48 protein-coding genes and 2 pseudogenes (2 of these 50 running past the window's edge) are annotated in these 57,671 nt (G+C 44.5%); 23 read left to right on the top strand and 27 right to left on the bottom strand.

All coding sequences use genetic code 11. The features are described from left to right. The 14 genes from AC1RM2_RS21740 to AC1RM2_RS21675 all read right to left on the bottom strand — a co-directional run. Nucleotides 1-141 carry the beginning of a type I restriction endonuclease gene (locus tag AC1RM2_RS21740; protein WP_492987262.1) on the bottom strand. It extends 933 nt beyond the left edge of the window, so 141 of the gene's 1,074 nt are visible here — the first part of the coding sequence; the start codon lies at nucleotides 139-141; its stop codon lies beyond the left edge, outside the window. 30 nt (nucleotides 142-171) lie between these two features. Then, nucleotides 172-885 carry an OmpA family protein gene (locus AC1RM2_RS21735; protein ID WP_492987261.1) on the bottom strand — a complete coding sequence of 238 codons (714 nt, stop codon included), beginning with the start codon at nucleotides 883-885 and terminating at the stop codon, nucleotides 172-174. A gap of 11 nt (nucleotides 886-896) precedes the next feature. Next, nucleotides 897-1,550, bottom strand: a complete 654-nt coding sequence (locus AC1RM2_RS21730; RefSeq protein ID WP_492987260.1) for a TerD family protein — start codon at nucleotides 1,548-1,550, stop codon at nucleotides 897-899. A gap of 15 nt (nucleotides 1,551-1,565) precedes the next feature. Further along, a complete protein-coding gene (locus tag AC1RM2_RS21725) occupies nucleotides 1,566-2,132 on the bottom strand; it encodes a TerD family protein (protein ID WP_492987259.1) in 567 nt (188 codons plus the stop codon). A gap of 5 nt (nucleotides 2,133-2,137) precedes the next feature. Beyond that, entirely contained in the window at nucleotides 2,138-3,445 is a 1,308-nt protein-coding gene (locus tag AC1RM2_RS21720; RefSeq protein ID WP_492987258.1) for a hypothetical protein, read from the bottom strand. A 1-nt stretch (nucleotide 3,446) separates the two neighbouring features. Next, nucleotides 3,447-7,337 (bottom strand): hypothetical protein, encoded by a 3,891-nt coding sequence (locus AC1RM2_RS21715; protein WP_492987257.1) that lies wholly within the window; start codon nucleotides 7,335-7,337, stop codon nucleotides 3,447-3,449. Between the two features lie 6 nt (nucleotides 7,338-7,343). Next, nucleotides 7,344-8,984 (bottom strand): hypothetical protein, encoded by a 1,641-nt coding sequence (locus tag AC1RM2_RS21710; RefSeq protein WP_492987256.1) that lies wholly within the window; start codon nucleotides 8,982-8,984, stop codon nucleotides 7,344-7,346. Between the two features lie 11 nt (nucleotides 8,985-8,995). Beyond that, the gene (locus AC1RM2_RS21705; protein ID WP_492987255.1) at nucleotides 8,996-9,334 is read right to left on the bottom strand and encodes a hypothetical protein; all 339 of its coding nucleotides are present in this window, start codon (nucleotides 9,332-9,334) and stop codon (nucleotides 8,996-8,998) included. A gap of 3 nt (nucleotides 9,335-9,337) precedes the next feature. Further along, nucleotides 9,338-10,843, bottom strand: coding sequence for a hypothetical protein (locus AC1RM2_RS21700; RefSeq protein WP_492987254.1), 1,506 nt, complete (start codon nucleotides 10,841-10,843; stop codon nucleotides 9,338-9,340). A gap of 52 nt (nucleotides 10,844-10,895) precedes the next feature. After that, entirely contained in the window at nucleotides 10,896-11,705 is an 810-nt protein-coding gene (locus AC1RM2_RS21695) for a TerC family protein (protein ID WP_492987253.1), read from the bottom strand. Nucleotides 11,706-11,771: 66 nt separating this feature from the next. Next, a complete protein-coding gene (locus tag AC1RM2_RS21690) occupies nucleotides 11,772-12,047 on the bottom strand; it encodes a hypothetical protein (protein ID WP_492987252.1) in 276 nt (91 codons plus the stop codon). A gap of 713 nt (nucleotides 12,048-12,760) precedes the next feature. Continuing rightward, the gene (locus AC1RM2_RS21685) at nucleotides 12,761-13,426 is read right to left on the bottom strand and encodes a response regulator (RefSeq protein WP_492987251.1); all 666 of its coding nucleotides are present in this window, start codon (nucleotides 13,424-13,426) and stop codon (nucleotides 12,761-12,763) included. 10 nt (nucleotides 13,427-13,436) lie between these two features. Further along, nucleotides 13,437-15,116 carry a tetratricopeptide repeat-containing sensor histidine kinase gene (locus AC1RM2_RS21680; protein WP_492987250.1) on the bottom strand — a complete coding sequence of 560 codons (1,680 nt, stop codon included), beginning with the start codon at nucleotides 15,114-15,116 and terminating at the stop codon, nucleotides 13,437-13,439. A gap of 86 nt (nucleotides 15,117-15,202) precedes the next feature. After that, the gene (locus AC1RM2_RS21675) at nucleotides 15,203-15,361 is read right to left on the bottom strand and encodes a hypothetical protein (protein ID WP_492987249.1); all 159 of its coding nucleotides are present in this window, start codon (nucleotides 15,359-15,361) and stop codon (nucleotides 15,203-15,205) included. Nucleotides 15,362-15,729: 368 nt separating this feature from the next. Here AC1RM2_RS21675 and AC1RM2_RS21670 point away from each other — a divergent pair, with 368 nt between their 5' ends. Further along, entirely contained in the window at nucleotides 15,730-16,701 is a 972-nt protein-coding gene (locus tag AC1RM2_RS21670; protein WP_492987248.1) for a hypothetical protein, read from the top strand. 637 nt (nucleotides 16,702-17,338) lie between these two features. Here AC1RM2_RS21670 and AC1RM2_RS21665 read toward each other — a convergent pair. After that, the gene (locus tag AC1RM2_RS21665; RefSeq protein ID WP_492987247.1) at nucleotides 17,339-17,752 is read right to left on the bottom strand and encodes a hypothetical protein; all 414 of its coding nucleotides are present in this window, start codon (nucleotides 17,750-17,752) and stop codon (nucleotides 17,339-17,341) included. A 253-nt stretch (nucleotides 17,753-18,005) separates the two neighbouring features. On the opposite strand from AC1RM2_RS21665, the gene AC1RM2_RS21660 reads away from it, so the two are divergent. The 8 genes from AC1RM2_RS21660 to AC1RM2_RS21625 all read left to right on the top strand — a co-directional run bounded on the left by AC1RM2_RS21660 (nucleotide 18,006) and on the right by AC1RM2_RS21625 (nucleotide 27,655). After that, nucleotides 18,006-19,571: an NUMOD1 domain-containing DNA-binding protein gene (locus AC1RM2_RS21660; RefSeq protein ID WP_492987246.1), complete on the top strand. Its 1,566-nt coding sequence runs from the start codon at nucleotides 18,006-18,008 to the stop codon at nucleotides 19,569-19,571. Nucleotides 19,572-19,673: 102 nt separating this feature from the next. Then, complete coding sequence (locus AC1RM2_RS21655; RefSeq protein WP_492987245.1) at nucleotides 19,674-20,279, top strand: TetR/AcrR family transcriptional regulator; 606 nt, start codon at nucleotides 19,674-19,676, stop codon at nucleotides 20,277-20,279. A gap of 180 nt (nucleotides 20,280-20,459) precedes the next feature. Next, entirely contained in the window at nucleotides 20,460-21,815 is a 1,356-nt protein-coding gene (locus AC1RM2_RS21650) for a TolC family protein (RefSeq protein WP_492987244.1), read from the top strand. A 47-nt stretch (nucleotides 21,816-21,862) separates the two neighbouring features. Then, nucleotides 21,863-22,927 (top strand): efflux RND transporter periplasmic adaptor subunit, encoded by a 1,065-nt coding sequence (locus AC1RM2_RS21645; RefSeq protein WP_492987243.1) that lies wholly within the window; start codon nucleotides 21,863-21,865, stop codon nucleotides 22,925-22,927. 33 nt (nucleotides 22,928-22,960) lie between these two features. Next, a complete protein-coding gene (locus AC1RM2_RS21640; protein WP_492987242.1) occupies nucleotides 22,961-26,107 on the top strand; it encodes an efflux RND transporter permease subunit in 3,147 nt (1,048 codons plus the stop codon). Nucleotides 26,108-26,116: 9 nt separating this feature from the next. Continuing rightward, on the top strand, nucleotides 26,117-26,509 hold the full coding sequence (locus AC1RM2_RS21635; RefSeq protein ID WP_492987241.1) for a hypothetical protein: 393 nt from the start codon (nucleotides 26,117-26,119) through the stop codon (nucleotides 26,507-26,509). Nucleotides 26,510-26,521: 12 nt separating this feature from the next. Then, a complete protein-coding gene (locus AC1RM2_RS21630) occupies nucleotides 26,522-27,019 on the top strand; it encodes a hypothetical protein (RefSeq protein ID WP_492987240.1) in 498 nt (165 codons plus the stop codon). A gap of 33 nt (nucleotides 27,020-27,052) precedes the next feature. Beyond that, complete coding sequence (locus AC1RM2_RS21625; protein WP_492987239.1) at nucleotides 27,053-27,655, top strand: TetR/AcrR family transcriptional regulator; 603 nt, start codon at nucleotides 27,053-27,055, stop codon at nucleotides 27,653-27,655. Nucleotides 27,656-27,739: 84 nt separating this feature from the next. Here AC1RM2_RS21625 and AC1RM2_RS21620 read toward each other — a convergent pair. Then, nucleotides 27,740-27,949: pseudogene (locus AC1RM2_RS21620) on the bottom strand (hypothetical protein); the annotation flags it as partial. 116 nt (nucleotides 27,950-28,065) lie between these two features. On the opposite strand from AC1RM2_RS21620, the gene AC1RM2_RS21615 reads away from it, so the two are divergent. Beyond that, entirely contained in the window at nucleotides 28,066-29,208 is a 1,143-nt protein-coding gene (locus AC1RM2_RS21615; RefSeq protein ID WP_492987238.1) for a S1/P1 nuclease, read from the top strand. Nucleotides 29,209-29,349: 141 nt separating this feature from the next. Here AC1RM2_RS21615 and AC1RM2_RS21610 read toward each other — a convergent pair whose 3' ends face one another. The 6 genes from AC1RM2_RS21610 to AC1RM2_RS21585 all read right to left on the bottom strand — a co-directional run bounded on the left by AC1RM2_RS21610 (nucleotide 29,350) and on the right by AC1RM2_RS21585 (nucleotide 33,964). Continuing rightward, nucleotides 29,350-29,514 carry a hypothetical protein gene (locus AC1RM2_RS21610; protein ID WP_492987237.1) on the bottom strand — a complete coding sequence of 55 codons (165 nt, stop codon included), beginning with the start codon at nucleotides 29,512-29,514 and terminating at the stop codon, nucleotides 29,350-29,352. 17 nt (nucleotides 29,515-29,531) lie between these two features. Beyond that, on the bottom strand, nucleotides 29,532-29,762 hold the full coding sequence (locus AC1RM2_RS21605; RefSeq protein WP_492987236.1) for a hypothetical protein: 231 nt from the start codon (nucleotides 29,760-29,762) through the stop codon (nucleotides 29,532-29,534). Between the two features lie 475 nt (nucleotides 29,763-30,237). Then, nucleotides 30,238-31,146, bottom strand: coding sequence for a helix-turn-helix domain-containing protein (locus AC1RM2_RS21600; protein WP_492987235.1), 909 nt, complete (start codon nucleotides 31,144-31,146; stop codon nucleotides 30,238-30,240). A gap of 58 nt (nucleotides 31,147-31,204) precedes the next feature. Beyond that, nucleotides 31,205-32,017, bottom strand: coding sequence for an SDR family oxidoreductase (locus tag AC1RM2_RS21595; protein ID WP_492987234.1), 813 nt, complete (start codon nucleotides 32,015-32,017; stop codon nucleotides 31,205-31,207). Nucleotides 32,018-32,537: 520 nt separating this feature from the next. Then, nucleotides 32,538-33,149: a glycoside hydrolase family 76 protein gene (locus AC1RM2_RS21590; protein WP_492987233.1), complete on the bottom strand. Its 612-nt coding sequence runs from the start codon at nucleotides 33,147-33,149 to the stop codon at nucleotides 32,538-32,540. A 371-nt stretch (nucleotides 33,150-33,520) separates the two neighbouring features. Then, nucleotides 33,521-33,964 (bottom strand): Lrp/AsnC family transcriptional regulator, encoded by a 444-nt coding sequence (locus AC1RM2_RS21585; protein ID WP_492987232.1) that lies wholly within the window; start codon nucleotides 33,962-33,964, stop codon nucleotides 33,521-33,523. A gap of 820 nt (nucleotides 33,965-34,784) precedes the next feature. On the opposite strand from AC1RM2_RS21585, the pseudogene AC1RM2_RS21580 reads away from it, so the two are divergent. Beyond that, nucleotides 34,785-35,252 (top strand): annotated as a pseudogene (locus AC1RM2_RS21580) (aminotransferase class V-fold PLP-dependent enzyme); the annotation flags it as partial. A 162-nt stretch (nucleotides 35,253-35,414) separates the two neighbouring features. On the opposite strand, the gene AC1RM2_RS21575 reads toward AC1RM2_RS21580, so the two are convergent. Further along, nucleotides 35,415-36,092 carry an RNA polymerase sigma factor gene (locus AC1RM2_RS21575; protein ID WP_492987231.1) on the bottom strand — a complete coding sequence of 226 codons (678 nt, stop codon included), beginning with the start codon at nucleotides 36,090-36,092 and terminating at the stop codon, nucleotides 35,415-35,417. Nucleotides 36,093-36,894: 802 nt separating this feature from the next. Here AC1RM2_RS21575 and AC1RM2_RS21570 point away from each other — a divergent pair. The 7 genes from AC1RM2_RS21570 (at nucleotide 36,895) to AC1RM2_RS21540 (ending at nucleotide 48,743) form a co-directional block, all read left to right on the top strand. Next, the gene (locus tag AC1RM2_RS21570) at nucleotides 36,895-38,037 is read left to right on the top strand and encodes a FecR family protein (protein WP_492987230.1); all 1,143 of its coding nucleotides are present in this window, start codon (nucleotides 36,895-36,897) and stop codon (nucleotides 38,035-38,037) included. A 214-nt stretch (nucleotides 38,038-38,251) separates the two neighbouring features. Next, nucleotides 38,252-41,557, top strand: a complete 3,306-nt coding sequence (locus AC1RM2_RS21565; protein ID WP_492987229.1) for a SusC/RagA family TonB-linked outer membrane protein — start codon at nucleotides 38,252-38,254, stop codon at nucleotides 41,555-41,557. A 20-nt stretch (nucleotides 41,558-41,577) separates the two neighbouring features. After that, on the top strand, nucleotides 41,578-43,278 hold the full coding sequence (locus tag AC1RM2_RS21560; protein ID WP_492987228.1) for a RagB/SusD family nutrient uptake outer membrane protein: 1,701 nt from the start codon (nucleotides 41,578-41,580) through the stop codon (nucleotides 43,276-43,278). Between the two features lie 192 nt (nucleotides 43,279-43,470). Beyond that, nucleotides 43,471-46,578 carry a glycosyl hydrolase gene (locus tag AC1RM2_RS21555; protein WP_492987227.1) on the top strand — a complete coding sequence of 1,036 codons (3,108 nt, stop codon included), beginning with the start codon at nucleotides 43,471-43,473 and terminating at the stop codon, nucleotides 46,576-46,578. Nucleotides 46,579-46,672: 94 nt separating this feature from the next. Next, a complete protein-coding gene (locus AC1RM2_RS21550) occupies nucleotides 46,673-48,229 on the top strand; it encodes a glycoside hydrolase family 28 protein (RefSeq protein ID WP_492987226.1) in 1,557 nt (518 codons plus the stop codon). A gap of 125 nt (nucleotides 48,230-48,354) precedes the next feature. Continuing rightward, nucleotides 48,355-48,501 carry an NAD(P)-dependent oxidoreductase gene (locus AC1RM2_RS21545; protein WP_492987225.1) on the top strand — a complete coding sequence of 49 codons (147 nt, stop codon included), beginning with the start codon at nucleotides 48,355-48,357 and terminating at the stop codon, nucleotides 48,499-48,501. Next, entirely contained in the window at nucleotides 48,435-48,743 is a 309-nt protein-coding gene (locus tag AC1RM2_RS21540) for an NAD(P)-dependent oxidoreductase (RefSeq protein ID WP_492988264.1), read from the top strand. The genes AC1RM2_RS21545 and AC1RM2_RS21540 overlap by 67 nt, the downstream gene beginning before the upstream one ends. Before the next feature lie 331 nt (nucleotides 48,744-49,074). On the opposite strand, the gene AC1RM2_RS21535 is transcribed toward AC1RM2_RS21540, so the two are convergent. Next, a complete protein-coding gene (locus AC1RM2_RS21535) occupies nucleotides 49,075-49,263 on the bottom strand; it encodes a hypothetical protein (protein WP_492987224.1) in 189 nt (62 codons plus the stop codon). Between the two features lie 4 nt (nucleotides 49,264-49,267). On the opposite strand from AC1RM2_RS21535, the gene AC1RM2_RS21530 reads away from it, so the two are divergent. Continuing rightward, nucleotides 49,268-50,344: an ABC transporter permease gene (locus AC1RM2_RS21530; RefSeq protein WP_492987223.1), complete on the top strand. Its 1,077-nt coding sequence runs from the start codon at nucleotides 49,268-49,270 to the stop codon at nucleotides 50,342-50,344. Nucleotides 50,345-50,626: 282 nt separating this feature from the next. Then, entirely contained in the window at nucleotides 50,627-51,115 is a 489-nt protein-coding gene (locus tag AC1RM2_RS21525; protein ID WP_492987222.1) for a hypothetical protein, read from the top strand. A gap of 194 nt (nucleotides 51,116-51,309) precedes the next feature. Here AC1RM2_RS21525 and AC1RM2_RS21520 read toward each other — a convergent pair whose 3' ends face one another. The 3 genes from AC1RM2_RS21520 to AC1RM2_RS21510 form a co-directional block, all read right to left on the bottom strand. Then, nucleotides 51,310-51,921, bottom strand: coding sequence for a gluconate 2-dehydrogenase subunit 3 family protein (locus tag AC1RM2_RS21520; protein WP_492987221.1), 612 nt, complete (start codon nucleotides 51,919-51,921; stop codon nucleotides 51,310-51,312). A gap of 2 nt (nucleotides 51,922-51,923) precedes the next feature. Beyond that, complete coding sequence (locus tag AC1RM2_RS21515; RefSeq protein ID WP_492987220.1) at nucleotides 51,924-53,681, bottom strand: GMC family oxidoreductase; 1,758 nt, start codon at nucleotides 53,679-53,681, stop codon at nucleotides 51,924-51,926. Nucleotides 53,682-53,794: 113 nt separating this feature from the next. After that, entirely contained in the window at nucleotides 53,795-54,790 is a 996-nt protein-coding gene (locus AC1RM2_RS21510; RefSeq protein ID WP_492987219.1) for a TIM barrel protein, read from the bottom strand. Between the two features lie 99 nt (nucleotides 54,791-54,889). Here AC1RM2_RS21510 and AC1RM2_RS21505 point away from each other — a divergent pair, with 99 nt between their 5' ends. The 3 genes from AC1RM2_RS21505 to AC1RM2_RS21495 all read left to right on the top strand — a co-directional run. After that, nucleotides 54,890-55,672, top strand: a complete 783-nt coding sequence (locus tag AC1RM2_RS21505) for an NUDIX hydrolase (RefSeq protein ID WP_492987218.1) — start codon at nucleotides 54,890-54,892, stop codon at nucleotides 55,670-55,672. A 555-nt stretch (nucleotides 55,673-56,227) separates the two neighbouring features. Further along, complete coding sequence (locus AC1RM2_RS21500; RefSeq protein ID WP_492987217.1) at nucleotides 56,228-56,809, top strand: RNA polymerase sigma factor; 582 nt, start codon at nucleotides 56,228-56,230, stop codon at nucleotides 56,807-56,809. Nucleotides 56,810-57,013: 204 nt separating this feature from the next. Then, on the top strand, nucleotides 57,014-57,671 hold the 5' portion of the coding sequence (locus tag AC1RM2_RS21495) for a FecR family protein (protein ID WP_492987216.1). The gene runs 509 nt beyond the window's last position; 658 of the gene's 1,167 nt are visible here — the first part of the coding sequence; it begins with the start codon at nucleotides 57,014-57,016; the stop codon falls past the right edge of the window.

Genomic DNA, 57,671 nt, shown 5'->3' with positions numbered 1-57,671 from the left:
GAAGGGGTTGAATACATCATAGCCCAGTACCTGTATGAAAGGCATGATGAGGCCGTTTTTGGTGGCTTCCTCGGTCTTAAGTTGCGGCAGCATCTTTTCGACACGGGAAGCTAATTGTAATATCTGGTCTTTAAAATCCATGGTCATGTTTGGCTTGTACTGATGTTTGGTTTATTGTATGAAAACTTCAACCCTACGGTTCTTTTTACGTCCCTCTTCGGTATCGTTCGGGGCTACCGGGTTTTCGATTCCTTTACCTTGTGCGGTAACGAGACTGTCCGCGATACCTTTTCGAATGAGGAAATGCTTATAGGCATCTGCCCTGGCCTGCGATATTGCCTGATTAACAGATAAGGGCCCTTCGCTGCTGGCATAGCCTAATACATTGATCTTTAAGCCGGTGCCTCTGATCTTTTTACGGATCCTGACAAAGCCTGCATTTGAGGGAATTTGCGGACTCGCCGATCCGGCCCTGAATGATGCGGCAATAATCGGCTCGTATGGTTCCACGCTTCGAACTGTATCCTGCTTTGCTGCCGCCTGTCCACTAGCGGGAGGGACATCGTCCTGCTTGCGATCTTCTATATTCCGCAATGTCGTTTTATTGTCCACGTCAGGTTTCTGACCGGAAGTATCGGCGACCATCGCTTTGCCACCTTTGCTTAGCGGCACATTTATCGCTTTCAAATCCTGTTCAGGCTGTTTTGTTTCCTGCCGGGTGAAATACCATGTTGCGGCAGCCATAACCGCAATGCCTATGAGGGCGAAAAGCCATAAAGGTGTCTTTTTCTGCTCATGTGTTCCCGAAGCAGGCTCCGTTTTGGACAGATCGAAGCTGGTTTTCTTTGGGGCAGGTTCTTCCCCCTTGTTTAAGTTAAATGCCATAACGATAAGGTTTAGGTGTACATATCTACTAAGGTTTGCAAACTACCGGTATGGGCACGGCCCATGGCCTCGAACTCCCAGGTATTACCCACCCGGAATAACCTGCCAAACTCCACGGCATCCTCGTTGGTATATTGCTCTTTCAGGTCATACCGGATGATCTCTTCCCCTGTACTGTCGTTCACGATACGGATGTAGCAATCCGCTACCTGTCCGAAGTTGAGATTCAGCGTACGCCTGTCCTTTTTATTGTCGTGCGGGTATTTGCATATGGTACAGCAGATAACGATCTGTTCAACCTTGCTGCTGACCTTGCCCAGATCGATGAACATATCTTCATCGTCATCCCCATCGCTCCGTCTGCCGTCCGGGTCATCTATGGCTCCCGTGATCGCGCCATCTTCGGTAAATGGCCTGAACAACCCTTTTTCGATACTGTCCTCAACCTTGTTGCCCATCCTCACCTGGTTATAGAACACGAAGAATGAGTCCGAAGGAATCTTAAAATCCGGGCCGATGGCAAAAGCGGATACGTCCAGATCGAATTCGGGTCCGCCCGGCTGATCGTTTGGGTCCCAGCCCATCCCGATCTTAACGAGGGACAGTCCCGGCGCTGCTTTGGAGAGGGAAAAACGTTCCCCCTTGTTCAAGTTGAAAGTTGTCATATGCTTATGTTTAAATTATTGATATAGTTCTACCAGGGCATTAAGTCCGCCGGCAAATGCCTGCCCCACGGCTTCCAGGTCCCAGGATCCACCGTTGCGGGCGATAGTCGCAATGAGCAGGGAATCTTCTTCACTAAAATGTTCATTCAGCCGGTAGTCGCACATCAACGAAGCGTTCTTCGTATTCAGGATGCGGATATAGGCATTACGGACATGTCCGAAATGGTGCCCGCGTTCACCGGCCTGGTCAATCGTTACCGAGAAGTACAAAAATTCCACGCGTTCATCGACCTTATCGAGAGCTATCCGGATAATCTCATCGTCACCCTCGCCCTCACCGGAGCGGTTATCCCGTGGATAAAAAGTGGAACCATCCGGACTTGCAGGATTGTTATAGAACACCAAAAACTCATCCTGTACCAGCTTACCGTTTGCGCCCATCATGAACAGAGAGAGGTCAAGATCAACAGCATGTCCGTTGACGACGGCAGGTTCCCAGCCCAGGCTGGCAGTAATCTCTTTGATGCCGTGTTCAATCTGATCCAGCGAAACCGGTATTTTCTTTTGTATTTGAATAGCCATTGTTATTAAGATTTTTTTGATGGAGGAAGCGGTGGAGGTACGATATTCCAATCGGGGACCTGTGTTTTCCGTTCCGGTAATGGTGGCATCTCCGCAGCCTTCACCTGCGGTTTGGCGGCAGGTAGCGGCGGGGCGGTCGGTTTAACGGGCAGCACCGGCGGCCTTATCGGAGGCGGTGCGGCAGGGCTGACCGGGTGCTTGATGGCGGTGCCGTCCGTGAAGCCGGAAAACACCCCTTGTTCAACCCCGCCCCATGGCTGATCAAAGATCAATTGCATAGCCCCATCTGCGTGTATCTGTTCGACACCCCTTATATTGGGATAGGCCCTGAGTATACGACCGGAAAAATAAGGCGTCCTGACCTCCTCGGTGCCAAGAAGGACCAATAGTTCCTCCGGGCGGACCTCGTGGTTTTGAAGCAGGTCACTGATAGACGCGGAAACCATCATATCACCGGTGTAATACTGCAGGCGGTCTTCGACGCTTTTGAGTTTAATACTGAACCAGAACTTCCCTCCTTTGCTGAGTTCAGCCTCTCCTGAAAGAATAGGTCCCGCCATGGCAAGCAATCCGGCGCAAAAGGACAGTAATCCCGCGGTCTCTATAGTCGTGTCCAGGTTCAGGTAATGGTTTTGCGCTGCTATATACTCGACGATCATTTCCGCCAGTATCCGGGTCCGGGGATCAGCACCCTGGCCTGCAAGGGAAACCGCTGCTTCCGGTGTATCGCCGCCGTTCTTATATAATTCGATGTATAAAGTATCATCCAGGCCGCTCAGGTAGAGTACCGGCTGCAACTTTCCTGCAAGACCTGCGGACCGGAGATAACCGAGCAATACGTCGTGATAATTCAGAATGGAGACGTTGCGGTAACCAGCTTCCGTGAACAGGGATTTGATCAAACGACGCTCCGGTTCGCCCAGATCGGGTTGAAAAATAAATCTCAGCGGAAAATCGGAACGGCGCGACTCTATCGAGTTATTGTCATACAAAACCGTATTCAGGAAATGAGACAGGTACTGCTCTATGCCGTAGTAAAGTAATTGCTTGATCCTTTTCGGGCTGCCATGCAACATAAAGTGTTTGCTCGGGTCTTTGATGAGCTCGAAATAGTGTCCGTAAGCATTAGGGTCATGGGCGTAATACCTTTCCCTGGCCTGCGTACCAAAGCTGAAACCACTATTATCCACGCAGAAATACAACGGCACGGCATTGGATTCCCGCATGGTCAGCGCGCTAAACCGCTGATCATCGGCCCGGTACCAGAACGTTACCGACCGCACAGAAACGCTAATCACTACGCAAAATTTCATTTTATTGCTTTTGTATGCCGCTTAACAGATGTTTCTCAAAAAACTTCATGCCCTCCAGGATAATGACCGGCGCCACATAATCAAACTTCTTCTGTTCACGCTGCTTGCGTCTCTGCGCTTCACTAAACTCGGGGATCGCCTTGATATAATTTTCAATATTCATATCCTGAAACCCGGCCATGAAATCCGCGGGTGTCATTTTAAGGCCGAACATGGAAGAAGTCACGCGATAAAACAAATCGGCGAAATCCATGAACCGCGGGCATGGAGTCTTACCCTGTTCAACAATGTACAGGAAATGGGAGCCGATATGCTCCAGCATCTCCGGGGTAATCGAATTGGTAGCCTCCAAATTCTCTACTTTCCCGCCTGGCCGGACCACGCAGAAGTTTTCTTCTCCAAGGATCTCGATAGCCTGTTTATTTTTAGGTACCAGAATCCGGGTCTGACTGGTCGGAATTGCAAGCCCCTTTGACACCTCGTACTTCACATCTGCATTGTCCTTTCCACGCTGAGAATTGATGTCAATGATCTTCAGCGGGTTCAGCGATACCGGTATAATCGTTTGTCTGGCAACCATCTCCCCTCCAATACCGCGCAGGAACATTTGCGTATAATAATCGTCCGCGGCCTGTTCATTTACCGCGGTGAACCAGTCAAAGATCCTCGCACCTTTGCCGGCAAATGCGATCCGGATTCTTGGCGGTGTATTTTTAACAAGCGCTGTCGCATCGACGGAGCGCTTGATCTCCTCTCTGATTTTATAGACCAGTTGCCCGGCATAAAACATGATCAATCCGGTTATATACAAATTTACACTCATCATCTCTTTGCATTCTGCAGCGATCAGACGGTAGAACGCTTCGAAATCGCCCGCATCGAGCCGATCCACGACCTGCTCAAAATAATATGGGGCGGTGCTCGCGGAGAATTTGTTCTCACCGGTATTCAGCCCCTGAATGAACAAGCTTTTTTGTTCACATATTCTAAGCAGCACCCTTTTGAAATTTGGTGAAAACCGGGTCGCTTGTGCGAGCCGTTCAGCAGCGAACCTGATCGAATTCTGCTTGATCATGGCTTTTCCCCTGCCCAGATCGGATAGTACGGTGATATCCGTTGTACTCCCGCCGATATCAAAACAAAGCAGCAGTTCTCCCTGGCTGACGGCATATCCGTTTGGCCGGAGCATGTAGTTAGCCACAGCACAGGCCTCGGACAATGATTCATCATCTTTCAACACCTCGAAATCAAAGCAGATGGGACCGTTATCAATTACAATATTTACTTCTGCAGGCGTTGTGGCGGATGTAGCGCCCCAGCCGGGAGCGGCGGAAGATGCCGGTGTTACTGACCAGGTATCATCTGCGGCAGGCGCAACCCAGGAACCGGCGGGTGCTGTTGCGGGGACCGAGCCCCAGCCCTCTGCCTGCGTTGTCATACCGCTCCAGCCGCCGCCTTCCGTCGGACCGATATCGGAAAGGTCTGAAGGATGGTGTGTCTTTAGTTTCACCGTACTGTTTAAGGGATTCATAGCGCTTAGTGAATCCCAGACCGCACGATATTCGTTCAGCATGGCTTTGCCCATAGATGAAGGATAAGACCATTTCAGGGTATGGGGCTCATGGTTCTCTATGAACAGCTGCGCGTAAACATGCAATAAAAGTGAACTCAGGTAAGCAGTTTTATAGCTTTTATCGAGCGGCTGCGTCGACCATTTCATGTTATAAACCAACTCAGCGGCGCCGACGCGGTTATAACTCAGGAAATACCGGTTCTCCTGCGCCGTGTCAATGGGCAGGTTCTTCTCGAAACAGGGGAACCCTCCCCGGACGGCCTGAGCCAGTAATGAGTCCAGCGGCACACCTGCTTCATTGACAATCCGCCTGGTATCATGCAAGGTCAGTACTGATTTGATGGAATTGGTGAGGATCTCGTCGTTCTGAAAGAAAAATATCTCGTCTTCAACAGCAGGCCGCTGATCATTGTTCTTATTATCGTCGCCAAGCAGAGATACGCGTTTGTTGCTTAATTTCAACTGCTCGCAGACCCTGCCATTACCTTCAGACCAATAGGCGACTGAGGTGTTGGTACTACCGAAATCAACGCCTAAGAACGCGGGCGTAAGTGTCCTGACGGAGCTGAGCATATTCACAGGCAGGTTCTTACTGCCGGTCATACCTGAATAACGGATAATGCCAAAGCCCGCGTCAGCACCGGCATGCGAGAATTTTAGTCCTTTAAAGGGTTGACTGCTTTCGTAGATCTCGTATTTGTATTTATTGTCGGCCACCGCGTTATTGAAGGCGACATGTAACCTTGCCGTGATCGCACTTCCGTTCGCGAACGTTGTCGCCCTGCCCCTGGCGGCAAGGTATAGCGGTATACCGCTTTCATTCATCGCTATGCGGAAAAAGTCATCATTGGCGTTGCCGATGAAAGGAACCGACTGGAATTTGGCATCATTATGGGGGATCTCCGAGAACAGGAAGTAACGTCCCCATTGTTTGGAAATAAAGTTGGGCCATAGCAGGATGTCCCGTCCCATGATCGTCTCGCTGATGACGCTGTAGACCACCTGTTTAATAATCTCGTTACCGGTATCCGTAATGAGCTTTAATTGGACAATCAGTTTTTCGCCATCCTGCGGGTTAGGGTCATAGAGAGCCGTGATCCTGGATTTCACATTGGAGGTATCAGCGAGGCCGGCAAGCGAATCAAGATTGGCCCCGAATACATTTAAAGCCAGCGGGGTCAGCGGCAGAGAAAAATAAGCATATTGATGAGGCTGCCCTTTGGTTTCCGCGCTGAGCAGCAGGATCGGTTTATCACGCAGGTAATCCCTGGAAGTGATGCCTGTCCTGCCGAAATCAAACTGAACGATCTCGGTGGCATCCGGCAAAAGCAGGTCTTTGGGGTCAAATGCAACACCGGTTTCAGAAGTCCTTTCTGTTGAAATGACCCCTTCCGATCCGTAAAGGATCGTGGAATAGTTGAACAACCGGCCAAAAGGCTCTTCGAAAAGTGTACCAACTTCAGGCGGCGTCTGCTGCTCCAGCTTGCTGAAGTTCTTCGCCTGCTGATAACTGACCATATCTTCCAACCAGGCACTGATCGCCGCAGTGATATTGCTGTAATCGGGGCGGATGCTACTTTCCAGCATGGCGAAACGGTTCCTGAATGGTTCTGTCTGTTTTAAAATATGATTGGCATAGCCGTAAATCTTGAACAGTTCCCCAGGTCTCAGATCAGACTTCAGCGGATCGATGAACCGTCCGTTGCTGATATTTACAAACGGAAGCGGATCACTGATCCTGTAGGATACGGAGGTAAAAAGGAAGCTATCCGGTGAAGTTCCTCCGACTACCTGTCCTTTATAGGATATCACGTCAATAAAAGGTATCTGAGCGGTATTATCCGAGACGGACTGGTTACACCATAAAGGCTTCCTTTCAAAGAGGGCGTTGCCAAAAGCGCCTTTGGCTTCATAGATATTTTCAGTATCGGCGATTGTCTTACCATCGGAGTAAGCCAGCTGAATTCGCTCGATGCTGATATCCTTATAGTTCAACGCCAGGCAGGCGATGAAACCTTTCCATTCACTGATGAGGGACTTATAAAATAACATCAGACCAGATGCTGCGGCGTCCTGATCCAGTACATTGTTGAAAGCGTTATCGAACAGGTTGGCCCTGGCAAAAACGGTCGGTACGCCCGAAACGATGGAACCAATATTCACAGCGGATCCCCCCTGCCGATCGACTGCGATTTCGGGGATCTGTATGCTTTTCGTGAATACTTCCAGCGCCGGGATTTTATCCCAGGCAAATTCAACACCGGGAGGCTCCGCAGCGGACCGGACTTTGATGGTCAACGATTTGATTTGGTCTGGCATAACGGTTTAATTGATTTGAAAACCCTGGGATATGGTGATTGCGTTGTACAAATGCGCAAGGAATTTTTCCTTGGTGGTATTGACCTTCTGGCGGTCAGCCGGTCCCGATTCGATGAGTTTGGTTACAAATGTGCTGTATCGGCTACTGATCAGGCTTCTGGGCCAGTGATGTTTATCATCTGTAAAAATGGCTCCTACGTCCAGCTTACTGAGCTCCGCCTGGTTATCAGGAAAAGCCTTGTTGCCAAAGATAAAATTGCCGGGCGCAATGGAGTTCCTGATCTGATAGATCCATCCCGGAACAAACCTGCCTCCGTCGAAGCTGTAACCAAAGCACTTAAAATAGTTATCGATATCTGCACATTCCGCGTCGTTGATTGTCCCGTATTGTTCGATCCTTTGTTTTTGTAGCAGGTTAATAAAAGCTTTTATGCCCAGGTCCCCTCTCGCACCGCCATTGGCCGTCAGCGAAATATGTGCTAGAGAAAAGAAGGCGCCCAGCCTGTTTGAAAAATCATCAGCCTTTCCGTTGCTGTTGCCCACCAGGTCTTCTGCAGCAAAACTGAAGGCATTGTTCTTAAACGAGACCCCTTTATATAAATAACCTGCTTCGGTAAGTTCCTGCAGCGATCCCCTGTTAAAAAAGTCATAAGCCGCACAGGCAGAAACCAATTCTGTGATATGGCAAGCATTCTTTTGTTCCGCCCCGCCGGTAATCGTCCTTCCTTGTTCCTGGCCTTCGTCCGCTTTCCGGCTCTCCACGGGCCAGCCGATATGGTAGAGTAGTTTATATGATTTCTTGACGGTTGGATCTGTCTGATAAAATTGCAAGGCAGCCTGGCTGTTCAGTGGAAAAAAGGACGAATCAGCGATCACGCTGTCTTCTTTCGCAGCACGCTGGCGCTCGTCCGGTTTCCGGAAAGTAAAGTATTCTGTGAGCAGCGTAGCTCCGAATTTCGTTTTGCTTAAGTCAAGGCTTGATTTGCCCGCGGAACGAACGTATACAAAATCTTTCAGGGCTTTGGGGATAATTGGGATTGACGACGCACCGGTGCCGCCGAAGACAGAACCGAAAACGAATACACGGGCGTTTTCACCGGCTTTTCCAAGTCTGGCGACAAACTCATCCAGTTCCCGTTCCTGCTGCTGAACCTGTGTCCCCGCAGCGATATTTCTTGCCGCCTCCGTAAAAGCGTGATACATCAACAGGGAACCAAGATGAGTTTGGGAACGGTATCCGTGCGCCAGGTTAAATTCCTGCACGGTCTGGTTATCCAGGAAAAGATCAGACAGGAGTTTATTGTCACGCTGCTGAACAGGTGAACCTGTGGAAAGCCTGGCCATGTTTTTATAGTTCTCCCGGCCTTTTCCCGAATAATTAGTAAAAAAGCGGTAAAGGTTCAGCTTCGCGGAAAAAAAAGTGTCAGCATTCGGTGTACCGCCTTCGCTGGTATCAGAAGATTTTACCCGGTTGTAAAGGCGCAGCAGTTCTTCCGCCCTTCCCTTATTACCATTGGCCTGGTCGGTATCAAGTGTCAGGACTTCGATCTCCTGGCCGTCAAACATCCCGATAGCACAAAGGTGAACAAATGATTCCAGGCAACGCATGCCGGTGCCGCCTACGGCGATTACAAATAATTTATCCATGACTTCAGCGTTTAAAACCAATGGCCAATCTTGCCATTTTTGTAAATTTTACTTAATACAAAACCCAGAACGATGTAGGTAACAAAACCGGTAATGGTCCCCACGGTTAGCGCGTGGATATACCGCTTAACGATCATAATATTAGCATTCGGCCGGAAAACGAAATAACCCAATAAAAATATAAGTGCAGGGTTGAGAACGCCGATTATCCAAAACCAGGTACGCCTTTTTACCGGATCCTTCGGCCGGGGACCACCCTCGAAATTAATAGCTGTCGAAATAAGTGCAGCGGTAAGCAACAGTAAAAGTGTGGCGATGCCTGATACCACATAAGCAATTGTAGATTCCATATTTTATTGTTCAGTAGTTTTAATGTAATAGGTGTAGATTGTCTTGTCCGCCGGCTTAAGTTCATCGAGCGTACTTTTCACGGATTCGTAAAGGGCCACATTGGGCACGCCGTTCTTATTGGTCCATTTGAATTTTTCAAGCACCGGGTTACCGGTATTTGCAACGGCCTGCCGGATATTAAGAACAATTTTCATTAAACCGCCAGGATTGGTGATTTTATCTGTGGCGAACCCGGGGGCGAAGGCTATGCCGATCTCGGTCTTACTTTTATCTGTCTTAAACGTATTGTCAAACAGTGCTTTGTTCAACACAAAAAGATCGTTCAGGGTGGGTGTATTTTCGGGTTGATATAAATACTCGGGCTTCACAGTACCGTCGGACTTATAGCAGGTCAGAGCGATGGCATCGTCTTCCTGATCGGAGATCTCGTCCTCACCGTTCTTACCTCTAACGATCCTTGGACGGTGTTTTCTGAGCTCCAAGGATTTGGCATAGCGCTCAAAGTCATTGGTAACATCATAGACCTTCACATCAAAATCCCCGTAGGTGTAGCTGTCCATATTGTGCAGGTCAACATAAAGCATTCGGAACAGGTCGCTGAACTTGAAATCTTTTCTGGTCTCCGCGATGGTCGCCCAGTTTACGCCGAGCGGGTAATATTCAAAGGGCTTATGTTGTAAAAGACCATTAATATAACCAGATTGGAGGTCCAGTATATTCTGGCTTTTATCGCCCTTTCCTGCAGCATCATGGAATATCCCCCCGCTGCTCGCTCCCGCATAACTTGTACTCAGGAGGTAAGCGTCAGTGCTCAGGTCGAAACGGACTGGTAAAACGTTCAACCTTTGGCAAAGCCTGTCAATCAGGCTATCACCATAAGCTTTGCCATAAGTAAAGACCGTAAAGTAAATATGCTTTGCGACGGTCCCTTCCTGATAATCAGCGATGAAGAACGATATAGAGTTTCCGGCCTTCAGCCATTTGGAGAAAGCGATCTTCAAATAAGCCGTCGACGTCACTTCTGCGTTCTGCTGCCATTCTTCGAAATCCGTTATCAGGAGGGCGTCGTTTTTGGCGGCTACGATCTTCTCCACTGCGGCCTGAATCGGCGCACGGACATCCAGGTATTGCTTCGGGTCACCAACGAGCTGGCCCAGTTGTGTGCTGTTACTGACAGGAAGCCGGCTTACCTTTCCTTCGGACAACCTGTAAACATCAAACTGTTGCGCCAGCACGGTATTAAAACACTGCGACATCAGTTCCCTGATCACAGGAGTACCGAAAGCAGTGAACATGCCCGCAGAAAAATCCACATACATGGCCGGCGCGCCTTGTTTATGCAGGTGGTCAAGCCCGGTCGGCAGATTATTGTAAGCAGTCAAAGTGGTCGGCAGATCTTTCCCGTAAAGGTCCACCCCTTCTTGTTCGAATGGATCCTTGTCCATTCCACAACTCCATAGAGCCAGGCTTAAACTACTAAAAAGTAAAAATTTGTAAAAACGATTCATGGTATCATTTGATTAAAAAGCATCTCAAATCTGTTGTTCATAAGGATATTGATCACATTCCCGCTACTTTTTCACCAGTAACGTCCGCTTCGGATCTCGATCTGCCATGTCCCGGAAAATTAAAAAGCCAAGAGCTCAATAAGGGCAGCATAAACGCGGCGACTGTAAAACCGGAAACGATCATATCCGTATTCCTGCTTTCAAGTAATTCGTTCAAGAAGGAACCGGGATAGAAATGTCCATACAGTGATGCGAACAGCTTTATGCCAAGCATGCCAATAACCATAAAAGCGACAGTCTCCAGGAATGCAAACCGCTCCATAAGCCTGACGAACCCCTGTGCTACGAAACGCATCGCCAGGATGCCTACAGAAACACCGATGTAGATCAGGCATAGCCGATTGGTAAATGCCACGACAGCGAACACGTTATCCATCGAAAAAGCGAGGTCCATGATCTCCACCAAAGCTACCGTAGCCCAAAATTTTCCGGCAAGTCGCGCGACGACATTAAAAAAGCGGCTTTCCTCTTTATTCATTTGATCCTGCCCATCGTCAGCGTCGCCCTTTTTAAAAAAATATCCGCATGCCAGGTATATCAGGTAAAGCCCGCCCATAGGTTTGAGCCACCATATTTTAACCATCCATGCAGCAAGGAACAGGCATATGCCGCGCATGACATAGGCACCCACTATCCCATAACGAAGTGCCTTGCTGCGTTGCGCTTTGGGCAGGTCAATCACCATCGTCGCCAAAACAGCGGCATTATCGACCGACAACAGGCTTTCTACAACAATCAGATTCAGGATAATCAACAGGCCGGCCCGTATGTCATTGCCTATTATTTCACGTAAGATATTCATATGATAAGGTTTAGACTGTATAATTTAAAACCAAAGGCAAAACGTTTTTAAATAAAAAGCGTGACGTTAATAACGATTCCAATTTGCGTGTATCCATTCCTTAACATGGACCTGGCTCCTTAGGTTTACGGGATGTTCTCTGATCATTTTTTCGATCTTGTGTCCTCCCGCAACGTTTTTTAATTCCCAGCCAGCCATCAGCTTTTTGATCATATAAAGTACCTCATAGCCTTCGCTTCGGTTAAGCAGGTTGTGGTCCGGCTCTCCTTTTAATTTAGGGTCATCTTCTCTGGTATGCACCCAGTTGTATTTGTACTGCAAATCACTTTTTGTAAATAACATTTTCCTTGAGTTTATTGATTAATAATTCTATTTCATTACCGGTCATAAGAATCGCATAGCCATCTCAGTTTCCGGGATTTCCTGCCCCGTGCACAGCACCATCGTTTTACTGCCCTGAATAGGGTTTTCGATGATGTGAGGTTTTCTTCGCCCCAGCAACCGCTCCCTTAAAGGAAGCGAAAACGCCAAGGGCTTTCCGATTCTGAAAAGCTGGCAGGAACCGGCAATCATCCTGATGAACCTCATGGTCCCCATTAGCCTGGGCCTTAGTATTTACATAATAAGTTTTCATAATCATGTTTGTTAATTAGTTGCCGATTCAAAATTAACTCCGGGGAGAGTCTCTTTTTTTGCGGGAAACCGCACGGGGTTCGAGTTTTACACCATCCGGTGTATATAAGTTTACATGGGTAACCGGAAAGGTCTAACAGGAAGGAAAAAAATGCAGCGTGCCGATACGTCAGAAAATAACAAACCCGAATACCGGAAAGTATCGCGGATGCCCCGGGAGGCTTTCAATACTAAGCTGTCTCGCTGCGGGAAGGTAAAAGGTTTTATTTACTCATAAAATTGCTCACGTCAGCAACAAAAAGGGCCTTCCGGCCCGATTTGTGACAAGGTTTAGGTTGCAAGGGACGGGCGCGATACTGATTCCTTGTTATTTTGAATCCCTTATCCTGGGTTTGTATAAATTGCGTACGTATAGGCCCGTTTCAGATGATCCCCATATCCCTGCAAAAAATCACCAGCTGCTCGTTCTTTGAAAAGTTCAGCGCGTCCCGCATCTGCTTCAGTCGCTTTTCGACACTTCGCAAAGCCGATGCCTCCATGTTCTTCTGCTGCAGATAATCTGGGATATTTTTCTGGAGCACGCCCTGGGACAACAATGTAATGATCATCACGTCCAATTCGCTGAAATCATAGGCATTCTTGCGGCCCGCCAGCTCCCGCAAGCGCGTGGGATAATGTACTTTTCCGGAAAAAATGGTTTCCATTGCCGTCCGTAGTTCCTGCGCGTCATGGCGCGCCTTCCGCACATAGCCGTCGATCTTCAGTTTGTCAAATAGTGGTTCGATCACCCCGGCCCTGTGTTCCGCGGAAAAGACCAACACCTTCAGATCCGGCTGCACCTGCCGCACCGCCGCGATCAGCGCTTCGCCATCCACCAGCCGCTGCGGGTTATCATCCGGTTCAAAGGACAGGTCCGTAATCAACAGCGTGTAGGGACGTTTGTTCCTCAGTTCAATCGTTACCCTTTTCAGTGCCTCGTCACAATAATAAGCGAAATCAGGGCCGGGGACTCCAAGGTCCTCCAGGGTTTTCCGCACCGAAATGCTTGCGCTTTCATGATCTTCAGCGATCAATACATGTTTAAACATAATTCAGACATTAGACAGCCGGAAAGGAAATCTGGATCTTCAGGCCTTTCTCCTGGCTGGTGTCAAAGATAAGCTCCCCGCCCATACTCCTGATACGGTTTCCCGTATTCCGCAACCCGTTCTTTTTTTTCAGCCCATCCCGGATGCCCAGACCGTCGTCCGTGTATTGAATATGCATCCTGCCGCCTTCCAAGCTAAACCGCAGGGCCACATTCGCCGCGCCGCTGTGCTTGCGCATATTAACCAGCAGCTCCTGTAGGATATGCCAGAGTTCGTCCTGCTGTTCCGAATTGGTATGTTCCCAAAGGTTCTCAGCGTTACCTGCGGAAAGCACCCGAATATCGTCCGTGGCAAATGCGTTCAGCAAGATGGCGACGCGTTCATGGAATGGTATCGCCTCGGGTGTCTGATCCTCATAGGAGATATCCCTCGATTTCTCGTACAGGTTGTCGATACTGTCCAGCAGGGTGGCCTTATCAATTTCCGGTTCGTTCTCGACTTCCGTCATGATCCGGTAAAGACCATTCGCCACCACATCGTGTACCTTTTTAGAGGTTTTCAGCTTGCTTTCCCTTATAGCCTGCTGCGCCTTCATTTCCGACTGCTGTTTTCGTTTCCGGAACCAGAAACGGATAAAAAATAATCCGAAAAGGATCACGAACAGGAACCCGGTAATGATCCCCCTTTGCCGGTCGATCTGGTACTTTTTTTCCGTATTCTCTTTTTGCAGTTTGAGTCTATCCGCCCGCTCTTTCTGTACATTGTATCGGATTAGGGCGAACTGGTTCTTGGCCGCATTGCGGGCGGTCTGTATACTATCCCCCAGCTCCCGGTATTCTACGAAATAGCCCCGGCTTTCTCCCGGCGCTGCCAGCCTGACCAGTTTCTCCAGGGCGTCCAGGCGGTTGTCCGGGCTTTGGAGCCGCTGTGCCGTAAGGTACAGCCTGCGGGCATAGCCCAATGCCGAATCCGGGCGGCTGCCGGCATAATAATCCGCCAGGTGGGCAAAGCTCGAGTTCTGCCCCCATTCATCCTTTTCCTTCACCCGGATGGCAAGCGCCTTTAACAGTTCCGGTGCCGCATCATAGCGCGGGTCGCTCAGCCATCGCGTGGCCGCCATATTGGTCAGTGCCCTTGCATAAGCGGCGTTGTCCTTCCCTGTTTTCCCTGTAATAGTTTTATATATTTTCAGCGCTGGTCTATACTCTTTCAGCTCCCGGTAAGCATTGGCCTTGTTATTCAGGATCACCAGCTTGAGCTGTTCATCGGTAGTGGCGCTGAGCGCCCGGTCATAAAAGCTGATGGCAGCATCGTAGTTCTTCAGATTGAAGCTGGTCATACCCAGCTCATTGTAGTCATTGACCAGGCTGCTGTGGTCCTTGCCGTCCTTTTCATCCAGGAACTTCAGCGAAAGCAGCAGGCTTTCCTGCGCGCCAAAATCATCTCCCGCTTCCGACTGGATCATGCCCATATTGGTATAGGCCATGGCGACCTGCTGGCTGTCTTTGGAAGCCGATGCGACTTCATTGAAATAGTAAAAAGCAGAATCAGGCTTGCCGAAAAGGAAAGCATAGGCTTTCCGGTAAGTGTCCCAGTTCGCCTTCGGTACCGGCCGTTTGGCCTCCCGGCAGGAAAACAGGACCAGCGGGCAGAGGCCCATGCATAAAGACAGCTTTCCCGATGTGATCATTTGAGATAAATGTAGGAAAAAGCGGTGAAGTAATGCAGGATGCCAACAAAAAAGGCAGACCCGAAGGCCTGCCTTGACAACAGTATTTAAAAACCACCGGGTGGCGGAGGTGGCGGAGGTGGCAGGTGCCCGTTATCACCGCCGCTGTCGGCATTAATGGTTACTGTACCGGTACTGCTTCCGGTGTGAGTGTTATGTGCAGGGCATGCGAATGCCATAAATATTGCAAAGAATAAATTAAACATTTTCCTAAAAAATTTAAATAAGTGAGCTAATAGCCGGCACCCGGGGGGATCGGTCCCGGGCCTGGCAAACTGCGTAAGAAGCGCTTCTTACTTTTTTTTGGGAAGGGTGAGCAACGGCCGCGGAAGCCGGGTTACCGCTTCCCAAACCGGTTAGCGGCCGCCGCTTTCGCTGCTCTTTTTTTGAAACCTGCCGGGTAGGTTTTCCCTTAGCTGTAGGGCCGCCCGTCTGATTACGAAAGCAAATGTATAGCGACATAAACCGCTTTGCAGCAAGGAATTCCGGCAATTCCGCTTATTCCGGCAGGATTCCATAAATGCTGCCGGAATTCCGAAAATTCCGTTAGTTTTACTTTAAATTTTTTTGGAAAATGTTTGCTGAATATCAAAAGCAAGTCCTGCTGACCTATCACGAAAAGAAAGCGGCGAATCTACTTTCGCTTAATTTGATCAATATGACGCCCGGCAAATTGCGGGAGGAATGTATTGCAGTTTTTACCGCGCGCTATGACCACCATCTCGATGAAAAAACGCTCCGGTTATTTTTCGGGCAACGGGAAGGCGCCGCCGATTACCTGAGAGCGATCAGGAACATAAAAGCAGAGAAATTCAAACCCCTCGATAATTTTTTAAAGGAGGAAACCTACATAACTCAGGAAAAAAATATCGAACTACTGGCTTGGCTGATCGACTTCAAACCCCGGCCCTACCAATGGGACCGATCCTATGCCGGACCGGAAAAGGCACGTCAACCCGAAGCCGGGCAAATGAATTTCCCGGGAAGTGCCTTAGAAGAGGAAAATTCGGCGGCGGAAACAGAAGGTTCAACCTTCATGACTACGCCCGGTGTACCTGCAGAGACAAAAAATCAGCTGCCTGGTCATGCTGCTGAAACGGTGCGCAAACAGGCGGTTCGTCCCTACACGGCTCACCTATCCCGAAACCCCGGGTTAAGAAATACGGTTATTTTGCTGCTATTGCTTTGCGCTTCAGGCGGAGGTGTCTTTTGGGTCTGGAATGCGAAGAAAAGCAGGGAACAGTGTATGTGCTGGGCAGGGGACCATTACCGATCCATCTCCTGCAGGGAAAAATTAACCGGTTTGGATATTTTCGGGATGGACAGCCTGCAAATGATCCATTTCAAAAAAATCACCAGGCCGGACACGCTCAGCCAGCGAGCACTGGGTCACGTCTGGTATTCCAAAATCGACGGAGACGTCGAATTTTATACCGCAGGCGGTTTTCACCCGGTTCACCGGGAACGAAAGCTGAAGCCATTGACAATGTACATCCTGAATAAATATGCCAACCATGCTGTGCCGGCAACTGCAGCAAAAGATTAATGGAGGAGTTTAATAAGCATGGAAGGCGGTTTGCTTCCAGCATACCCGCAATCGCCATAAGTGCCCAAACCTGTTTGGGTATGTCCAATGCCGCTACCTTAAAGCGGAATGGCCTAGTGATAAATTCCTGGAGATCGCGGGCAAACCCAAACAGGCCATCATCCGCAAATGGTACTGAGAGCCTCTCACGGAAGCGGGCTTATGAAACCTCGTTAAAAAATGTCGCCAAAACCGGCGGGGCTTTTCATTCCGATGAACCAGAACTATCAACCACGGCAGGGAATAACGATTTTTTACGCTGAGCTTTATCTACGCTTAAACAGGAAGTATAAAAAATAAAATCAGGCCATATATCCAAGAAAAACGCTTGGAAGCTTAAGGTAACTATGAGGTTCATCTGGTTTACTTCTTACAAACGCCACATGTCAAACCATCTTTGGCACAACGTTTACAGTATTTACAGTTCTTGCAGGCTCTGCACGGGCTGTCGCCTTTACAGGTTGCGTAAGTTTTAGTTGACGATATGACGCTGTTTGCACTTACCAATGATCCGGCAGCAACGATTAAAATGAGCAGGTATTTTTTCATGACTGGTTTGGCTGGTTGCGTAAATATAGCTGATTTACAACGATGTTCATTACCAATCATTCATTTTTCTTGATAACGATTCCATCGTCTTTGGATCAGTGTGTTCACCAACATAGCAGGTATGCCAATAACTTACTGCTGATACCTTGTTGCGAACGACAATCGTTATGCTGATCTCCTCCTTGCCAACGCGTTTGAGGGTGGTACACATGACGGTAATAGCCTTCCTTACAAAGTCTGTAATCAGTTCCTGTTTATCTTCCGGTGGATAGAATGTAGCTTGATAATAATCCATGTCGAACCGTGCAAGGTCGATGGAAAGGCCATTTCTTTTGTGGAACTCGAACAGATAATTCAGGTTGTGACTGGTGATCTTGCGCTTTACTTTGGGATTACCGGCAATCCATGAAACCAGGTCTTGCTTCAATAATTCATAGAGTCTTGTTACAGCATAATCATTCATCTTTTTATTTATCTCGAATGTAAAATTGCTAAATAATTTAGTAAAACAACAAATAAAGATTTCAAATGCCAATGTGTTTCCTACTTTTGCTTTATGAGAAAACAGTTAACAGTTGTGGCCGTAATCGGCCTTTCATTAGGGTTGATTTCATGGGGATTTAAAGGACACCGGGCCGTTGCGACCATTGTGGAGAAACATTAATGTGGTCAAAGCTTATTCATAGATTTATTAACTGTTGAGCAATTATCATCAGATGTCTGAAAAACAGTCAACAATCAATATTCCGCATTACCAGAATAAGCAACCGGGCGATATCGATGGCGAAATATGGAAAGATATTCCGGGACTGGAAGGCTATGGCATGATGTCTAATTTGGGCCGCGTCAAAAGACTAGCCTTTGAATCCGTTAATGAATTGGGGCGGGTAACCGTCTTGGAAGAACGGATACAGACGCAAAAGGTCCAGCAGTATTTTAATGCCTTCAAGCAGGATTACAAAGTGAACCTTCAAACACGAATCCAGGTGGAGAAAGTAGCTCATTCCATCTCCGTGGGGCGGATAGTTTATTATTGTTTCGTCGAGAAATTTGATCTTTCGGACCGGTCTTTGTACGTATCCTACAAAGATGGAAACGGCCTTAATGTGTTACCCGACAATCTTTTCCTGACAGACCTCTCTGGCCTGCAGCAACATATTATGAAGGCCGGACGGAAAGATCTCCACTTCGGGCACAGCGAGGAAAACCAAAAAGTGTTTACCCTATTGAGCCGGGAAGTAAACATTAAACGGGTGAGCCAGTATGATATGGACGGGAAGTTTGTAGCTACCTATGAAAGTATGGCAGCAGCGGCAAAAGCTCTGGGTATTACCATCTCCGCCATCAGCTCTGTGATTCGCAGAAACCAAGGCTTGCTTACAGCCGGGGGATTTATATGGCGCCTGGGCAGCGGCAAAAGCACGATCCCGGTAAAAAGAATACACCAGGCCATCAGGGCGACGAAAGGAGCGCCTGTCAGCCAGTACGACCTCGCTGGTAACAAAATAAACACTTATTACAATATTGCACAGGCAGCAAAGGCTGTTTCCATGGATCGAAAAGCAATCAGCGATGCCGTCAATGGCCATATCCTGGTGACGGCAGGATCGGTCTGGCGGAAAGGAGAAGCAGAGCAGATTGATGTAAATAAAGAACGGACCTCTCTTTCTTTACGAAAGGGATATACGATCAGCCGTTACGATACGGATGGCGTAAAACAAGCCACCTATACCAGCAGCAAAGAAGCCGGTGCCTCCATAGGAGTACCGGTAGAAAGGGTCAATGCCATGGCTATACGGTATGACCTGTTGCTGGATGGGTCAATATGGCGGTATGGCGATGCGCCACATCTGCCACAGGCAGAAGTGTACCTGATAAGGGAAAATCTAAAAAAGGAAAGGACCAAAGAAGTTAGCCAATATGATTTAAAGGGGCAACGGGTTGGGTATTTTGCATCTGCAACAGAGGCATCCCGCTCGACGAAAATCGCTCTAAATACCATTACCGGCTGCGTCAATGGGCATAAGGCAACCGGAGGGGGATACCTCTGGAGACGGGGCATGGGAGATGCCCGGTTGGTGTTGCCCGATACGCCTCGCCCATTAGGCAGCAAACTAAGAAAGGAAATTAGTCAACTTGATCAAAATGGTAAACTGATCTGCAACTTTAAAAGTATTAAAGAGGCTTCCCGAAGCCTGGGCATCCATTATACGAGTATCTCAGCAGTATTGAGGGGGGAAAGCATAACAGCAGGCGGTTTTAAATGGAAGATAAAACATTGAACAAAACGGTGGGCTCCAATCATCTCCGCTAAATTAATTTATTTGGAAATCAAAAAAAAGCTGTACGTTTGCATTAACAAATTTGTTAAACAATTTAGAAGAATGGAAGTTTTAGCGACAGATACGGAACAGTTGATAAAAGATACCGCAAAAAAGGTATTTTTTGTTGACGGTAACATTCACGCCACCACACAGGATATTGCCGATGCCGCGGGTATAAACAGGGCATCCATACACTATTATTACCGAAGCAGAAAGATATTATTTGATAAAGTGTTTGAGGAGGCCTTAATTGAAATGAGAAGTAAATTAGAAAGCATAGCCTCGGCAAGTGTACCTATAAAAGAGAAAACGGAAAAATTTGTCGACTTTTTTATGGAGCGATCCATGCAGCACCCTTACCTGGAGTTATTTATTATAACGGAGCACAATTCAGACCCCTCACTACCCCTGAAAATTATGCCTAAGGAAGGACACGCAGACAAAATGAAATATCTTGAAGCCGAAATAGCCAGGGAAGTAAAGGCCGGAAATATGAAACCGATTAAGCCCGAGCACTTTGTTGTTACCATGATGTCATTATGCTCATTTCCTTTTTTAGGGAAATCCATTATTGAAAGCATTTTTGACCTGGACCAGGAAGCGTACGCCAAATTCATCAAAGAAAGAAAACAGGTGGTTATGCAATTGCTTTTTTTAGATGCTTAAAGCATCTATTTTTTTAATACTATACCAACAAAAATGTTAAACAATAATATTAATACAAATTTTCAGCTGTGTAGCCCTATTCCGGAGCGTCCATCCTTCTTACGTGAAAGCCTGTAGCTAACCCGGTTAATTTTTTTATATAAAATTAACAAAAAAGTTAAACATAAATATCAAATAAAAATGAAAACCCCAAAAACCATATTGCTTACTTTGCTTATCATTCCTATAAGCAATCATTTGCAAGCCCAAAGCCGGTATACCTTAAAACAGTGCATTGACAGCGCGCTCAAAAACAACTTGAATATCCAATCGGCAGTTTTCGATCTTAAAAAGGCCGAGGAACAAAAAAAGGAAGCCGTGGCGAGTTTTCTGCCGCAAGTAAGCGCTACCGGTCAATACCAGTATTATACCAAAGTGCCCGGGCAATTGATACCTTCTTCGTTATTCGGCGGAGGTGCCAACTCTCCTAAATATATTACCGGGTCATTTACCTTACCCCAAAGTACGCAGGCAAGCGCCAAGCTGGAGCAAACCCTGTATAACGGGCAGTTTTTGATTGCCTTAAAAGCAGCAAAGGCAAACAGCAATATTTACGCGGTGCAGGTTAAAAGCAGTAAAGAAGATATAGCCTACAACGTGGGCGCAACGTATTACAATATACAGTCGCTTACTAAAAAAGTTGAACTGCTCACCGATAACCTGGCCAACAGCGATAAGCTGATCAATGCCACGAAATTAAAGCTAGATAACGGCATAGCGACCAAAACAGATTATAACCGCCTGTTAGTAAGCCGGGAAAGCACCAATGCCAGTTTAATTTCAGCCAAAGGGCAATTGCAACAGCAACTGGTACAGCTAAAGTATTTAATGGCTAAACCGCTAACCGATTCCTTAACTGTAGAAGTTGATGCCGGGCAAAACTCACTTCCGGCTTTGCTGTCGAACGAATCAGGAAACCCGTCAAAACGCACGGACGTACAGTTACTACAGGCACAAAAGGCCTACGGCGAGGTAGAAAAGTCAAATATCAAAGCAGGCTACCAGCCCACGCTTTCCTTTACCACCAGTTACGGTACCAGCGGCTATAACGATAAATTTCAGCCATTCAGCAACATTAACGGCAAGTGGTTTAACAGCAGCAGTATCGGCCTTAATTTGAATATCCCCATCTATGACGGAGGTAAAAAGCGTTCGCAGATCCGTCAGAAAAACATCGAACTACAACAGTACGATACGAATATACAGCTTTATAAACAACAGGCCGATAAGGAAATAGCCACCGCGGTTATCAGTTATAATACAAATGTAGTAACCCTGGAAGCGCAATATTCAAATGTACAGTTGGCCAGTAAAATATACATAGACAGGCAGCTGCAGTTCCAGAATGGTATTGTAAGTCTGAAAGACGTATTGGATGCAAAAAATGACCTCATAGACGCGCAGAACACTTTTATATCCGCTTTAGTGAATACCCGTACCGCCGAGCTTGATTTGAAAAAAGCCAAAGGTGAGCTACTCGATGGTGCTAACAACTAAAAATTACAAATCCAATCACAGACTTATCATACTTTAAATCATAAAAAATGAAAAAGACAGGCAAATCAGTTTTAACTATATTAATAATAACTGGGGTAGTTACACTAATTGTTGTGAAGCTTTTTGGTAATAAGAAAGCAGTGGCAGCAAAGATATACCAAAAAGATCCCAACACCGCGATAATAGTTAATGTGGACACCGCAGCCAACCGTCCTTTAAACGTAGTTAAAGAATATCTTGGGTCGTTTGAAGCCAACCGCGATGTTACCATCAGCGCCGAAACCCAGGGAAGGGTGATCGCAGGCAATATCAAAGAAGGCGACCTGATTGGTACCGGAGCGCTGATAGCGCAGATAGATAATGAGGGCTTAAGGGCGCAGCGCTTTTCGGCCCTGGCCAGCTATAACAACGCGAAGGCCAACCTGGAACGTTATCAGAACGCCTCGGTTGGTGAAGGCGTATCGCAAATGCAGGTAGATGAGCAAAACCTGACCTTGAAAAGTGCCCAGGCACAATTGCAGCAAATAGATAAACAGGTTTCCCAGAGCCGTATTGTTGCCCCATTCAGTGGTACTGTTACTTCTAAAAGTTTTGAACTCGGCACCTTCGTAGCGGCGGGAACCAAGCTGCTGGAAATTGCTGATATCTCGAAAGTAAAACTGGCTATTAATGTACCCGAAGATGAAGTTGCCATTTTTGCCAAAGGGAAAAAAATAAAGGTACATACCGATGTATATCCAGGGGCAGAATTTAACGGCGTTGTTGATGAGCTGATATCAAAAGCCGATGCTACACATAATTACCCTGTTAAAATAACAGTGACTAATAATCAACCCAGTCGTCTTTTGCCCGGCATGTATGGAAAAGTTAATAAGGACGACCGGTTAAACAAGTCTACATTGGCCATTAACCGTTCAGCCCTGCTCGGCTCTGCAAAAAAACCACAGGTTTTTGTTATCAAAAATGGAGTGGTTCAGTTGGTAGGTATTTCAACAGGGCGCAGCAATGATAAACTGATAGAAGTAACCAGCGGCATTGCTGCAGGAGATATTGTCGTGACCAGCGGACAGGTAAATCTCAGCAATGGCACCAGGGCAACCGCAATTAAATAACAGGACGATTTTTAATTAAATAAGAATAAAAAAATGTCACTTACCGAAATAGCAATCAAGCGCCCGTCACTCATTATCGTAGTGTTCAGCGTGTTAATATTAGGCGGATTATTTTGTTACTCGAAGTTGAGTTATGAATTACTGCCCGATTTTTCTGAACCCTCATTAACCATAAAAACCATTTATGAGGGCGCTTCACCAAATGATGTAGAACAAACCGTAACCAAAAAGATCGAGGATGTGGTATCGGGCCTCGACGGCATTAAAAATATCACTTCGCAATCATCCGAAGGGCTGTCTACCATAACCGCCGAATTTAATGCAAATGTTAAAATTGACGAAAAACAACAGGATGCGCAGCGTAAGGTCAATAATATACTGAGCGACTTGCCGGCCGATGTTAAAACGCCAAGTATTTCAAAAGTCAGCCCCAGCGACAGACCCATTATACAGTTGAATGCAACAAGCAACCTGAGCGATGCCGACTTTTATGACCTGGTGAACAACCGGATCCAGCCACTGTTACAACAGGTGCAGGGCATTGGCGAAATATCATTGCTTGGCGCGCAGCCACGGGAGATACAGGTAAACGTGAATAAGAATAAACTGAACTTTTATGGTTTATCGCTGACTCAGGTTACACAGGTTATAAAAAATGCCAACTCCGATTTTCCAACCGGTAATGTAAAAACCCGTTCTGAACAGCTGACCGTTCGCCTTGGAGGCAAATTTACTTCGGTAGATCAGATTAGGGACCTGGTAATTGCGGTTCCTGCTACTGGCAGTTCGGTAAAAATAAGGGACATTGCAGATGTTGCAGATATAACTAAAGAGCAAACCTCTATAAACCGGCTGAACGGAAAGAACGGTATTGGCATCCTGATCAAAAAACAGAATGACGCTAATGCCGTAGCCATAAGTAAAGAAGTAAAAGCCCGTATTGCACAATTGCAGCAAAAGTATGCAAGTGAGAATCTTAAACTGGTAATTGCCGATGATACCAGCGATTTTACCATAGAAGCTGCAGATGCGGTAACCGATGACCTTATTATTGCTGTCGTGCTGGTAGCAGTTATCATGCTACTCTTTCTGCACAGCCTGCGCGACTCCTTTATTGTGCTGGTGGCCATCCCCGCCTCGCTTATTTCCACGTTTATCGTGATGTACCTATTTGGTTACAGCCTTAACCTGATGACGCTGCTGGCCATGAGCCTGGTGATCGGCATCCTGGTAGATGATTCTATCGTCGTGCTGGAAAATATTCACCGGCACCTAAACATGGGCAAGGATAAACGCACTGCTGCGCTTGATGGGCGTAACGAGATCGGGTTTTCGGCCATTGCCATTACCATGGTAGATGTGGTGGTATTTTTACCGATAGCACTCATCAATACTACCATTGGCGATCTTTTACGCCAGTACGCGGTAACTATTGTAACGGCCACCTTAATGAGCTTAATTGTTTGTTTTACGTTAACGCCGTGGCTGGCTTCCCGGTTTGGAAAAGTGACTATACTAAAAAAGGGAAATATATTTCACCGGGTGCTTATCGCTTTTGAAAGTAGGTTACATCGGCTCACCGCCTGGTATGGCCGCCGGCTGGAGTGGACGTTAAAGCATAAGCTGCTTTCATCTGCCATTGTGCTGGTAACTTTCATTGCTGCAATGGCAACCTTAAGCATGGGCATATTGGGCCAGGAGCTGGTTGCATCGGGCGATCAGGGAAAATTTCAATACAACCTGGAGTACGATAAAAGCGCCACGCTCACCCAGAATAACCTGCGTACCAAAAAGATTGAAGATTACCTTTTACAACAAGGCGAAGTAGTCAAAGTGTTTTCTAACGTTGCGGGCGCTGATCCGTCGGCCCCGGGGGGATTAGCGGCAGCCTATAAATCAATTCTGACAGTAAAGCTGGTGGATGCTAAGGAAAGAAATATTACAACTGAGCAATTCATGCTAAAAATGAAAGCTAACCTGGTTAAACAATTCCCGGGAATAAAAATGGAGCCTACGCTGGTTGCGCTGGCCGGGGGGGATGATCCTATACAGATTGTATTAAACGGAGATAACCAGGATCTGTTAACGCAGGCTGCGCAAAAACTTAAAAAATTAATCATGGGCCTGCCCGGCTCTAATAAAGTTTCGGTTACGGTGGAAGAAGGCAACCCGGAAGTTAACGTGCAGATAGACCGCGAAAAAATGGCGCAGTTCGGTTTAAATATCTATACCGTTGGCGCCACCATGCAAAATGCCTACACCGGTAATACCGATACCAAATACCAGGTTGGTACCGATGACTATGATATCAATATCAGGCTCGATGAGTTCGACCGCCGGAATCCCCGCGACGTGGCCGATATCAGTTTTGTTAATAATAACAGCCAACTTATCAAGCTATCCCAGTTCGCAACCATCAAACAAAGCAGCGGCCCATCATTACTGGAACGAACGAACAGGCGGTCATCTGTAACCGTAAGAAGTAACGTTTTAGGGATTACATCGGGTGTGCTGTCTGATAATATCAATAAAGCTTTATTGGCTGATCCCTTGCCTAAGGGTGTTGAATTGACTTATACCGGCGATATTCAGCGCCAGGCGGAATCATTCGGAGCGCTGATTACCGCACTGCTTTCTGCCTTTATACTGGTTTACCTGGTTATGGTAGCCTTATATGATAATTTTGTTTACCCGTTGGTGGTGTTATTTACCATACCGTTGTCTTTGATAGGAGCAATTCTTGCCCTCAACCTGTCGCAGGGCAATTTCAGTATTTTTACCATGCTGGGCCTCATCATGCTGTTCGGGTTGGTCATGAAGAACGGTATTCTGATAGTTGATTTTGCCAATCACTTAAAAGAGCACGGTGCCAATACCTACGATGCGGTCGTCGAGGCCGGAAAGGAACGATTACGTCCTATATTAATGACGACCATTGCCATGGTGGTTGGGATGCTTCCGATTGCACTGGATAAAGGTGCGGGATCTGAGTGGAAAAATGGCTTGGGCATTGTAATGATCGGCGGTTTATTATCCTCCCTGATGCTTACCATATTTATTATTCCGATGCTTTATTATATTGTGGATGCCATAAAACTGCGGATCAGCAACTGGAGAAGCAAAAGAAATCAGCAAGGCACTCCTGCCAAACTTGCCGTCAATCACACTGAAGCATACTAATCAAAAACCATGCTGGTCATTAATAGCAAGCGACAAAATTTATGGTTTGCTAATGGTCTCTTAAAGGCCATTAGCGCCATAAGTCAAGTGCGGCATTACCCTTTTTGCAGCGTTTCCATTATTAGAGATAAAATAATCCTAACTTATTTAAGCAGAACCAATGACCACACTGAAGTGAACTGGCCTGAACAGATTTATGCTGCCGGAAAAACGATCATTAGCCCAGCTTTTTACGATAAGTTGATTAAACAATCTTTCTATAGCCGGTTTATTATAGTCTCTGCCATTTCATTTATTTTCACAGTACCTCCAGGTGACATGCGAATTGCGGACATCTATTCGATTTTTTCCGCCATCCTTTTTTTAATATTTCTGACCGCCTTTTCAATTTTTCTGATCTAAATCTCAATTAAAATGAAAGAACAAACTTTTTTAACATCTGAGGAAGGACAAAATTTTATTGACCTGTCTGAAAAGTTACGCAGTTGTCTTGAATCCAAACTTGATGAACTTTTCCAAAAGCACAAGTTTCGTTTATACTTTAACAAAAACTATAGTCTTTTCGCGCTCTCTAACACTGATGAGCAACTTATACAAAGTATTATAGGAACTAAAAACGACAATAAAGTGTTTGCGTATTCGGCCTGTATGGCCGTCAAAACCTGGTATAGTATGTATTATGACGACAGGATCTCGATCCTCGAAAAGTTTTACAGTTACAGTAAGCGGTTATCGTATAAAAGTGATTTATTGCCAACGGTAGATATTTCCTTTGTTTTCAGTCAGGTGCTTTTTATCGAATTGGCCTGCATATTAAACGAAATACGCTGGAGACCAATCCTCTATTACTATCGGCAGGCTTATATGTCAATATCTAACGGTATTGAGTACCCCCCATTTAATTGTGCATGATTGATGGATATTAAAAAACTAAAAGCTTCAACCATGAAAACTTCAGAAAAAATAGCCAACAGAGCGCATGCCCTTTTTATCCGTTATGGCATTCGTGGCACTAGTATGGATGATATTGCATCTGACTTAGGCATCAGTAAAAAAACCGTTTATCAATTTTATCCCAATAAAGATTCATTAGTAGAGTCATTGGTGGATAAAGCAATAGATGAGCAAGTATGTCGCTGTAAATTTCTTACTGCAAATAGTGACAATGCCATTATGGAGTTGTATTTTTTGCTGGTATGCACAAAGGAGCTTTACAATATTTTAAACCCCGCCATCATTTACGATCTTGAAAAAAGCCACGAATTGGCTTATAAAAAATTTGGAGATCATAAAGCTCTGTTCATTCATCAAATTCTTAAAACAAATTTAGAACGTGGCATTAAGACAGGTTTATACCGCGATGATTTTGATATCGATGTGATAACAAGATTCTTCCTTGAAAACTTAAGCATCATATCAGATCCAGGAATATTCCCCCCAAAACACTATAGTAAAATTCAACCAACCGAGGTGCTATTTGCCTGCCTTATAAGCGGAATAGTGACCACAACAGGAATGGACGTTGTTAGTACGTATCTGAGATTATGATGAATGAGACCACACCATTTCGGGGCAAACTCCTCAGTAACCCCATTTTTATCCCTTACGGAGTATTTTTCTGACTAGTCGTCCCTAAAAAGTCGTTTTTAATTTTTGAGGCAAAAGGATTCTAAGCACAAACGAATATACGATTTCGATGAGTTTCGGACAGCTATTTTCCCCTGTACGCCAGAGGTTCATGACTCGTTTAAAGTTCATTGCCGCCGCAGCGAGGATCACATTCATCAGATCACCTAGTATCCCTTTGAAGAAATTATGGCATAAACGGTAATCCGCATTTAAAATTACCTGAAGCATACACGTTAGTACCTCATGGTGAAGGCAATACCATACTAAATAAATTAGCAACCTACCAAATAAAGCGTTCAACTATTAATTTGCTTTCCTACTTTTGCTTTATGAGAAAACAGTTGACAGTTGTGGCCCTGACCGGCCTATCATTAGGGTTGATTTCATGGGGATTCAAAGGACACAGAGCCATTGCAACCATAGCGGAAAAACATCTGACCACCAATACAGCCAATGTGGTCAAAGCTTATTTAAAAGGAGAAACGATCACCAATGTAAGCACCTGGGCCGACGAAAACCGGGACAAAGCTACTGCGCCCTGGCATTACCTTAATTTACCCTTGGGATTAAATCATGAGCAGTTTGTCGATGCGGTCAGTAAGCAAGGGAATGATAATGTTTACGCTGCGATCCTGAAAGTTGAGGCTATATTGAAAGATAAAACCGCTACGCCCGATCAAAAGAATGAAGCGGTAAAATACCTTATTCATTTGGTTGGTGACGCCCACCAGCCCATGCATGTAAGCCGTAAGGAGGATAAAGGCGGTAATACCATTCAGCTTCAATTTGACGGCAAGGGAACCAACCTGCATGCGCTATGGGATAGCCGGCTGATAGAGCATGAGGGCTTAAGCGAGGCTGATATCGTGAAACAATACGACTGGGCCAATGACACCCAGATCAAGAAATGGCAGGCGGACAGCCCGATGGAATGGCTCTGGGAAAGTTACCAGATCAGTACAGAACTATATGCCGATGTTAAATCGGGCCAAACCATCGATGAAGCCTACTACAAGAAATACATTAAAACGATTCACTTACGGATCGACCAGGCCGGTATTCGCTTAGCCGGCGAGTTGAATAAATTGTTTAATGACGAGAAGATTAAAATAACCAGTGTTACGCTCCTTCCGCCTCCTAATGCCGTCATTTGGGGCGCGAATTATAAAAAGATCGACATCAAAGATGTAAATAAACATATTGGTGATACCGTTAAGGTAACGGATCAAGTATTTGGGTTAAAGGATATAGGCAGTATGACGCTAATAAACCTTGGTGCACTTTATCCAAATCAACTGTTAACGATCGTGATGAAAGGTGGCGCAAAAGAATACCTAGACGCACAAGAGCAACAAGAAACAAAACACGCTGTCGGCAGTCTATTTACTGCGATTGGCGTAATTGCAATTTATAAAGGAAAGCCGCAGATAGTGATATCTGATCCTAATAAGTTCTATGTGAATCGGCAATGATCTGTTGCTGACTATTGTTTTAAAAGGTAACAGTTCAGCAATAATCCCCAAAGATTTTACCGGTCAAGCCAAACGCCAGGCTGAACAGTCTGGCGTTTGTGTTTTATCCTTTGGCCTTGCCTTTGTTTGCCACCACCCCTATCAACCACCCGGGCAATCGTAATTGTCATGATCGGCTTGCTGATACCCCCCGCCACTTGCACATGTCATAGCCGGCGAGCATTGTAGTTGTGCATTCATGCCACCCACATATTTGTGTACAGTATCCTGGATATTCTTTTTACGCGCTACTTCTTTGATTAGCATTTCAGATCATTTTAAATTCATTCCTCATTCACCGCCAGCGTATCATACACTACGATCCCCAACGCATCGCAGCCCAGTTCCAGGTTCCGCGTGAACTGGTATTCCAGCCGGCTGAAATGCAGCCAGCCGTTGCGAACCAGTCGCACCCGTTTGGCGCCGGATTCCGTGGCTAAACGTAAAGCAGGCGAAAGGTCGGGCAGTACACTACCCAGCTCGCAGATGGCGAGTAATTCGCGGTCCGCGGTCACTAAATAACAATTGGTAACTTAAACCGTCGCTGGCCGCCAGGCCGGGCCTGGCATGGGCGGCTGCGGCTTCATCGTCGGCCAATCGGAGCAGTGGCGTGCTCGTTAACCGTTTGGCGATCTCTACCACGGCCAGAGGCATCAGCGCTTTGGCCTCGCCGATGCCCCTGGTGGTGCAAAGTGGTTTCACGTCAGCCTCCGGCAGGTCTTTTAAGCTGGCCTGATCCAGATCAATTAATGATGCTCAGAATACTGCATTTTATATTCATGTTTTTTGGCAGCTTCTATCGAATCAAATGTGCCGATATTTTGCGCTGATGTGTTTCCGTGGCGACTTTCCTGAAGTAAATGCGGTATTCGCCTGATTTTAATTTCCTGATCATAATCGTTAATATTGATAACTCTTCTGTCTCCATTTAAACAAGGAGGATGGATAGATGGTGTTAACCATAATCTCGTTACTGAAAATCGTTAACCACTAATTCAGGAACCTGTATTCGCTGGGTGATTTCCCGGTTTTTGATTTAAATATTTTGGTGAAATGCGAAGGGTGCTCAAAACCAAGTCCGTAGGCAATTTCGCTGATAGAGTTGTTGGTACCCCATAACAAAGTTTTCGCTTTATCTATTAATTCCAGGTGGATATGTTCCTGCGTGGTTTTGCCTGTAAATTTGTTTAAAAGGTCGGACAAATAGTTAGGCGACAGGTTGAGCCGCGAGGCGAAATATTTAACATTTGGCAGCCCCGTTTCGATCAGGGTACTTTGCGAAAAATAACCCTTTAACATTTTTTCAAATTGCTGCACCACGTCTGAATTCACTTTTGCCCTGGTATAAAATTGACGGTCGTAAAAGCGGTTACAGTAATTCAGTAATAGCTCGATATTGCTGACGATAAGACCCTGCGAATGCTTATCTATGTTTTGTGAATACTCTTTTTCGATCTTGTCCACACAATCTTTAATCACCAGCTTTTCTTCTTCCGAAATATGCAGCGCCTCGTTGGCCTCATAATTAAAAAAGGAATATTGGTGTATCTTTTTGCCCAGATCGGTACCATGGATCAGGTCGGGATGGATAAACAGCGCCCAGCCTTCATCAACCTTAACATCCGGGCCGGGTGTGATGGTTTGCCCGGGTGCGGTAAATAACAGGGAACCTTCGCTAAAATCGTAATACCCTTTGCCATATTTTAAAAGCCCTTCAAATTTTTTGCACGAGATGGTATAAAAACCAAAGCGGTAAATGGCACCCTCATCTTTAGGACGACAGGCATAAAAATCAGTATGGTCTATCACACTGATCAGCGGGTGTTTCGGCGGGGAGTACTGTACCAGCCTGTGCAGGTCGCTGATAGACTGGAGATCAATGTATTTATCAGGCATCATTTGAATAGGTTTAAAGTTACGATAAAATTGGCTGCCCTCACGGGCAGCCAATCCATTTTTAAATGCCCATTTGCGCGGCTATCATCTTTTTAAAATCAGCATCGCCCATATCATGCCTGGCTTGTATAATCGGCGCAGCATCGTGGCCCACAGGATAACGTAATTTTTCGGTACCGTCAGTCGCGGCTTCATAAATGGCTTCGGCTACTTCACCAATCTTTTCAGACATCGGCCACGCTTCGATCATGGCCATAAATTTATCGAAACCAGCCTGATAATCGGCCACGCCATTAACACCAAAAAGCGACATGGACCTGCCGGCAAATTCGGTTTTATAACCGCCCGGTTCAACGATCTTTAAACTGATACCCAACGGGTTTAATTCGTATTGCAGGGATTCTGTCAAACCTTCTACTGCGAACTTCGTAGCGTGATAAAGGGAGCAAAACGGAAAAGTAACCCTGCCGCCTATGGAAGAAACGTTAATGATCGTACCTGATCTTTGCCGGCGCATGCCCGGCAAAACAGCCTGTGTTACGGCGATCAGCCCAAAAAAGTTAACATCAAATTGCTTTTTTATTTCCTCTTCGCCGGCAGCTTCTAAAGCGCCCATGGCACCATAGCCCGCGTTGTTCACCAATACATCGACCTGGCCAAATTTTTCTATTCCGGCGGCTACGGCGTTTTGTATGCTTAGTTTATCGGTGACATCCAGCCGGGTAATAAATATGTTGTCCAGCGCCGCCAGTTCTGTTTCCTTTTCGGGCGAACGCATAGTGGCTATTACGTTCCAACCTTGAGTATGAAATAATTTGGCGGTCTCTCTTCCAAATCCTGAAGAAGCGCCGGTTATTAATACTGTTTTTTTCATTGCTTTAAATTTTAATTTCTAAAGCAAAGGTCAGGTTACGGCGGCAGCCTCATTTATACCTTTCAACTGATCACTTATACATTTAAAGGATTTTCGGAATGACCGTTCAAGTCATGTAGCCCTGGTATGGCGCAGATCTAATGGAAAAGATTCACATCATGATTTCGCTGTACAGCGAAAATCCCACGGAGCCTGCTTTTAGTCTGCTCTGCGGGCTTTTCCAGGTTTGTACGCTTTGCTCTGCGCCTGGCTTGACGGTATTACAACCAGCGCCGGGTATCGTTATACAATTGGTCAGTCAGGCTGTGCAGCCGCCGGCCTATTTGCGCACCGGGCCGGTCATCAGCTACGGTGCAAGCGATCTGCCGGATGCGAGGAAATTACCGATAATCGCGCCGGCTTCTCTTTTTGCTACCTGCAGTTTCCCACTGGCTTGCCCTTCGGGCTGTTTATCAGCGAATGATACGCCTTGGTCAACCAGCCGTTTCGTGCATCGTTATGGAATAACGGTCAGTGTCCGCTATAACCAGCACTTTTCCAAACAGCTTTCGATACCATTTTGGCTGCTCACAATAACATGTACACCGGCAAGGTTATCGGGTTGCGAGCCTGGCGTGTATTGCAACCAGGCCACTGCGCTGGCGAACTTACTTGTGGTTAAGCTATTGTCGGTAGGCGTAGCCTGGTCCCAGCCGTTCCAGGTAATATTATAGTCGGTGCGGCGGTTGTTCCAAATAGCGGTTGCGTTTTGGACCATCCATGGGTAATAGGTGCTCCACATTTGGTTATCGCGTACAAAATGGCCAAGTCCGCGGGCAAATTCATCGCCCCAGGTATTCAGGTAGCCGGCGTTATTGGTGATAATGCCATTGGTGGTCATATTGCTTTTCACGTAGTCGATAGATCGTTTGGCATCATTGTAATAATTAATATTGCCGGTTATCTGGTACAGCAGGTTGGCAAAATCAACAAACGTGCCCTGGTTATAAACGGCCGCCCCATGGTCTACTACGTTATTACGATCTATCCCTGTGTAAACCTGCCCGGTACTTGAATTGTAAATATGATTCCAAACCCAGTCATATATCTGGGTAGCTTTGGTCAGGTATGCCTGGTCATGCGTGCTTTCCATTGCGCGGTCGGTAAAGGCCACATTGCCTCAAAAATTGAAAAATTGGAAAAACTGTTACAAGTGCAATGCATAAAAGTATGCTAACGATCAAAGGACTGGGATGTTGTATTACTCGGACAATTACTGATTCGATAACGTAGACTATTGCAATAGGTTACAACATTTTAAGGCAAAAAAAACTTTTAATAGGAAGTCTCTGCACTTGGTTGTTCGGCTGATAGCAACCTTATAATGCGTCATTAACGCCATCTTAATCCATTCGGCGATTTTAAACAATAAAAGGTAATTTTTCGAATTGGCACACAAAAGAATGGCTATTGAGTATGCAACATTTTCTGAACAGCTGATTATCGCACTCGGGTAAGAAGTTGTTATAAAATCGTTGGACCATAGGTTGTCTTTACCTTATCCATCACAACGTGAGTATAGAAATGTTTTAGGTAGGGATTGTCCATCAGCTTGTTTTTTTGGAATTGTTCAAAGTGGTCCATGTCTTTTGTGTTTACGATCAGCACAAAATCATAGGAACCCGTGACGTAATAGCACAATGAGACCTCGGAACATTTCGTCATTTCTGCCTTAAATGAATCGATCGCCTTTGAATTTCCTTCGTAAAGTATAACATCAACCACACATGTGATACCCAGGCCCAATGCTTTTTGCGAAATTATCGAAACATCAGCTTCTATGATCCTTTCATTTCTCAATTTGGTGATGCGCCTTTGCACTGCACTCTGACTCAGGTTTACTTCGAAGCTAAGTTCCTCAGTTGTTAACCTATTATTTTTTTGAAGCTTCAAATCGTACTCGTCCATGATATGCATTATTTACCCATTGCCTGCAAAAATAGAGTAAATAAACCCAGCAGCTTCCAAATACGCAAAAATTAGTCGAAAAGGTGACGTTATTGTTGCGTAAACTCTTAAACGGATATAATTGATGGATTTACAGAAACCATTTAATTTGCGAAAGGGAAGCATTTTTCGCCATCAGGAAATAGAAACTTTTAGAAATGAAGCGCTGGGCTTTCAGAATGTAGTCCATTTGAATAATGCCCGGGGCAGCTCTAATGTCAGATTTCGTTATAAAGGCGCAAGTAGATCATTTTATGTCCGGAGCAGAAAAAGGAGGTTATGAAGCATTGGCATTGAAGTAGGATGCGATAAGGGACTTTTACGATCAGGCGGCGCTCTTGCTTAACTGCACTCCGTCGAACATTGCTTTTACTTCCAGTACTCCCGAACGTACGGTAGAGCATTATCTTCTATTCCTTTTAAGGCCGGGCACATAATACTGACCGACAACAATGATTTTGTTTCGAAGCAGATACAGTTCTTGTCATTGCAAAGAAGACTGGGCATTAAGATCATTCATATTAACAGCGTCGAAGAAGGTGGGATAGACTTAGATGATCTGCAATAAAAGCTAAGACATTATCGGCCTAAGTCATTGGCGACTACTTATATTCGGACCTATTCGGGATTAATTCAGCCGATTGACAATATAGCAAAGATATACCGCGACTATTCGCAGTGTGCCTACGATAAGACATGGTATATTCTGGACGCCAGTCAGGCGCCAGGGCAGATGAAAATGGACGTTCTAAAACCATACTGTGCCTAGTTAAGTTTTACTGGGCGGAAGTTCTTACGTGGCCCACATGGTACAGGCGTTTTGTATATATCAGAGGATACACTTAAAACAGGCCTTGAACCCATGTTTATCAGTATGCGCGGTACCGAATGGACGGGCAGGGACGCGTACAAACAACAGCCTGATACCAAACGATTCGAAGATTGGGAGTTTGCATATTCGACGGTTATCAGTACAATGGAGGCTATAAAATATCGTCGTAATATTAGGGAGGAAAAAATATGGCAGCGGGTAAAACTGCTTTCTATTCTGCTGAGGAAAGAATTGGCCGGAATAGATAACGTTAAAGTTTTTGATTACGGATCAATGCAGGGCGGATTAGTAACCTTCAATATGGAGGATTCAAATCCGGATCATATTGTGACTGAATTTGCCAAACGCAAAATAAATGTGGTTGCCAGTTACAGGGCTTACGGCCTTTTAGATTTTGACGAAAAAGGAGTGAAATAGGTAATTCGAGCATCTCCTCACTATAACAATACCCTTGACGAGATCGAATATTTTATAGTTGCTTTGAAAGAAATCATAAAAACGAAATAACAGCTTTGAATTAAGATCTCTTTGTAAAAAGAGCGATAATCTGTAGCTGTGAATGTGCTTGCTATCGGCTGCTTAGAAAATGTTTTGTATATTGTTTTTACAGTTAATCTGACATTCTTTATTGTAATACCATGTAAGTGGCTCATGCACTATGCTCATAAAGCTACCGAGGATAAGAGTAAGAGTTAATAATAAAATACCTGAATATTTCAGGCTCATTCTTAAATGTTTCAATGCATGGGATATTTGGTTTTCAACGGTACGTTTGGATATATGGAGTTTTTCCGCAATCTCGTTATTGGACAACTGGTTTACACGGCTTAATATAAAAATCTCCCTGCACCTGTTGGGCAGCACGTCAAGACAGATTCCTACATCCTGCAACAGTTCAAACGCCGACAGATTCTGTTCACCATCATTATGCGTATATCCATTTTCGACTATCTCTAAAGGTGCACAATAGTCGATCGGTGACAACCTGGCCAACTTTAATTGTTTATAAACACCATATCGGGCCGAAGCATTCAGATATTTTTCAAACGATCCGATGTTAAGCTGTTTTCGATTCTCCCAAAGGTAAACGAAAATATCTTGCACTACTGACTCGCACGCTTCATTGTCCTTCAAATGAGCGTGGGCGGTGACATACAACTGTTTCCAGTATCGCTTAAAAAGAATTGCGAACGCATCGCTATTATCGTCAACAATAGCAACCCATAAGTCCTCATCGTTTGAGTGTTTGGTCAACATATAACTGGCACCTAAATTATGTATCAAAAACAAGACTTTATTTTTCTCAATAGCGTTAATTGATGTTATATCTTGTTACAATGATTATAACAGACCTTATACGACAAAGCTTTTTGTCATTTAAAAAGGATGAATAATTGGTTAAGGCAAGTTAACAAAAATGATTTTAGTTAACTATCTCCTACTGTCCTGTTATTTAAGATGAAAAATTATCTAAAAATTATTCAGGAGATTAGCACATTTCAAGCCTTGCGTTTCATTTCTAAAAGCTTCTATCCTGCAGGGGTGCTGCCCTTTTGCAAAATAAGTGGTTTCTATAAATCCATCGTGTATATTCGTTTAAGAGTGTACGCAAAAATACCTTTAGCCTATTGACTAATTTCTGCGTATTTCAAAGCTGCTGGGTTTATTTACTTTATTTATTGGTAAAAAACGGGTAAATAATGCGTATCAATTTTAATTGTTTATAAAAATAATTTGCACCACTGACTTGTATACTTCATGGTCCTTCAAGTGAGCGTGGGCGGTGACATACAACTGTTTAAAATATCTTTTAAAAAAGCATTGCGAATGTATTGCTATGATCGTCAACAATGGCTACCCTAAGTCCTCATTGCCATATAACTAATGCCTTAAATTATGGGTTAACATAATATATCAATAAAATAAAAAAATTATTTTATTGATATATAGATACTTATAAAAAAAATACAAAATAAACAATAAAACACTGTGCGTGAAATGATAAAAAAGTCCCAATGTATATGTAAACCACTTTTAAAACAAAGCCACTTAATAAACCATGACTACGCAAGAGTATATCGAGCTATATGAGAAATTGTGCGCAGGTAAATGTACTTCGGAGGAGAAAAACCTACTAGATCAATATAGTAAAAAGTTTTTAATAGACGAACCATGGCTTCCGGCTATGGGCAATGAAGCTGAAACAGAAGCACGTATCACAAACCAGATTAACCAATCAATCCATCAATTAAAAGTAAAGAAGTTACATAGAACATGGAGGGTAGCAGCTGCAGCCGTTATTTTATTAGGTATCGGTACTGCAGTATGGTATCAGCAAAATTCGGCAATGAAAAAGCCTCAAATGTCAATTGCCATACATCAACTGATCAAACATAAGATTGTCCCAGGAGGAACAAAAGCGGTATTAACACTGGCCAATGGTGTGAATGTTATTTTAGATAGCGTTAAAAATGGGGTAATTACTACACAGGGAAGTACCCAAATTGTAAAGCTGAACAACGGTGAACTTGCTTATCGTTCAACTGACGCAGGCAACTCAGCGGCTACCAATAATACGATGACAACCCCTAAGGGAGGAAGATATGATTTGACTTTATCTGATGGTACCAGGGTATTCCTAAATGCGGCATCCTCTATTACCTATCCAACAAGGTTCAGTGGCAAAAACCGCAGAGTGAGCATCACAGGCGAAGCCTATTTCGAAGTCGCCAAAAACCACAAAATGCCGTTTATTGTATCGGCTAATGGCACAGAAACAAAGGTATTAGGTACTCATTTTGATATTATGGCTTATCAGGACGAACCTTTTATCAAAGCTACGCTGCTAGAGGGATCCATAAATTTTACGACATCAAAATCAGAAGTACATTTAAATCCCGGCCAGCAGGCTGTATTGCCAGAATTTTCTGACCACATTACCGTGCAGGATGCCAATATAGAAACAACCTTATCGTGGAAAAATGGCTATTTTGTTTTTCAGGATGAAGACCTTACCAGCATTATGAGAAAAGTAGCCAGATGGTATGATGTGGAAGTGGTATACGATGTAGGCTGGAAAAATCTATCTTATGGAGGATCAATTTCCCAGTATAAAAACATCACTGATTTGCTAAAGGTGCTCCAATCAACCGGAACTGTTCATTTCAGGATTGAAGAAAGGAGGATTACCGTTATGAAATAATTTGTACAATCTTAAAGCGACGGTTAATTAAATTTAACCAGGAGCGTTCGTTGCGCCCCTGGTTATAAGAATAGCCAAAGCTATGTCAGGTAAGAAAAAACCTATCGTTTCCAAACAACCAGTCATTAACCAACCTAACAATCAAATGTATAAAATTTGTATCGTATATCTATGCCCCACCCAAAGAGGCATACAATCTAAACTATTGTTAACTATGAAACTCACCTTCATTTTAATGATATCCGGTCTGTTGCAATTAAGTGCTGCCACTTATGCCCAAAAGATAACCCTCAAGAAAGAGAAGGCCCCTTTACCGGAGATATTTAACGCCATCCGGCAGCAAAGCAGCTACAATGTGTTTTACAACTCCGAAATGTTAAAGAAAGCAGGGCTCGTTTCCATCAATGTTAAAGATGCCACCATTAAACAAGTAATGGATGAATGCATGGCCAGCCAGCCTTTTACCTACGATATTATTGATAATAATATCGTAATTAAGGAAAAATCATATCCTGGCGTCCCTTTAGCCCCGGACATTACCGTAAATGGCAAGGTTACCGATAGCAAGGGCATTCCGTTGCCGGGAGTAACCGTAAAAATAAAAGGCACAGTCACGGCTACCGCTACCAATATTGAGGGTGTGTACACCATCAAAGCACCCAATAGTTCGGCCATATTGATCTTTACGAATATTGGCTTTGTAGCCAGAGAGGTACGGATTGGTGATCGCACAACAATCGATGTCCAATTAACGGAGGAGGCAAAGACATTACAGGATGTAGTAGTAATTGCTTATGGTACAGTAAAGCGCAAAGATTTCACTGGTGCTGTATCATCAGTAAAAATGGAAAATTCACCCCTTGCCCTCTTGCCTAATATGAATGCACTTGAGGCGTTAAAGGGAAATGTAACCGGACTAAATGTTGGGGCCGTTAATTCAGCCGGCGGACAACCCTCCATATTGATTCGCGGCCAACGATCTATCAGTGGCTCAAATGATCCGTTGATATTATTGGATGGTGTTATCTACCTGGGCTCAATCAGTGATATCAATCCTAATGACATAGCAAGTTATGATGTTCTAAAAGACGCTGTCTCGGCAGCCGCCTATGGTTCAAGATCAGCCAATGGTATCATCGCCATCACTACAAAAAAAGGGAAAATAGGAAAACCGGTCGTATCCTTCAGGACTGAAACCGGTATTCAAGACTGGCAAAACAGACCGGTGATGCTTAAAGGGGCAGACTGGATAAATGTTGTAAATGACCGGAATAAATACGCATCAGGTAGTACAAACTGGTTGCAGGCTGGCGAACTGGCCAATTTAAAAGCCGGTAGCGAAACCGTATGGCTTGATAAAGTTATCCAAAGGGGGGTTACCAATAACCAGCAGGTGTCTATATCCGGAGCAGCGCAAAACGTGAATTATTATTTATCTTCTTCTTTTGATGATAACAAAGGAATTGTGGTAGGCGACAAGTACAAGCATATCAATGCATTAGGCAAGGTTGATACCAAAGTTACCTCATGGTTTGAGCTGGGTGTTGATGGAGCCTATTCCAGGAGAGATTATTCAGGGGTGGCCGCCAATGTGGGTAGCGCAGAAACAATGTCGCCTTATGGAGTATTATACCGCGATAACACAGGTGACCTTGAAAAATATCCCTACACCCAATCGCAAATCAACCCGTTATGGGGTGTTAATGACGGAACCATTAAGAATATTGATATTTATAATACATTTCGTTTAAATTCCTTTGCGGTGGTAAAAGCACCATGGATTAATAGTTTAAGCTACCGTGTAAATTTTTCAACTAACTTTGAAAAGCATCAAAGCGGCAATTTCTTTTTCGAAAACTATTTTATTAAAGAAGGTGCAGGTATTGCCGGGCGGTATGACCCTGCCAGCGTACAGAGTCTGTTGAGTAACGCAAACGGAAACATTGATAATACCAGTACCACAAATTACGTGTTAGATAATATACTTGCGTACGACCATCGGTTTGGTAAACATCAAATTGATGCTACTGCCGTTGCTACCAGAGATAAATTGAGAATTGAAGACCTTAACGCCACTGGCAGCGATTTCGCAGCAAATGGAAATACTGCACTTGGCATTTATGGTTTGTCTAAAGCCACGGTTCAAAAGGTCATTCTAAACAACAGTGAACGCTCTAATGTAGGTTACCTTGCCCGTTTTAACTATTCTTACGACGATAAGTATTACTTCACCTCATCCTTTCGGCGTGACGGCGCGTCTGTATTCGGTGCCGATAAAAGGTATGCAAATTTCGCCGCCGCCGGCGTAGCCTGGAAAATTTCAGAAGAAACGTTCTTGAAAGATTTCAAACCGCTTAACTATATGAAGCTTAAAGTATCCTGGGGGCAAAACGGCAATCAGGGTTTGAGTCCTTACGCCACTTTATCACAGGTACTCAATAGCGCCGCTGCCGATGCCCGGTATGAGTTTTCAGATGCTCAGGGAAAAGTAGTTTATGGTTTGGTCCAAACGTCATTGGGTAATCCAAGTCTCGGCTGGGAAAAAACAACCGCAACAAATGCAGGCTTTGAGTCAGCCTGGTTAGGTAATCGGCTTTTTATCGATCTGGACCTGTACTCTTCCAAAACTACCGATCAGATATTTGTACGCACTATCCCTATAATGACCGGGTTCAGCACCCAACTGGCTTCCCTGGGCGAAGTTGATAACAAGGGGATTGAAATTTCTGTGCGTACAGAAAACATACATTCTACTAATTTTACGTGGTCATCAGCAATCACTTTCTGGAAAAATTCAAACAAGCTAAAACATCTTTATGGTGTAGATAATAATGGCGACGGGAAGGAAGATGATGATATAGCAAATAACCTTTTTGTAGGTAAGTCATTAGGGGCAATTTACGGCTATAAACAAATTGGAATTGTCCAAACCGGCGATGCGGCTTATATTGCCCTTACCGGAGCCGCACCTGGTGCGCCTAAATACGGAGATATAAATAATGATGGGAAAATTGACGCGAATGACCGGACCATTTTAGGGTATTCAAAAGAAAACTTCAGGTTAAACTTTAGTAACACCGTGAGGTATAAAAATCTGCAACTGTATGTAATGGTAGCAGGCACTTTCGGTGGCAACGGTGACTATTTAAAAAGTAATACAGGTGCCTTTATGACCTCAGGTACCGGCCTTTTCAATAGTAATACGATTGCCAAACCTTATTGGACGCCAACCAACCCAAGCAATATTTATCCATCAGCCTATTTCTCTGGCGACAGTCGTTTTCTTGGCCTTCAATCACAAACCTTTGTACGTATACAAGATGTCGCTTTGTCTTATAACATTAATGCTCCGCTTCTGGCAAGGAACCATATTACCGGTGCAAGGATATTTTTAGCTGCCAAAAATCTGGCAACCTTCACCAAATGGGTTGGAGGCGATCCGGAAACGGGCACTACCGTCTTGTCCAATACCTTCCCCGTAGCCAGCAGTTATTCATTAGGCGCAAGCGTTAGTTTTTAAATATTTAAATCAAAACGGAAATGAAAATCATTCAATCCATCATAAAAATTTGTTTTTTAGCGCTCCTGTTTGATGTAACGAGCTGCAAAAAAATAGACGATAAGTTCCTGAACAAAACACCCGAAACTTTTTACACAACCAGTAACACTTTCACTTCATCAGCTCAAATTGATCAAGCGGTCGTGTCTATTTACTCTCAGTTAAGAGATATGTGGGCTAACCCTACAGAGCAGGCCTGGACTTTTGTTTTTAGAGGAAACGGAACTGATATGTTTGATGTACCGAGCATACGCAGAGCCAATAGCTTTAATAATTATGGCACTATCAATGCCAACAACACTATTTTTTACCAGAATTATAGTGCCTGGTATCAAATTATAGCGAAGGCCAATTTAGCCATTTACAGTGCCGATCTTCCTAATATAAGCTGGGCAACACCGGCAGATAAAGCCTATACCGTGGCGCAGGCAAAGTTTTTCAGGGCTTTTGCTTATCGCAACCTGGCCGAACTTTTTGGTGGCGTTCCTATTGTAAAAGACGTTGCTACGGCTGCCCGGTTTGATTATAAACGTGCAAGCAGAGTAGAAACATACCAGTTTGCGATTGATGAGCTTTTATCTATTGAAAACGATTTACCTTTAACAACAGCTTCTGGAGGCCGCCTTGTTAAAGGTGCCGCACAGCACAACCTTTGTGAATTGTATTTGGCAATGGGTACACAATTGGCTGCCAATGGCGATGCTGCCGGTGCAAGTAAAGCATTTTCAAACTCCATTGCCTATGGTAATAAAGTAATTGATGGCGGCCCATACGCGCTGATGACAAACCGCTTCGGCGCCCGCAAAACGGAAACCCAAGGTAATGTATATTGGGATCTTTTTCAGGAAAACAATGTCAACTATCAGAACGGGAATACCGAATGTATTTGGGCAATAGAAATTGATTACGCGGCCTACCGGGCAGAAGATACCAGATCGAAATTACCTTATTCCAGAATATACGGCCCCGTTTTTCGCAATGGCTCACCTGCAAATTTAGGGGGTACATTAGAAGATGTCGGTGGAAGGGGGATTTCGCAGGTAACGCCCACCTTATACACAAGGGATAATATCTACCAAGGTACTTACGCTAATGATATGAGAAACTCAGAAGTCGTTTTCCGCCGCACATTTATAGGGAATGTACAGGGCTCGCCCTATTTTGGCATCCCGGTGCCATGGACGGTTCTTTATGACAATAAAGATGATCAAAGTCTTGATTATCCGGTATCTTGTAAAATAGCTACCGACAAATACACCGGCCTTGCCGATGGGGAAAACAGGAGTAACCTGTTCCGCGACGATTACTTCATCCGCCTTCCTGAAACTATTCTGCTGCGCGCAGAAGCCAAGCAGCGTAACGGCGATAAGGCAGGCGCTGCAGCCGATGTAAATTTGTTACGTAGCCGTGCAAATTGCGGTTACCTGGTAACTGCGAGCGACATGGATGACAAATTCAATACCATTCTTGATGAACGTGCACGAGAATTAGTATATGAGGAATGCCGTTGGAATACGCTGCTGCGTATGGGTGGGACGATTGCTACTGACCGCATCAAAAAATATGCGTTTTGGCCCGAAGCTCAGTCTACATTGACTTTTAATTATAACTTATGGCCTATTCCGCAATTGGTAATTGATGCTAATAAAGATGTTAAGCTGGCCCAAAACCCAGGTTGGTAGCAAAAAATGTTTTAAAATAGACATAAGAACACGGACAAATTTATCAACATTAGGTAGTAGTTTTGGCTACTCCTAATGTTGTTTTGCAAATTTAATTAGATTCGGCCATTGCCCACATCTGCATTTTCATAAAAAGAGGACATCATTTATTTTACTTCAAGGTTCAAAATATTGAAATCAAATCTCACCGTTATGTTGCTTGCCTGTAGTTTTGTGGCGGCGGCGCAAAATATTGATTATTCGTTAACTGCATCGCCTATAATCAACTATACGCAATTAGGCTTGGGCTTTAAAAGCCCCCCACGCGAAACCAGGTTAAGATGCTATTGGTGGTGGCTGAATAGTATGGCTACGAAAGAATCCATTACCCGCGACTTGGAACAGATGAAAGCTAAGGGTTACGGTGGCGCCTCACTTGTAGATGCAGGTAGCTCCAACTATTTGGTTGCCCATAAAACGCCGGCAGGACCTGTTTTTATGAGCCCCAGGTGGATGGAATTGTACAAACATGCGGTAAGGGAAGCACAGCGACTGGGCTTGGAGCTAAGTGTGAATGTTCAAAGCGGCTGGAACCCGGGCGGCCCTACCATTACTCCCGAACTTGCTTTAAAAAAGGTGGTATATGCCGAAGTACAAGTTACAGGTGGAAAAGAGGTTACCATAAAGTTACCGCAGCCAGACTCGCTCTTAATGTACCAGGATATTAAGGTACAGGCATTCAAAAAGAATATAAATGATACTTTACCAATAGAAAGCTTAATTCAAAATTGGAAACTTAAAACGTTCAACAGTAGTTTTGGGGCGATGGGGGTCTATCCTCTGAGTAAATTGCGTGATGAATATACCATTAGGCCTGTTTTTCGTGGCATACCAAAAGAATCTGTAATAGATCTTACCGATCAATACCAACACGGAATTTTAAAATGGAACGTTCCGCCGGGCGAATGGACAATTATAAGATATGGCTGGACTTGTACCGGCGCCAGAACCTCCACCAATAGTGATGGATGGGAAGGGTTTTCCTTAGACCACCTCAACCCAAATGCCTTTAAAAAGTTTAGTAAGGATGTAATTGAGCCACTGATCAATACCGCACAAGCTGCAGGGAATAGTGTTCACTTTTTGCAAACTGACAGTTGGGAAATGGGTAATGTGGGCTGGACAAATAACTTTGCTGCCGAATTTAAAAAATTCCGTGGGTATGATATTTTCCCCTACCTACCGGTACTGGCAGGCCACGTGATTGGCAGCGTAAAAGAATCTGATCGGTTTTTGTATGATTATCGGCAAACCATCGGCGATTGCATTGCTGCCTATCATTACCAGCTTTTTGCCGATCTTGCTCATGCACATGGTATGGGTATTCACCCCGAATCTGGCGGGCCCCATTCTGCACCTGTCGATGCTTTGAAAGTAATGGCCATCAGCGATTTTCCGCAAGGTGAGTTTTGGGCTATGGCTAATACCCACAGGGTAAGTGACGCAGAAAGACTATCTGTTAAACAAAGTGCTTGTGTTGCACATACTAATGGTAAAAGATTCGTGGCTGCTGAAGGTCCAACCTCTATTGGCCCGCAATGGGAAGAAGCACCAAAAGACTTGAAGAGTAATATTGACAGGGTTTTCTGCTCTGGGGTAAATAGGATTGTGTGGCACACCTTTACCAGTTCCCCAAAAGAATTTGGCTCTCCTGGTAATGAATACTTTGCCGGCACACACCTTAATCCCAATGTCACCTGGTGGAAACATGCAAGGGATTTTATCACATATCTTGATCGTTGTACTTATATGCTTTCACAAGGTTTATTTTCTGCGGATGTACTTTATTATTATGGAGACGACGTTCCAAATTTTGTATTCCTAAAAGAAGATGTTAAAGACCTTGCCTTTGGGCATGATTGGGATAAGTGTTCAAAAGATGCTATTCTAAACCGGATGTCGGTTAAAGATCATAAAATATTCTTCCCTGATGGAATGAGTTATCAAGTTTTAGTGCTACCGTCGGAAAATTCAATAGACCTTAAGGTACTACGCAAAATTGAATCGCTGGTAAAACAAGGCTTAATAGTAATCGGGCCAAGGCCACTAGTTGCTACGGGTTTAACGCTGTATCCGCAAAGCGACAAGGAAATAGAATCTATAGCATCGGCCATGTGGGGGCCAATAGATGGTGTAAACAGAACTGAAAACAATTACGGTAAAGGGAAAGTGATTTTTGGAAAAGATATTAACACCGTATTGGAGGAATTAAAAGTCGGTCCTGATTTTGCATTTACCAGTACCAAAGCCAATACCGCATTGGATTACCTCCACCGTACCGGGGAACAAACTGATATTTATTTTGTAGTGAACCGTTTTACCAGAACCGGCATAGATGATTTTAAATACCGCTATCTGACCACATTACCCGACAGGTATGAACAGACAGAATGTAGGTTTCACGTTTCCGGAAAAATACCTGAAATATGGGACCCGATGACCGGTACAACCGAAGAGGTGATAACTTATCGGGAAGAAAATGGCTACACTATCCTTCCACTGCACTTAGAACCTGGTGGATCACGTTTTATCGTTTTTAGGAAATCTAAACCAGCACCACATATTGTCAGCATTGAAAAAGATGGAAAGATATTCTTCCCCGGCAATCAGTTTAAAGCTGATGCAGGGAAATATATAGAGCTGCAAAAGAAAGGTAGTAGTATTTTAACTACCATATTCAAACCAGGTAAATACAAGATGATCTGGAGCGATCTGCACGCCAGTACTATTTATGCTGAACATCCGCTTAAAACAACTTTAATTTCCGGCGGATGGGATATTCATTTTGATACTTCCTGGGGTGGGCCCAACTTTATACATACCGATACTTTAAAATCTTGGACTGCCTTTAAAGACGAGGGGATTAAGTATTACTCGGGCAACGCAGTATACACAAAAAAAATATTCGTGAAAGCAGGTGACCTGAACAAAACCAAGTTGATGCTCGATTTGGGCAATGTGTTAGAAATGGCACATATAAAAGTCAATGGCCATACCCTAGGGTTAGGATGGGTAGCTCCATTTCAATTTGATATCACCCAATATGTAAAACCCGGTAATAACCAACTGGAAGTCGAAGTGACGAATCTCTGGCCTAATCGCTTGATCGGCGACGGGAAATTTGCGGCAGGAAAACGCCTTACGAAAACCAACATTGTTAAATTTGATGGCCCAAATGCAGAAAGCCTCCTTCGTGAATCCGGCTTATTAGGTCCCGTAAAATTGGTTTTTGTGCCGCAACTTCTGACCGCTTATAGATAACCCAGACTGCTGTTGATTCTATCAAAAGCCATCAATTATATTATTAAAACGCATTGCTTATCCATTAAACGCAATCAACTAACAACAAAAGTATATGATTTTCCCCCAAAAAAAATACCAGTCCTTTATTCTCATGACCCTGACGATTTTAACTATTTGCAATAAGATTTTTGCCCAGAAAATCAGCGAATACAATATCGTTCAGTACGGCGCAATCGGTGACGGAAAAAATCTTAACACTGAAATTATCCAAAAGGTCATTGACATGGCGCATGAAAAAGGGGGAGGTAAAGTAATCATACCTGACGGGCGGTTTCTAACAGGCACATTGCAAATAAAAAGCAATGTCGAATTAAACTTAGAAAAAAAAGCGGTGTTGCTGGGGAGTACAAATCCCTTTGATTATAAAAAGATCCCGATGCCCGGACTTCCCCAAAGCCCCAAAACAGACGATTTTCCACAAATGGCCTTGCTGGTTGCCTACAATGCTATGAATATTTCTATTACGGGGAAGGGCTTAGTAGATGGACAGGGAAGAGATCTCGCATTAAATATCGATAGCCTCCATCTAAATGGTATTGTCATTGACCCCTACTACTCTGTAGGAGCAAACAGACCCAACGAGAAAATGCGTCCGAAATTGATTGGTTTTGCTCAATGCAAGAATCTAAAGCTAACAGGAGTAAGCTTTAAGAACTCAAGTTGCTGGGGTCTGACATTTGAATTATGTGCCGATATGATATTAGACGGAATTAAGGTAACTAACCGTGCTTATTGGAACAATGATGGGTTGGATATTACTGATTGTAAAAATGTAAAAATTAACAATTGCCATATCGATGCCGCTGATGATGGTATTTGTTTAAAATCCTACTATCCCAGACATTTTAACGATTCTATCTATGTGACAAAATGTACTGTGATTTCCGGTGCGAGCGCAGTGAAATTTGGGACAGCATCATATGGAGGATTTAAAAATGTCACTATCGAAAATATTAAGATTTACGATACTTTTCGGTCCGCAATCGCAATAGAATCTGTCGACGGTGGTACCATAGAAAATATAAAGGTTGATCATCTTACGGCTAAAAATACTGGAAATGCAATATTTATTCGTCTTGGGCATCGTGGTGGAGTCGCACCAGGATCTGTCAAAAACATATATATGCACGATATCAGCGTGCAGATACCATTTCAGCGTGCCGATATGAACTATGATATAAGAGCCGATGAACCTGGTTATCACAACCCTTTTCCGTCGTCGGTAACAGGCATTCCAGGGTACAAGGTTCAAAATATTGTTCTTGATGATATCAAGATAACTTACCCTGGAAGGTCAACAAAGGGACAGGCTTATTTTGCTTTAAACCGGCTTAACAAACTCCCCGAAAAAATTCCGAATTATCCTGAATTTTCCATGTTCGGGGAACTTCCCGCCTGGGCATTTTACATACGCCATGTACAAGGTATCATTATGCGCAATATAAATCTGAAACTAAATAAAGATGATTTTAGGCCTGCTTTGGTATTGGATGACGTTAATGGGGTTATCCTAAATGAAGTGAAGTTACCGGGCCGTTCCGAAAAGGAAATCTTTTTGAAGGACGTGGATAATGCAAAAATCGATAGTACCTTAAATATTAAAAAATGACTCTTTTAGAAAGAATAGTCCTTATACTTTTTCATCCCGTACCACACCAGTAGGGATAAAGTGGTCAATATCGTCCAACATGGCTCTTAACATATTTCTCAAGGCGCGGGCGACACCTGTAGTGGGTGCCTTGTAGCTATTATATTACGCTGCATCCTCTGCTGAGTGGCCATTTAAGGGGAATTATCGGTACAAAGGAACTGGCATTAATGAAACCATCTGCCTATTTGATCAACAGCTCGCGCGGACCGTTGGATATAAGCCTGCCCTGATACAAGCGCTGAGCGAACAGAAAATTGCCGGCGCAGCTTTGGATGTATATAAAACTGAACCTTTGCCGACTGAGCACCCTTTACGGTCCCTATCAACTGTGATGGCAACGCCACATGTAGGTCATGTTGTCGAGCATACCTGCCTTGTGTCTTACCGGGATACTGTATTGCAGATAGAAGATTGGCTGAAGGATAATTTCCAGATAGCAAACGGCGTCATTTTGAAAAAATCAAAACAATAAATACAGGATTATGTCTATAAAGTTGATGTGGCCATATGTTTCGCTTTAGGTTGCTAACCCCGAAAATACTATAGTCAAACCGTACTATCCTTTAATTTTCGGATTTTCGAAAGGACTTGACCAGCCAATTTGATGCGATCTTGAACGATGATTTTTGTTGACGGCAAGGAGAAATCAAACGATCCATGAATTTGTTGGAATGGTAAAATATGATGGAACTGCCTGCGTGACATTTCAGAATAGCATGGTTATGCGCTTGCTTTTATTGTGCAACCACTATTCCAAAACATTACCGGTATTTTTTTAGGCCCGTCAGCGTTGTATACCGTACCTATTTTAGCTGGCTTGTTGCTAACCTGGTTTTTGGTAACGATTTTCGCAGGAAGTTATCCGGCATTTTCCATGTCGCGCACTTCTCCGCTTGTTTTAATGAACAAGCTAAGTTAAAACACTCCTTTGCCGACATTATCCGCAAATCGTTGGTAGTGTTCCAGTTTACATCTTCCATTATCCTGATCATTGCGGTGGTTGTAATTCTTCAGCAAGTATATTATATCAGGAATAAAGACCTGGGCTATAATCCAAACGGAGTTGTTGCCATATCCATTAAAGCTGCTCAAAATAAGCAGCAACTTGCTGCTTTAGTAAACGATTTAAAAAGCATGAACCAGGTGGAAAGTGTTTCGGCTGTTCAATCCATTCCCGACGATCGTGAAAGCGGCAGAAGTGTTAGAAAATTATCAACGGACAAAGAAGGTTATCCTACAAAAACCTGTCATAGCGATGGCTCTATTGTGAAAACAATGCAGTTAAAACTCCTGGCAGGAAGTTCATTGCCGCAAACCCTTGCTCACGGAGATACCAATTGTTATGTATTAATCAATGAGGCTGTGATGAAATATCTTGGGTTAAAAACACCCCAGGAGGCCGTTGGTCAATTTATCAACACCGAAATGCTGAACAGATCCATCGTTATGGGGGTAGTTAAAGATTTCAATTATCAGTCGCTCAAAAATGAAGTTGGCGGCTATGTTTATTATACCATGAATAAAGCGCCTGAATCGCTAAGTACCTTATTGGTAAGGTATCATACAAGGGATTTGTCGCGGCTTATACAGCAAGTACAGGGTAAATTTAAAACCGACCTGCCCAATTCCAGTTTCGACTATGAGTTTTTGGATACGCATATTCAAAACCTGTATACAGCTGAACAGCATACAGGCGGTATCGCAACCGTATTTTCGCTGTTGGCTATTTTTGTTGCATGCCTGGGGCTGTTTGGATTAGCCGCATTTATTGCAGAACAACGAACAAAAGAAATAGGTATCCGTAAAGTGCTTGGTGCAAGTGTGCCAGGCATCACCAAATTACTGACAGGCGACTTTTTGAAGCTGGTCATGATAGCTATCTTGATCGCATCGCCCGTTGCATGGTATATGATGAATAAATGGTTAATGGCATTCAGCTACAGAATAAATATCAACGCCTGGGCTTTTGTCATTTCAGGCCTCACAGCGCTTATAATTGCATTGCTTACTATTAGCGCTCATGCTATAAAAGCTGCTTTGGCCAACCCGGTAAAGAGTTTAAGAAGTGAATAAACCTGCCTTCAACTTCTTAAAAATCGGTTAAAGCAGCTTGGTTAAAATGATGCCCCGTAACACTACTACCTTAGATATCACTCCGGTGATCATCGGCATCGAATAAGATCCGGCCGATAGTGGTCTCCCGGAGTACATCTCAGAGGTGATGGCCGTCGCCTTTGTCGGCCGCCCATTTTTCTTGGCTTCTTTTGGTCGTTTTTTGCTTTTCTTCGGATAGCCTGCTGCTCATGGGAACAAATTGGAGAAAAAATGTAAAGACAATGGAATAATGCTAAAAATATGAGCATAACTTTATGGTCTTTAAATTTGACAGGCATGGTACCATTTCATTTACAATCCGGAAGCAATGCGCGGCTGCAGGCGACAAAAGAGGAGATCATCAGTAAGCGTCGCGGGGACATGATCCGCTGGGAGGGCTTCCGCCCTCCCCTGCCGGGTTCGAACAACGACCTGGGGCTTGGCGCGGTGGCGGAGGCGTTCCCGGGCGGGATATTTCCGGCCGGGGCCATCCATGAGTTTATCAGCAGCGGCCCGGAGGCGGCCGCGGCCTGCGGTGGGTTTATCGCGGGGCTGGTTCAGAAATTATTGGGCGGTGGCGGTGCTTGTCTTTGGGTCAGTTATACGCGGCGGATTTATCCGCCGGCGTTGAAGCTGTTTGGGGTGGATCCGGACCGCGTTATTTTCGTGGATGTGCCGCTGCAAAAGGATGCGCTCTGGGTGACTTTTACTACGGGTTCGCTTGCAAATACTGCCAGCCGTTTCGGGTAAAATTCAGGTACAAAGCCTGCAGTATCCGAAAGTCTTTGATTGGTGACCCTCGTTTGAGCGCTGCCAAGAAGAGGGGCAAGCGCAGCGATTAATAAAGCGATTTTTCTAAGTTTCATAATTGAAAGTTTTGGTCTTTTGTTCGGTTTTAACAGGACCCGGAAGGAATCTTTATTAGGGGGATGCGACATTTTACACTACACATTTTCCAAGCCATATCGCACAAGCACTTCGTGCGGCACACCCTTCCATTGATTTGGGGAATTCCCCTTATATCCCAGGTCATCAATGCCCATTTTACTGGTAAAAAACCCAATTGCGGTTAAATCTCTTAGTTTATTGAAGAACGCTACACCGGGTCGCATTTCAGCAGTGGCCATTGAAGGAAAGGCAATGGCTGTTATCATTGCTGTTTGCTGTCCATGGGAACACGATTTGAATCCGCTGCCGTATTTGTTAAGGCATTTCAGGTCGAGCCATTTTAATCCGCCGCGCAATGGCAGCTGATGCTCCGGTTCATCTTTCGCAATAAATTCGATAAACTCCGGAACCTTCGCATCGGTTGCACTCCCGCTTCTCTCGTCTCTTGGAATTATAATATCTACCAATACGGTGATGGTGGCCATTTCATGGGCATCAAAAAAACTTTCATTTTGTAGTCTTTTATCCCGCTCCGCCTCAAATGATTGCCGTCCGGTTGTATCGGGCACAATCTGGATATCCGGCTTCACCGATGGTTTACATGCATTCAGTATTGCAGTGGATGCCGCTGCAATGCTCATGACTTTTAAACTTTCTCGCCTGTTCATATTTAAATGTTTTGTTTCTTCTTCTGATCAAGAATAAATTCAGCTGAACGCATTGCAAGGGCAAGGATCGTCCAGGTGGGATTTTTTTCTGATTGCTGTGTGAATATTGAACCATCTGTTACGAATAAATTTTTGCAGTCATGTGACTGGCCATATCCGTTTACGGCAGAACTTTTTGGATCCTTACCCATTCTTACAGTACCCACCTCATGGATGCCTTTGCCGGGATTTGAAAGCCCCCAGTTGTTGGCCTCATTTGCAGCGCCGACCAGGGGAATTCCGTCCATTTGTTTGAACACGGAACTCATTGTTTCATGCATGTGTTTTGCCTGTTTAATTTCATCGGTGCCCCATTTATAATTGAATCGTAAAACAGGTATGCCAAACTTGTCGACTACACCGGGATCAATTTCACAGTAATTCGTTTCTTTCGCTACGTCGACGCCATGGCAGCCAAAGCCCGCAAGCGTTCCGTAAAAACTTCTGTAGTCATCTTTCAGGGATTTGCCAAAGCCCCCGCCTGGTTTTGTCTTTCCTGCCGCATCCGGTACATAACCATTGATCATCGGGACAATCGAACCCTCAAAACCGAAATACCCGCCATGGCTTGGCATCATCAGCCCGCCAAAGATCTCCAGGTGGTAACCCCGGGGAAAATCAAGTTTTTGTTTATCTGCCCACCAGGGCGCGTACAAATGCAGACTGCCAACCCCATCTTCATTAAATTTTGGCCTGTTCATTAATTTAGGAAGCACTACTAATCCGCCTGTTTGTGTTGAATCATGTAAATACTTTCCAATAACATTACTGCTGTTACCTAAACCATTCGGATGCTGTGCCGATTTTGAATTGAGCAAGATGCGCGCACTTTCACAGGTACCGGCAGCAAGAACGACTGTTTTGGCATTCACCTGATATTCCTGCATATCACCTTTACTCACATAAGATACACCGGTTGCCAGACCATTCTTATCGGTTATGATCTCTCTGACAACTGCATTTGTAATAACTTTAAGATTCCCCGTATTTATCGCGGGAATTACTAAACACGATGATGCAGAAAAATCACCATACACCTTACATGACCTTGCGCATTGACCACAATAAAAACACTGACCACGATCTTTATTGCCGGGAAGCGGCGTGGTTAATACTGAGCCCCGTCCGGGGATAACATTGATACCGGAACTTTTCAGAGCCTTCTTTACGAACAATTCGTTCAGTCGCGGTGCAGGTGCAGGAAGAAATATCCCGTCAGGATCATTTTCCAGACCCTCGTTCGTGCCGTACACGCCAATCAAACGGTCAATTTTATCATAATAAGGTTTGAGCTCTTCATAAGTGATCGGCCAGTTATCGCCAACGCCATAGGCGTCCCGGCATTTGAAATCTTTTGGCCCCATACGCAGCGAAATCCGCCCCCAGTGATTTGTCCTGCCCCCCAGCATTTTTGCACGAAACCAATCGAATTTCGTGTCGCCAACCTGAGTATATGGTTCACCTTCAATTTCCCACCCGCCATAGGCAGCATCGAAATCGCCGAGCGCACGCGTCGCATTACCGCCCCTTCTGAGGGATTCATATGGCCATTTTAGCTGCATTGAATCTTTCCTCGGGTCGAAAAACGGCCCTGCTTCCAGCATCAGTACTTTCAACCCTGCATTTGCTAAAACATAAGCCATCATACCACCTCCCGCGCCCGAGCCAATCACCACAACGTCGTGTACCTCTCCTGATTTCTTTATTTGGATCTCTCCCATAATATCTGAAAATTAGTTGGTGTTTATCAGTAACAACCCCGCACTGTTATCCGCTGACCTGCTTGTGGCTTTATCGGAATCGTCGTGGTCATTGACATCATTGTTTTAATATGCTATTTGTTTACAACTTTCTCAATCAGCCGTTTGGTGGCAAGTACGCCGGCATCATCGCCTAAATATTTATCGTCTTTTCCGTACATTTTATATAAACCACCTTCATATTCAATGCTGACCCAGCCATTGAAGCCGGAATCGATGATGATCTTAAACATCCTCGCAAAATCGGTTTCAGTATCATTTCCGTCTGCATCGAACAAATGTGTTTTCGCGTGGACGCCTTTCGCAAAAGGCATCAGCTCGCCGATGCCTTTATAGCGATCATACTCATCGATGCATTTTGTATTCATCCATCCTGAAAGGTCATTTGTTGTTGGCATTGTTCTTTTTATACAGAAATTTCCAAAATCCGCAAGTGTGCCGCAATGCGGGTTATTGATCTCCTTCATTAAGTCCGCAAGCCAGCCTCCGTTACAGGTCAAACCGACGTGATTTTCAACGATCACATCTATATTGGATTTCCTGCCGTAATCAATCAGGCCGTGCAGGCTTTCGATGGCGGCCTTTTTTACTTCAGCCGGGTCCCCGTCGCCTTCAGCATTAACACGAATCATCGGACACCCAATGATTGCAGCCGCATCAATCCATTTATAGTGGCTTTCCACTGCTTTCTTTCTTACTTCTTTATCCAGGCTGCCTAAAAGCCCTTCGCCGTCAACCATAATGCGAAGATTGTAGCAGCCATTATCCGCCGAACGCTTTTTTAGCTCGTTCAGGTAATTGAAGTCTCTTGCTTTGTCCTGAAAAAAAACCGCACAATAATCCAAACCTGTTATGCCAAATGAGGAAGCGGATTTCTGTGCAAAATCAAGAGGATCTATTTTTTTCGACCAATACTGGCTTGCCAGAGAAAACTGCGATAAAGCCAGCTTAAAGGGCATCTCCTTTTTTATTTCTCCCGCTGTGAGAAAGGAGGGCAATGCCGAGGCCATTCCCATGGCGGCGAGCCCCATCGATGTAGTCTTTAAAAATGCTCTTCTTGATGTTTTCATAATTCAAATTTTCTATTTACTAAAATTTAGACAATAGTAAATATTAATTTCTATTTTCCAAAATTTAGTAAATAGAAATTAATATTTATCTTTGCAGATATGGAAAACTGGGAAGAAACAGCGCTTAAAGATTTTGTTGAGAATGGATATAAGACATATATTCCCCATGTGTCTGTTGATTGCGTGATTTTCGGTTACCATGATCACCAATTAAAAATTTTGCTCTCTGATATAGAAGGGATGGATGGCTATTGCCTGCCCGGAGGATATATTAAACGCATCGAATCATTAGATGCTGCCGCTAACAGAATTGTCGAAGAAAAGACATCGATCACGGGCTTGTATTTGCAGCAGTTCAAAGCGTTCGGTGACCCGGAGCGCATTAAATGGGGCGAATATGATTTAGATCAGATCTCAAAAAAACGACCTTTTAAGAAAATAAAATCAAGCTGGTTAAAGGACCAGACAATTTCCATCGGCTATTATGCAATTACAGATTTTTCTTTAGTGGAGCCCCGTCCGGGGTTTATGTCAACTTTATGTGAGTGGTATGATATTGATAAAATTCCTCCGCTTATGTTTGATCATGACCAAATGGTCAGGGATGCATTGCAGACGCTGCGGTCTCAATTGTATTATCATCCTATTGTGGAAAAATTGCTGCCGGAAAAATTTGCGTTGACCGAAATACATGCCGTTTATGAAACTATTCTCGGCAGAGAGCTTCATATAAGGAACTTTCCTCAAAAGCTGCTTTTTCTGGAACTCATCACTAAATTAAATGAAAAGAGAAACATAGGTCCTCACAGAGCGCCGTTTCTCTATAAATTCAATAAGGACAAATATACCGAAGCACTAAAGGCCGGCGTTACACTGGTCTGACGAATCATTGAAGAAATCCGGGTGCCCGTGGTCAGGCTCCCGGAAAAACCTATGTCGCTGATCCGTCTTCGCTTGTTTACTTCATTGACTAAAAGCCTGAAGATAAGCATTGAAACTGGTCTTTTATAAAGTCGGTCAGACGGGGCCCAATCTTATTGGGGTATCCGTCAATTGCATTGACTATCGGTTTAGTATCGGGCCAGATCGCTTTTAGTGTTGTGCCCTTATCCTAAGGATACTGGATCAGGGCACGCGCCTCCGGGTTATCCGATAAACTGATGTTTCTGAACATCAGACACTTTTCGAAAGAGTGATCCATCAGCGCAGCGGTTCATTTTAACTGCTCGTCGTTCTGGTGAACAATATAAGTTAGGGCTGGTCTGGCATCGGATGAGTGGCATCTGTGCAGAGGCCTGTTCGTGCCGGATAATCTGACTTTTCAACAAAGCCCTATGTAAAATTATCTGTAATTAATAATGTATTAAACATTACTTTGCATATGTTTGGTCTGATTTTTCCTGAATTAATTAATTTATTGATCCCAATAACTGACAAATGGCTGAGTATTCGCGCTTACCCGATCTGGAATTGCTTCAGTTGATGAAATGGGATGACTGGTCTGCGTTTGGTGAATTATACGAAAGACACTGGCTCACTTTGTACAATATAGCCTATAAGCGCTTAAAAGATACCGAAACCAGCAAGGACCTAGTTCAGGACGTATTTGCAGACTTTTGGCAGAAACGTGATGTACATGTTATAGAAAAGCTCCAGCCATACCTGCATACTGCTATCCGCTATAAGATTTATACCCTGCTTTCAAAGGGGCACGCTACAGCCCATTTTGTAGAGCCGTTTGAAAATATGGCCTATTCTCCCCTCACCGCCGAAAGCCGCTTTGACGAAAAGGAGCTGCTCAGGCTTTTGGAATCGTTTATGCTTACCCTGCCGGAAAAACGCAGGGAGATCTTCCGCCTGAGATTTATCGAAAATATTTCCACCAGGGAGATCAGCCAGCAATTAAACATTTCCCAGAAAACGGTGCAGAATCAATCGTTATTTGCATTGCAAAGCCTCCGGACCTATATGAACAATGTTTTGAAGATTGCAATTATCGTGCATTTTCTTAGCCGCTGACCTGTTATTTTTTCTCTTTTTTTCGCTTAAGTCGATTTTTTAGGGAATTTCTTTTAAAATAATCTTTGGTTTCCATGAATAATGGTCTTTAAAATAGAGCTTCTATCCCTTTTTCTTAATGAATCTTAAAAAATCTCAAAAAATTATCAATTGACATGGGAGATTTTGATTTTTTTCAGACTATGTATATAAAGACCCCATTCAATGGCTCAGGAATACGACAAAAAATATTTAGAGAAGATTGCAAAGAAGGTTCTGAAAGGAAAAGCTTCGGAAGAAGAGGCGTTGTTTTTAAACGAATACTATGACGCTTTTGACCGGGAGCCCGATATTACGGATAGCCTGCAGGCCGGGGAGCGGCAATTAATAAGGGAAGAGATCAAAGCATCGCTGTTGATGCGTTTGCAAGGCCGGCCTGTTAAAGTCGTTCCGCTTTATCAGCGTGGATTTTTCAAAATGGCGGCTGCAGCTGCAGTACTGCTTTTTATTTTAGTTGGTGCATATATAGTATTAACAAAGCCCGCTCAGCAGCAGGTTGCTCACAATCAACTAAAAAAAGATATTTTGCCAGGCGGCAACAAAGCGATTTTAACCTTAGCCAACGGCTCACGAATTATTTTGAATAACGCCGGCAATGGCGTTATAGCTACTCAAGGCAATGTAAACGTAAAGAAAGTAGCGGGCGCCCAATTAACCTACATTAATACAGGCCCCGCCACCGGTACCACTGTATCATATAATACCATGACTACGCCAAGAGGCGGGCAATTTAAGCTGATATTGCCAGATGGAACACAGGTATGGCTCAACTCGGCATCATCCATTACTTATCCGGTTGCATTTTTAGGTAACGAGCGTAATG

The sequence above is a fragment of the Mucilaginibacter sp. GW822-FHT03E02 genome (assembly GCF_058801545.1).
This window is presented reverse-complemented; position numbering and strand designations above follow the sequence as displayed.

Bases quoted from the DNA above. Each gene is read 5' to 3' on its own strand.
- AC1RM2_RS21735 (WP_492987261.1), bottom strand. From the start codon at position 885: ATGGCATTTAACTTAAACAAGGGGGAAGAACCTGCCCCAAAGAAAACC.
- AC1RM2_RS21730 (WP_492987260.1), bottom strand. From the start codon at position 1,550: ATGACAACTTTCAACTTGAACAAGGGGGAACGTTTTTCCCTCTCCAAA.
- AC1RM2_RS21725 (WP_492987259.1), bottom strand. From the start codon at position 2,132: ATGGCTATTCAAATACAAAAGAAAATACCGGTTTCGCTGGATCAGATT.
- AC1RM2_RS21720 (WP_492987258.1), bottom strand. From the start codon at position 3,445: ATGAAATTTTGCGTAGTGATTAGCGTTTCTGTGCGGTCGGTAACGTTC.
- AC1RM2_RS21715 (WP_492987257.1), bottom strand. From the start codon at position 7,337: ATGCCAGACCAAATCAAATCGTTGACCATCAAAGTCCGGTCCGCTGCG.
- AC1RM2_RS21710 (WP_492987256.1), bottom strand. From the start codon at position 8,984: ATGGATAAATTATTTGTAATCGCCGTAGGCGGCACCGGCATGCGTTGC.
- AC1RM2_RS21705 (WP_492987255.1), bottom strand. From the start codon at position 9,334: ATGGAATCTACAATTGCTTATGTGGTATCAGGCATCGCCACACTTTTA.
- AC1RM2_RS21700 (WP_492987254.1), bottom strand. From the start codon at position 10,843: ATGAATCGTTTTTACAAATTTTTACTTTTTAGTAGTTTAAGCCTGGCT.
- AC1RM2_RS21695 (WP_492987253.1), bottom strand. From the start codon at position 11,705: ATGAATATCTTACGTGAAATAATAGGCAATGACATACGGGCCGGCCTG.
- AC1RM2_RS21690 (WP_492987252.1), bottom strand. From the start codon at position 12,047: ATGTTATTTACAAAAAGTGATTTGCAGTACAAATACAACTGGGTGCAT.
- AC1RM2_RS21685 (WP_492987251.1), bottom strand. From the start codon at position 13,426: ATGTTTAAACATGTATTGATCGCTGAAGATCATGAAAGCGCAAGCATT.
- AC1RM2_RS21680 (WP_492987250.1), bottom strand. From the start codon at position 15,116: ATGATCACATCGGGAAAGCTGTCTTTATGCATGGGCCTCTGCCCGCTG.
- AC1RM2_RS21675 (WP_492987249.1), bottom strand. From the start codon at position 15,361: ATGTTTAATTTATTCTTTGCAATATTTATGGCATTCGCATGCCCTGCA.
- AC1RM2_RS21670 (WP_492987248.1), top strand. From the start codon at position 15,730: ATGTTTGCTGAATATCAAAAGCAAGTCCTGCTGACCTATCACGAAAAG.
- AC1RM2_RS21665 (WP_492987247.1), bottom strand. From the start codon at position 17,752: ATGAATGATTATGCTGTAACAAGACTCTATGAATTATTGAAGCAAGAC.
- AC1RM2_RS21660 (WP_492987246.1), top strand. From the start codon at position 18,006: ATGTCTGAAAAACAGTCAACAATCAATATTCCGCATTACCAGAATAAG.
- AC1RM2_RS21655 (WP_492987245.1), top strand. From the start codon at position 19,674: ATGGAAGTTTTAGCGACAGATACGGAACAGTTGATAAAAGATACCGCA.
- AC1RM2_RS21650 (WP_492987244.1), top strand. From the start codon at position 20,460: ATGAAAACCCCAAAAACCATATTGCTTACTTTGCTTATCATTCCTATA.
- AC1RM2_RS21645 (WP_492987243.1), top strand. From the start codon at position 21,863: ATGAAAAAGACAGGCAAATCAGTTTTAACTATATTAATAATAACTGGG.
- AC1RM2_RS21640 (WP_492987242.1), top strand. From the start codon at position 22,961: ATGTCACTTACCGAAATAGCAATCAAGCGCCCGTCACTCATTATCGTA.
- AC1RM2_RS21635 (WP_492987241.1), top strand. From the start codon at position 26,117: ATGCTGGTCATTAATAGCAAGCGACAAAATTTATGGTTTGCTAATGGT.
- AC1RM2_RS21630 (WP_492987240.1), top strand. From the start codon at position 26,522: ATGAAAGAACAAACTTTTTTAACATCTGAGGAAGGACAAAATTTTATT.
- AC1RM2_RS21625 (WP_492987239.1), top strand. From the start codon at position 27,053: ATGAAAACTTCAGAAAAAATAGCCAACAGAGCGCATGCCCTTTTTATC.
- AC1RM2_RS21615 (WP_492987238.1), top strand. From the start codon at position 28,066: ATGAGAAAACAGTTGACAGTTGTGGCCCTGACCGGCCTATCATTAGGG.
- AC1RM2_RS21610 (WP_492987237.1), bottom strand. From the start codon at position 29,514: ATGCTAATCAAAGAAGTAGCGCGTAAAAAGAATATCCAGGATACTGTA.
- AC1RM2_RS21600 (WP_492987235.1), bottom strand. From the start codon at position 31,146: ATGATGCCTGATAAATACATTGATCTCCAGTCTATCAGCGACCTGCAC.
- AC1RM2_RS21595 (WP_492987234.1), bottom strand. From the start codon at position 32,017: ATGAAAAAAACAGTATTAATAACCGGCGCTTCTTCAGGATTTGGAAGA.
- AC1RM2_RS21590 (WP_492987233.1), bottom strand. From the start codon at position 33,149: ATGGAAAGCACGCATGACCAGGCATACCTGACCAAAGCTACCCAGATA.
- AC1RM2_RS21585 (WP_492987232.1), bottom strand. From the start codon at position 33,964: ATGGACGAGTACGATTTGAAGCTTCAAAAAAATAATAGGTTAACAACT.
- AC1RM2_RS21575 (WP_492987231.1), bottom strand. From the start codon at position 36,092: ATGTTGACCAAACACTCAAACGATGAGGACTTATGGGTTGCTATTGTT.
- AC1RM2_RS21570 (WP_492987230.1), top strand. From the start codon at position 36,895: ATGACTACGCAAGAGTATATCGAGCTATATGAGAAATTGTGCGCAGGT.
- AC1RM2_RS21565 (WP_492987229.1), top strand. From the start codon at position 38,252: ATGAAACTCACCTTCATTTTAATGATATCCGGTCTGTTGCAATTAAGT.
- AC1RM2_RS21560 (WP_492987228.1), top strand. From the start codon at position 41,578: ATGAAAATCATTCAATCCATCATAAAAATTTGTTTTTTAGCGCTCCTG.
- AC1RM2_RS21555 (WP_492987227.1), top strand. From the start codon at position 43,471: ATGTTGCTTGCCTGTAGTTTTGTGGCGGCGGCGCAAAATATTGATTAT.
- AC1RM2_RS21550 (WP_492987226.1), top strand. From the start codon at position 46,673: ATGATTTTCCCCCAAAAAAAATACCAGTCCTTTATTCTCATGACCCTG.
- AC1RM2_RS21535 (WP_492987224.1), bottom strand. From the start codon at position 49,263: ATGATCAGGATAATGGAAGATGTAAACTGGAACACTACCAACGATTTG.
- AC1RM2_RS21525 (WP_492987222.1), top strand. From the start codon at position 50,627: ATGAGCATAACTTTATGGTCTTTAAATTTGACAGGCATGGTACCATTT.
- AC1RM2_RS21520 (WP_492987221.1), bottom strand. From the start codon at position 51,921: ATGAACAGGCGAGAAAGTTTAAAAGTCATGAGCATTGCAGCGGCATCC.
- AC1RM2_RS21515 (WP_492987220.1), bottom strand. From the start codon at position 53,681: ATGGGAGAGATCCAAATAAAGAAATCAGGAGAGGTACACGACGTTGTG.
- AC1RM2_RS21510 (WP_492987219.1), bottom strand. From the start codon at position 54,790: ATGAAAACATCAAGAAGAGCATTTTTAAAGACTACATCGATGGGGCTC.
- AC1RM2_RS21505 (WP_492987218.1), top strand. From the start codon at position 54,890: ATGGAAAACTGGGAAGAAACAGCGCTTAAAGATTTTGTTGAGAATGGA.
- AC1RM2_RS21500 (WP_492987217.1), top strand. From the start codon at position 56,228: ATGGCTGAGTATTCGCGCTTACCCGATCTGGAATTGCTTCAGTTGATG.